The 57671-nt window shown below is 68.2% G+C and carries 49 protein-coding genes (2 of these 49 cut by a window edge); 27 read left to right on the top strand and 22 right to left on the bottom strand.

Annotation, left to right across the window (positions count from 1 at the left end):
• From GC106_RS33500 to GC106_RS33450, 11 genes are all read left to right on the top strand, one after another.
• Positions 1–765, top strand: the 3' portion of a protein-coding gene (locus tag GC106_RS33500; RefSeq protein ID WP_246367426.1) for an alpha/beta fold hydrolase. Its footprint begins 213 nt before the window's first position; the window shows 765 of its 978 coding nt (coding positions 214–978); its start codon lies beyond the left edge, outside the window; its stop codon occupies positions 763–765.
• Positions 766–933: 168 nt separating this feature from the next.
• Positions 934–1908 carry a DUF3152 domain-containing protein gene (locus GC106_RS33495; protein ID WP_312873072.1) on the top strand — a complete coding sequence of 325 codons (975 nt, stop codon included), beginning with the start codon at positions 934–936 and terminating at the stop codon, positions 1906–1908.
• A gap of 79 nt (positions 1909–1987) precedes the next feature.
• A complete protein-coding gene (moeZ, locus tag GC106_RS33490) occupies positions 1988–3169 on the top strand; it encodes an adenylyltransferase/sulfurtransferase MoeZ (RefSeq protein ID WP_173138873.1) in 1182 nt (393 codons plus the stop codon).
• 159 nt (positions 3170–3328) lie between these two features.
• Positions 3329–4123: a TIGR02569 family protein gene (locus GC106_RS33485; RefSeq protein ID WP_173138871.1), complete on the top strand. Its 795-nt coding sequence runs from the start codon at positions 3329–3331 to the stop codon at positions 4121–4123.
• Between the two features lie 143 nt (positions 4124–4266).
• Entirely contained in the window at positions 4267–6249 is a 1983-nt protein-coding gene (locus GC106_RS33480) for a molybdopterin oxidoreductase family protein (protein WP_173138981.1), read from the top strand.
• A complete protein-coding gene (locus GC106_RS33475) occupies positions 6246–7664 on the top strand; it encodes an FAD-dependent oxidoreductase (RefSeq protein WP_173138869.1) in 1419 nt (472 codons plus the stop codon). Before GC106_RS33480 ends, GC106_RS33475 begins: the two co-directional genes overlap by 4 nt.
• Positions 7665–7673: 9 nt before the next feature.
• The gene (locus GC106_RS33470; protein WP_173138867.1) at positions 7674–9020 is read left to right on the top strand and encodes a nitrate/nitrite transporter; all 1347 of its coding nucleotides are present in this window, start codon (positions 7674–7676) and stop codon (positions 9018–9020) included.
• 105 nt (positions 9021–9125) lie between these two features.
• Complete coding sequence (nirB, locus tag GC106_RS33465; protein WP_173138865.1) at positions 9126–11615, top strand: nitrite reductase large subunit NirB; 2490 nt, start codon at positions 9126–9128, stop codon at positions 11613–11615.
• Positions 11612–11947 (top strand): nitrite reductase small subunit NirD, encoded by a 336-nt coding sequence (gene nirD, locus GC106_RS33460; protein ID WP_173138863.1) that lies wholly within the window; start codon positions 11612–11614, stop codon positions 11945–11947. The genes nirB and nirD overlap by 4 nt, the downstream gene beginning before the upstream one ends.
• A 5-nt stretch (positions 11948–11952) precedes the next feature.
• Positions 11953–13080, top strand: coding sequence for a uroporphyrinogen-III synthase (locus tag GC106_RS33455; RefSeq protein ID WP_173138979.1), 1128 nt, complete (start codon positions 11953–11955; stop codon positions 13078–13080).
• Positions 13077–13817 carry a sirohydrochlorin chelatase gene (locus GC106_RS33450; protein WP_173138861.1) on the top strand — a complete coding sequence of 247 codons (741 nt, stop codon included), beginning with the start codon at positions 13077–13079 and terminating at the stop codon, positions 13815–13817. Before GC106_RS33455 ends, GC106_RS33450 begins: the two co-directional genes overlap by 4 nt.
• On the opposite strand, the gene GC106_RS33445 is transcribed toward GC106_RS33450, so the two are convergent.
• Positions 13718–14428 carry a DUF4190 domain-containing protein gene (locus GC106_RS33445; RefSeq protein WP_173138859.1) on the bottom strand — a complete coding sequence of 237 codons (711 nt, stop codon included), beginning with the start codon at positions 14426–14428 and terminating at the stop codon, positions 13718–13720. The genes GC106_RS33450 and GC106_RS33445 overlap by 100 nt on opposite strands.
• A 129-nt stretch (positions 14429–14557) precedes the next feature.
• Here GC106_RS33445 and GC106_RS33440 point away from each other — a divergent pair, with 129 nt between their 5' ends.
• Both GC106_RS33440 and GC106_RS33435 read left to right on the top strand, forming a co-directional pair.
• Complete coding sequence (locus tag GC106_RS33440; protein WP_173138857.1) at positions 14558–15484, top strand: hypothetical protein; 927 nt, start codon at positions 14558–14560, stop codon at positions 15482–15484.
• 74 nt (positions 15485–15558) lie between these two features.
• A complete protein-coding gene (locus GC106_RS33435) occupies positions 15559–16464 on the top strand; it encodes a hypothetical protein (protein WP_173138855.1) in 906 nt (301 codons plus the stop codon).
• On the opposite strand, the gene GC106_RS33430 is transcribed toward GC106_RS33435, so the two are convergent.
• From GC106_RS33430 to GC106_RS33420, 3 genes are all read right to left on the bottom strand, one after another.
• Entirely contained in the window at positions 16461–16787 is a 327-nt protein-coding gene (locus tag GC106_RS33430) for an MGMT family protein (protein ID WP_173138853.1), read from the bottom strand. The genes GC106_RS33435 and GC106_RS33430 overlap by 4 nt on opposite strands.
• Positions 16788–16789: 2 nt before the next feature.
• Positions 16790–17443 carry a LuxR C-terminal-related transcriptional regulator gene (locus tag GC106_RS33425; protein WP_173138852.1) on the bottom strand — a complete coding sequence of 218 codons (654 nt, stop codon included), beginning with the start codon at positions 17441–17443 and terminating at the stop codon, positions 16790–16792.
• Between the two features lie 131 nt (positions 17444–17574).
• Positions 17575–18336: an alpha/beta fold hydrolase gene (locus tag GC106_RS33420; protein WP_246367461.1), complete on the bottom strand. Its 762-nt coding sequence runs from the start codon at positions 18334–18336 to the stop codon at positions 17575–17577.
• A gap of 117 nt (positions 18337–18453) precedes the next feature.
• Between GC106_RS33420 and GC106_RS33415 the strand changes: the two genes are divergently transcribed.
• The 4 genes from GC106_RS33415 (at position 18454) to GC106_RS33400 (ending at position 23028) form a co-directional block, all read left to right on the top strand.
• Complete coding sequence (locus GC106_RS33415; protein WP_173138850.1) at positions 18454–19983, top strand: spherulation-specific family 4 protein; 1530 nt, start codon at positions 18454–18456, stop codon at positions 19981–19983.
• A gap of 95 nt (positions 19984–20078) precedes the next feature.
• Positions 20079–21380, top strand: coding sequence for a nucleotide sugar dehydrogenase (locus tag GC106_RS33410; protein ID WP_312873069.1), 1302 nt, complete (start codon positions 20079–20081; stop codon positions 21378–21380).
• Positions 21377–22315 (top strand): NAD-dependent epimerase/dehydratase family protein, encoded by a 939-nt coding sequence (locus tag GC106_RS33405; protein WP_173138849.1) that lies wholly within the window; start codon positions 21377–21379, stop codon positions 22313–22315. The genes GC106_RS33410 and GC106_RS33405 overlap by 4 nt, the downstream gene beginning before the upstream one ends.
• Complete coding sequence (locus GC106_RS33400; protein ID WP_217281295.1) at positions 22312–23028, top strand: endo alpha-1,4 polygalactosaminidase; 717 nt, start codon at positions 22312–22314, stop codon at positions 23026–23028. Before GC106_RS33405 ends, GC106_RS33400 begins: the two co-directional genes overlap by 4 nt.
• A 44-nt stretch (positions 23029–23072) precedes the next feature.
• Here the strand turns inward: GC106_RS33400 and GC106_RS33395 are convergent, their stop codons facing one another.
• Genes GC106_RS33395 through GC106_RS33370 form a run of 6 tightly spaced genes read right to left on the bottom strand, consistent with a single transcriptional unit; the run spans position 23073 to position 31548 of the window.
• Positions 23073–23936 (bottom strand): NAD-dependent epimerase/dehydratase family protein, encoded by an 864-nt coding sequence (locus GC106_RS33395; protein ID WP_173138847.1) that lies wholly within the window; start codon positions 23934–23936, stop codon positions 23073–23075.
• The gene (locus GC106_RS33390; protein ID WP_173138846.1) at positions 23933–24652 is read right to left on the bottom strand and encodes a nucleotidyltransferase family protein; all 720 of its coding nucleotides are present in this window, start codon (positions 24650–24652) and stop codon (positions 23933–23935) included. The genes GC106_RS33395 and GC106_RS33390 overlap by 4 nt, the downstream gene beginning before the upstream one ends.
• A gap of 21 nt (positions 24653–24673) precedes the next feature.
• On the bottom strand, positions 24674–25999 hold the full coding sequence (locus GC106_RS33385; protein WP_173138844.1) for a hypothetical protein: 1326 nt from the start codon (positions 25997–25999) through the stop codon (positions 24674–24676).
• Positions 25996–27417 carry a GT4 family glycosyltransferase PelF gene (pelF, locus tag GC106_RS33380; protein WP_173138842.1) on the bottom strand — a complete coding sequence of 474 codons (1422 nt, stop codon included), beginning with the start codon at positions 27415–27417 and terminating at the stop codon, positions 25996–25998. Before pelF ends, GC106_RS33385 begins: the two co-directional genes overlap by 4 nt.
• Positions 27414–29465, bottom strand: a complete 2052-nt coding sequence (locus tag GC106_RS33375) for an Agd3-related carbohydrate-binding protein (protein WP_173138840.1) — start codon at positions 29463–29465, stop codon at positions 27414–27416. The genes pelF and GC106_RS33375 overlap by 4 nt, the downstream gene beginning before the upstream one ends.
• 4 nt (positions 29466–29469) lie before the next feature.
• The gene (locus GC106_RS33370) at positions 29470–31548 is read right to left on the bottom strand and encodes an Agd3-related carbohydrate deacetylase (RefSeq protein ID WP_173138838.1); all 2079 of its coding nucleotides are present in this window, start codon (positions 31546–31548) and stop codon (positions 29470–29472) included.
• Between the two features lie 658 nt (positions 31549–32206).
• Between GC106_RS33370 and GC106_RS33365 the strand changes: the two genes are divergently transcribed.
• Both GC106_RS33365 and GC106_RS33360 read left to right on the top strand, forming a co-directional pair.
• Positions 32207–35395 carry an ATP-dependent helicase gene (locus tag GC106_RS33365; RefSeq protein WP_376777781.1) on the top strand — a complete coding sequence of 1063 codons (3189 nt, stop codon included), beginning with the start codon at positions 32207–32209 and terminating at the stop codon, positions 35393–35395.
• Between the two features lie 146 nt (positions 35396–35541).
• The gene (locus GC106_RS33360) at positions 35542–38778 is read left to right on the top strand and encodes an ATP-dependent helicase (RefSeq protein ID WP_173138834.1); all 3237 of its coding nucleotides are present in this window, start codon (positions 35542–35544) and stop codon (positions 38776–38778) included.
• Here GC106_RS33360 and GC106_RS33355 read toward each other — a convergent pair.
• A complete protein-coding gene (locus GC106_RS33355; protein WP_173138832.1) occupies positions 38752–39114 on the bottom strand; it encodes a DoxX family protein in 363 nt (120 codons plus the stop codon). The two genes, GC106_RS33360 and GC106_RS33355, sit on opposite strands and share 27 nt — an antisense overlap.
• Positions 39115–39213: 99 nt before the next feature.
• On the opposite strand from GC106_RS33355, the gene GC106_RS33350 reads away from it, so the two are divergent.
• Positions 39214–40284: a potassium channel family protein gene (locus GC106_RS33350; RefSeq protein WP_376777780.1), complete on the top strand. Its 1071-nt coding sequence runs from the start codon at positions 39214–39216 to the stop codon at positions 40282–40284.
• On the opposite strand, the gene lexA is transcribed toward GC106_RS33350, so the two are convergent.
• Complete coding sequence (gene lexA, locus GC106_RS33345) at positions 40281–40922, bottom strand: transcriptional repressor LexA (protein ID WP_173138828.1); 642 nt, start codon at positions 40920–40922, stop codon at positions 40281–40283. The two genes, GC106_RS33350 and lexA, sit on opposite strands and share 4 nt — an antisense overlap.
• Before the next feature lie 207 nt (positions 40923–41129).
• Between lexA and GC106_RS33340 the strand changes: the two genes are divergently transcribed.
• The gene (locus GC106_RS33340) at positions 41130–41552 is read left to right on the top strand and encodes a hypothetical protein (RefSeq protein WP_173138826.1); all 423 of its coding nucleotides are present in this window, start codon (positions 41130–41132) and stop codon (positions 41550–41552) included.
• A gap of 12 nt (positions 41553–41564) precedes the next feature.
• Here GC106_RS33340 and GC106_RS49000 read toward each other — a convergent pair whose 3' ends face one another.
• Positions 41565–42776 (bottom strand): neutral zinc metallopeptidase, encoded by a 1212-nt coding sequence (locus GC106_RS49000; RefSeq protein WP_173138824.1) that lies wholly within the window; start codon positions 42774–42776, stop codon positions 41565–41567.
• Between the two features lie 65 nt (positions 42777–42841).
• Between GC106_RS49000 and GC106_RS33330 the strand changes: the two genes are divergently transcribed.
• The 4 genes from GC106_RS33330 to nudC are packed head-to-tail and all read left to right on the top strand — an operon-like array spanning position 42842 to position 48077.
• Positions 42842–44467, top strand: coding sequence for a DUF2207 domain-containing protein (locus tag GC106_RS33330; protein WP_173138822.1), 1626 nt, complete (start codon positions 42842–42844; stop codon positions 44465–44467).
• Positions 44468–44476: 9 nt separating this feature from the next.
• Positions 44477–45760 (top strand): M16 family metallopeptidase, encoded by a 1284-nt coding sequence (locus tag GC106_RS33325; protein WP_173138820.1) that lies wholly within the window; start codon positions 44477–44479, stop codon positions 45758–45760.
• Positions 45757–47121: a M16 family metallopeptidase gene (locus GC106_RS33320; protein WP_173138818.1), complete on the top strand. Its 1365-nt coding sequence runs from the start codon at positions 45757–45759 to the stop codon at positions 47119–47121. Before GC106_RS33325 ends, GC106_RS33320 begins: the two co-directional genes overlap by 4 nt.
• A complete protein-coding gene (gene nudC, locus GC106_RS33315; protein WP_173138816.1) occupies positions 47118–48077 on the top strand; it encodes an NAD(+) diphosphatase in 960 nt (319 codons plus the stop codon). Before GC106_RS33320 ends, nudC begins: the two co-directional genes overlap by 4 nt.
• Positions 48078–48109: 32 nt before the next feature.
• On the opposite strand, the gene GC106_RS33310 is transcribed toward nudC, so the two are convergent.
• Entirely contained in the window at positions 48110–48487 is a 378-nt protein-coding gene (locus tag GC106_RS33310; protein ID WP_173138815.1) for a TIGR03668 family PPOX class F420-dependent oxidoreductase, read from the bottom strand.
• Complete coding sequence (locus tag GC106_RS33305; protein ID WP_173138813.1) at positions 48474–48956, bottom strand: gluconokinase; 483 nt, start codon at positions 48954–48956, stop codon at positions 48474–48476. Before GC106_RS33305 ends, GC106_RS33310 begins: the two co-directional genes overlap by 14 nt.
• Positions 48957–49093: 137 nt before the next feature.
• On the opposite strand from GC106_RS33305, the gene GC106_RS33300 reads away from it, so the two are divergent.
• Positions 49094–49552, top strand: a complete 459-nt coding sequence (locus GC106_RS33300; protein WP_173138811.1) for a hypothetical protein — start codon at positions 49094–49096, stop codon at positions 49550–49552.
• Here the strand turns inward: GC106_RS33300 and GC106_RS33295 are convergent.
• Both GC106_RS33295 and GC106_RS33290 read right to left on the bottom strand, forming a co-directional pair.
• A complete protein-coding gene (locus GC106_RS33295; protein ID WP_312873066.1) occupies positions 49518–49706 on the bottom strand; it encodes a DUF397 domain-containing protein in 189 nt (62 codons plus the stop codon). The genes GC106_RS33300 and GC106_RS33295 overlap by 35 nt on opposite strands.
• A 1-nt stretch (position 49707) precedes the next feature.
• Positions 49708–50577: a helix-turn-helix domain-containing protein gene (locus tag GC106_RS33290; RefSeq protein ID WP_173138809.1), complete on the bottom strand. Its 870-nt coding sequence runs from the start codon at positions 50575–50577 to the stop codon at positions 49708–49710.
• A gap of 123 nt (positions 50578–50700) precedes the next feature.
• Here GC106_RS33290 and GC106_RS33285 point away from each other — a divergent pair, with 123 nt between their 5' ends.
• A complete protein-coding gene (locus tag GC106_RS33285) occupies positions 50701–50919 on the top strand; it encodes a hypothetical protein (RefSeq protein ID WP_173138807.1) in 219 nt (72 codons plus the stop codon).
• Here GC106_RS33285 and GC106_RS33280 read toward each other — a convergent pair.
• The 5 genes from GC106_RS33280 to GC106_RS33260 all read right to left on the bottom strand — a co-directional run.
• Complete coding sequence (locus GC106_RS33280) at positions 50896–51651, bottom strand: ESX secretion-associated protein EspG (RefSeq protein WP_173138805.1); 756 nt, start codon at positions 51649–51651, stop codon at positions 50896–50898. The genes GC106_RS33285 and GC106_RS33280 overlap by 24 nt on opposite strands.
• 26 nt (positions 51652–51677) lie before the next feature.
• Positions 51678–52940, bottom strand: a complete 1263-nt coding sequence (locus GC106_RS33275; protein ID WP_173138803.1) for a hypothetical protein — start codon at positions 52938–52940, stop codon at positions 51678–51680.
• A complete protein-coding gene (locus tag GC106_RS33270; protein ID WP_173138802.1) occupies positions 52933–53556 on the bottom strand; it encodes a DUF3558 domain-containing protein in 624 nt (207 codons plus the stop codon). The genes GC106_RS33275 and GC106_RS33270 overlap by 8 nt, the downstream gene beginning before the upstream one ends.
• A gap of 8 nt (positions 53557–53564) precedes the next feature.
• Positions 53565–54014 (bottom strand): hypothetical protein, encoded by a 450-nt coding sequence (locus tag GC106_RS33265; RefSeq protein WP_173138801.1) that lies wholly within the window; start codon positions 54012–54014, stop codon positions 53565–53567.
• A gap of 134 nt (positions 54015–54148) precedes the next feature.
• Positions 54149–57671: the 3' portion of a TIGR02680 family protein gene (locus GC106_RS33260; RefSeq protein ID WP_173138800.1), read on the bottom strand. 533 nt of this gene lie beyond the right edge of the window; only the last 3523 of its 4056 coding nucleotides appear in the window; its start codon lies beyond the right edge, outside the window; its stop codon occupies positions 54149–54151.

The following is a 57671-nucleotide window of genomic DNA, read 5'->3' as shown; positions in this document are numbered from 1 at the left end:
GCCGCGCAGCTGTCCCTGCACGCGCAGGGCATCGCGGTCGACCTGCCCGGTGCGGGCCGGACCGAGCCGCCCACCGGGTACACCTTCGACCTGGCCGACCACGCCGGCACGTTGGCGAAGTTCATCGCCGGGCTGGGGCACGGGCCGGTGCACCTGTTCGGCAACTCGATGGGCGGCGCGATCGTGATGATCCTCGCGGCCAAGCACCCTGAGCTGGTCAAGACGTTGACGCTGATCTCACCGGCCGTGCCGGACCTGCGGCCGTTCCCCAACCGGATGTCGGATCCACGCATCCCGTTCGCGATGTTGCCGTTCGTCGGCTCCCGGTTCCGGCGGCAACTCGCTGCCCTGACGCCCATGCAGCGCGCCGAGCAGCTGGTCAGGCTGTGCTTCGCCAACCCGTCGCTCGTCCCGCCGCACCGGATGGACGAGACCGCCAACGAGTTCGCCGAACGCGCCAAGATCGCCTGGGCCGCGCAGTCCCTGATCGGCATGACGCTCGGGCTGTTCCGGGCGTGGCTCGTGCCGCCGTCGCAGTCGCTGTGGCGGGTCGTGCCACAGATCACGGCACCGACTCTGGTGATCTGGGGCGCCGAGGACAAGTTGGTCACTGTCCGTAAGGCTCCCCGGACCGCGAGGCTGTTGCCGCGAGGCAGGCTGCTCGTGCTGCCCAGAACCGGGCATGTCGCGCAAATGGAACGGCCGGAGACGGTCGCACGGGCCGCGTTGGGCCTCTGGGAGGCCGAACGCACGGGTGGGTGGTAGTCGGCCAGTCGCTCATTCGTTAGCGAAGAGTGATGTGGCACCCTGTTAGCCGTGAGCCGGATGACGCAAGGAGGAGAAGTCTCGCCGCCGAAAAAGTCACGCTCCGGAGCAGCGGGTGGACCACAGGGCCCTGCCAGTGACGAGCGATACGAGCGTGGCGCGCGTCGCGTGTCCGGCGAGCCGCTGGCCGCGGCATGGAAGCCGGACGCGCAGACCGCTGAGGAGTCGTACCGGCGCATCCCCCCTGTTCAGAAGCGCGGCATTCTGGCCGTGTACGGCTGGCGGTTGTACGCGCTCCCGGTCCTGCTGGTGATCACCGCCCTTGTCGTGTGGGACACGACCAAAGCCGGTCCGCCCGGTGAAGCGCAGGCCGTCAACGGCGATCCGCGGCAGGCGGCGGCGTTCAACGGACCGGAAGTGCCGACGGACACTCCGGACGCCACCGAGCGCCCGGTGACCCCGATCGACGCCAAGATCCCGACCGCCGACCTGCCGCCCGGCCGTGACTTCACCCAGGCCGGCGCGGGCACCTTCCGTGTGGTCCCCGGCAGCGGCCCGAAGGTCGGCCAGGGCACGCAGAAGACGTACACGTACACGATCGAGGTCGAGAACGGCATCAGCGCCGCGGAGATGGGCGGTGGTGACGACGCGTTCGCCGGACTCGTCGACTCGACGCTGGCCGAGCCGCGTGGGTGGACCAGCGACCCCCGTATCGCGGTGCAGCGCGTGGCGGACAAGCCGCTCGTGCGCATCACGCTCGCGACGCCCGAGACGACGCACAGGCTGTGCGGACGGACCATCCCGTACGAGTCGTCGTGCCGGTTGTCCCGCGACGGGCGCGTGGTCATCAACCTCTCGCGCTGGGTGCGCGGCGCGTTGGCGTTCAACGGCGACATCGGCAGCTACCGCATCTACGCGATCAACCATGAAGTTGGTCACGCGTTCGGCCGTGGTCACGAGGGCTGCGCGCAGAACGAAGCGCTGGCGCCGGTGATGATGCAGCAGACGTTCGGCGTCGCCAACGACTACGTCGCCCTGCTCAACGACGCTGTCCCGGGTTCACCGGATCCGGTGAAGAAGGACGGCAAGGTCTGCAAGACCAACCCCTGGCCCAACCCGCAGGGCAAGGCGCCGGGCACCTGATCGCGTCCCGCATTGTGGACATCCGGAAGGTTCCGGGCTCCGGCGGTGTTGGATTGGAGCGGACGCTGAGGAGGAGTCGATGCCAGGTAGTTCGCTGCCGCCGCTGGTGGAGCCCGCCGCGGAGCTGACCAAGGACGAGGTGGCCCGCTACAGCAGGCACCTGATCATCCCGGATGTCGGAGTCGACGGTCAGAAGCGGCTGAAGAACGCGAAGGTGCTCGTCGTCGGTGCGGGTGGCCTCGGCAGCCCCGCGCTGCTGTACCTCGCGGCCGCGGGGGTGGGCACGCTCGGGATCGTGGACTTCGACGTGGTGGACGAGTCGAACCTGCAGCGTCAGGTGATTCACGGCGTGTCCGACGTCGGCAAGCCCAAGGCGGTCTCGGCGCGCGAATCGATCGCGGAGATCAACCCGTATGTTCAGGTCAACCTGCACGAGACGCATCTGAGCTCGGAGAACGCGCTCGACATCTTCCGTGACTACGACCTGATCCTGGACGGCACGGACAACTTCGCGACCCGGTACCTGGTGAACGACGCCGCGGTGCTGCTGGGCAAGCCGTACGTCTGGGGCTCGATCTTCCGCTTCGAAGGCCAGGTGAGTGTCTTCTGGGAGGACGCGCCGAACGGCCAGGGCCTGAACTACCGGGACCTCTACCCGGAGCCCCCGCCGCCCGGCATGGTCCCGTCCTGCGCGGAAGGCGGCGTGCTCGGCGTGCTGTGCGCGTCGATCGGTTCGGTCATGGTGACCGAGGCGATCAAGCTGCTGACCGGCATCGGTGAGCCGCTGCTGGGTCGCCTGATGGTGTACGACGCGCTGGAGATGACCTACCGGACGATCAAGATCCGCAAGGACCCGGAAAGCCCGAAGATCACGGAACTGATCGACTACGAGGCGTTCTGCGGTGTCGTCTCGGACGACGCGCAGAAGGCGGCGGCCGGTTCGACGATCACGCCGCGCGAGCTGAAGGAGAAGTTCGACCGGGGCGACAACTTCGCCCTGATCGACGTCCGCGAGCCGCACGAGTACGAGATCGTCAGGATCCCCGGCGCGGTGCTGATCCCGAAGGACCGGATTCTGTCCGGCGAGGCACTGGCGGAGTTGCCGCAGGACAAGCCGATCGTGCTGCACTGCAAGTCCGGCGCCCGGTCGGCGGAGGCGCTGGCCGCGCTGCACAAGGCGGGTTTCGCCGACGCGGTGCACGTGGGCAGCGGTGTGCTCGGCTGGGCCAGGGACGTGGACCCGAGCCTGCCGACGTACTGAGTTCGCCGAAGTGGCCCCACGGGTGGACCGTGGGGCCACGTTCGTGCTCGGAAGTGGCCGGCCGCGACCGGCGTGTTTGCCGCCAGCCGGTGGACTGCGTCGCGACAAAGGCGTGGCGGGATGCCTGATTCCGGCCTGGACGCGGTAGCGTGCCTGCCGATGGGTACTCCGAAGCCGCCTCCACCACACGTCCGCGCCGCGTTCGGTGCCAGGGACGCGGAGCCGGAGTTGATTGACGCCGGTCCGATGTGGCGATGCGGGGACGGCGCCTTCAAGCCGGCGAGCAGTCCCGCCGAGGCCGCATGGGTCGCCAAGGCCATGGGCGAGCTGCACGTGCCCGGCCTGCGGATCGGGCGGCCGTTAAGGAGCACGGACGGCCGGTGGGTCGTCGGCGGCTGGGCGGCGTACCGGTTCATCGAGGGCCACGCGGAGCCGCGCCACGACGAGGTCATCTCCGTCTCGCTCACGCTGCACGAGGCCCTGAAGGGCCAGCCGCGGCCGCGCTTCATCGATGCCCGTCAGGATGTCTTCGCCGTCGCCGACCGGGTCTCGAGCGGCGAACTGGACGTGCCGCTGAAGCCCGACCGTGGTGGCGACCTGTTCGCCGAGCTGCAGGCCAAGAGCAAGCCGACGAAGCTGACCAAGCAGGTCGTGCACGGTGATCTGTTCGGCAACGTCCTGTTCGTCGGCGAGGCCGACCCGGGTCTGATCGACTTCCGGCCGTACTGGCGGCCGCCGGAGTGGGCCGCCGCGGTGGTCGTGGTGGACGCGCTGGCGTGGGGCGGTGCGGACGACGGCATCATCGGCCGGTGGTCCCACCTGGCCGAGTGGCCGCAAACCATGCTGCAGGCGTTGCTTTTCCGCCTTGCCGTGCACGCGTTGCACCCGCGTTCGACGGCGGAGTCGCTGAAGGGCCTGGCCCGGGTCGCCGAACAGGTCGACCAGCTCCTTTAGCACCCTCACCGCAAATATCATCCTGCTGAGCAGGCAATGTCGCACGCTCGAAACACGACCGCATCCCTAGGTAACAACGGCTGCTTAGCGTCTTGCGCGTGACGGTCGAGACGCATTGCCCGTACTGCGCACTGCAGTGCGGAATGACGCTGGACGGTGCCCAGGTCACGCCTCGCGAGTTCCCCACGAACCGCGGCGGGTTGTGCCAGAAGGGCTGGACGTCCGGTGCGTTGCTGACCAACCCCATGCGGCTGACGAAGCCGTTACTGCACGGCAACCCTGTGAGCTGGGACACGGCGCTTGACTTCGTGGCCGAACGAATCCAAGGCATCCAAGAGGAGCACGGCCGTGACGGCATGGCCGTCTTCGGCGGCGGGGGACTGACCAACGAGAAGGCCTACGCGCTCGGGAAGTTCGCCCGTGTCGCGTTGCGGACGTCCCAAATCGACTACAACGGCCGCTTCTGCATGTCGTCAGCAGCCGCGGCGGGCAACAAGGCGTTCGGAGTGGACCGTGGGATGCCCTTTCCGGTCACGGATCTCGACGACGCCGACGTCATCCTCCTGGTGGGCGCCAACCCCGCGGAGACGATGCCGCCGTTCATGCAGCACGTGAAGTCGGGCCTGATCGTCGTGGACCCGCGCCGGACGGCCACCGCCGAGCGCGCCATGCTCCACCTCAAGCCCGCCCCTGGCACGGACCTCGCGCTGGCACTGGGAATTCTGCATTCAGTGTTCAGCGAGGGATATGCGGAACACAGTTACATCGAACACAGAACTCAGGGCTTTGCGGACGCCTGGCGGATCGCGGCGAAGTGGTGGCCGGAGCGTGTGGAGCGGGTCACGGGCGTGTCCGCGACGGATCAGCGCGCGGTGGCACGGATGCTGGCGAAAGCCAAGAACGCCTACATCCTCACCGCACGCGGCACGGAACAGCACGCGTCAGGCACCGACACCGTCAGCGCGTGGATCAACCTGGCGCTTGCTCTGGGCCTCCCCGGGCGGCCAGGCAGTGGTTACGGCTGCCTGACGGGCCAGGGAAACGGCCAGGGCGGCCGGGAACACGGCCAGAAGGCGGACCAGCTCCCGGGCTATCGCAGGATCGACGATCCCCAGGCACGCGAGTACGTGGCGGGAGTCTGGGGCGTCGACCCGGATTCTCTACCGGGGCCCGGCCGGTCGGCCTACGAACTGCTCGACGCGCTGGGCCGGCCGGACGGACCGAAGGGCCTGCTTGTCTTCGGCAGCAACCCGGTCGTGTCGGCGCCGCGCGCGAGGCACGTCACCGACCGCCTGAAGGCGCTTGACCTGCTTGTCGTCGCGGACTTCGTGCCGAACGAGACCACGGCGCTGGCGGACGTCGTCCTGCCGGTCACGCAGTGGGCCGAGGAGGAGGGAACGCTGACCAACCTGGAAGGCCGTGTCCTGCACCGCAGGCCCGCGCTGTTGCCGCCGCCGGAGGTGCGTTCGGATCTGGAAGTCCTGCAAGAGCTGGCGACCAGGCTCGGCACACCGGCGAAGGCGTTCCCGACCATCCCGGAGGAGGTCTTCGACGAACTGGCCAGGGCATCCCGGGGCGGCATCGCCGACTACTCCGGCATCACCTACGCCCGCCTGCGGGACGGTGAAGCCCTGCACTGGCCGGTGCCCAGCACGCAACACCCTGGCACGCCACGGCTTTTCACCGAGGCGTTCGCCCACCCGGACGGCCGGGCGAGATTCGTCCCGGTCGACCACAAAGGCCCGGCGGAAGCACCGGACGAGGACTTCCCGTTGTACGCCACCACCGGCCGGGTCCTGGCGCACTACCAGTCCGGTGCGCAGACGCGCCGGATCGACGAACTCGTCAAGGCCGCCCCCGAGTCCTATGTAGAGGTTCACCCGGACACCGCCGAGCGGGCCGGTCTGACCGAGGGTGACATGGCGAAAGTCGAGTCACGACGCGGGGAGGTCCAGGCACGCGTGCGGTGTGTTTCCTCGATGCGGCCGGACACCGTCTTCCTGCCGTTCCACTTCCCCGGTGCGAACAGTGCCAACCGATTGACCAATCCGGCGCTCGATCCGGTCAGCCGGATGCCGGAGTTCAAAGTCTGCGCGGTACGCCTAGCCCCGTGGGGGGATTCATGAGTCCACGTCAGATCGTCGTCGCCGGCTATGGCATGGCCGGTGCCCGGTTCGCCGAGGAGATACTGCGGCGCGATCCGGAAGGTGAGCGCGTATCCCTCACGATCCTCGGCGAGGAACAGCACCTGGCGTACAACCGTGTGCTGTTGTCCGGAGTCGTCGCCGGGACCATGAAACCGGAGAACGTCACCCTGCACGGCCAGGAGTGGCACAAGAAGGTGCGCCTCGGCGTCAGTGTCACGGAAATCGACCGCGACGCCCGCAAGGTGACTCTCACCGACGGCAGCACGATCGGCTACGACGCGCTGGTCCTGGCGACCGGAAGCCGGGCGTGGATTCCGCCGGTCGAAGGTCTGAGCCCGGAAGCCCCTGGGGTGCATACCTTCCGTACCCTCGACGACTGCGCCGGAATCCTCGCGGCGGCCCGTCCCGGCGCTCCGGTCGCGGTCCTCGGCGGCGGTCTGCTCGGGATCGAGGCCGCGCGTGGACTGGTCGGCAGAGGCTGCCAGGTGACAGTCGTGCACCCGGTCAGCCACCTGATGGAACGCCAGCTCGACCTGGCCGCCGGCCGGGTCCTGGCCAACCAGCTGTCCACTTTGGGCGTCGAGGTCAAGCTGGACGCCAAGGTGAACGGCTATGTCCCCGGCGACGGTCTCAAGCTGGACGACGGCCTGGTGCCCGCGGACATGGTGGTGGTCACGGCAGGCGTCAAGGCCGAGACCGAACTGGCCGTGCGGGCCGGGATCGAGGTCGACCGTGGCATCGTGATCGACGACTGCCTGCGCACCAGCGATCCCCGCGTCCACGCGATCGGGGACTGCGCGCAGCACCCGGGGACCGTGGCCGGGCTCGTGCAGTCCGCGTGGGAACAGGCCGAAGTCCTGGCGGACTTGTTGACCGGCAAGGACGTCTCGAAGCGGTACCGCGGGACGCCGGTCGTCACCAGGCTCAAGGCCAGGGACGTCGACCTCGCGGCACTGGGCGACGTGCACACCGGGACCGACGCCGACGACGCGGAAGTCCTGTGTCTCAACGATCCCACCCGCGGCCGGTACGCCAAGCTGGTCATCAGGCAGGACCGGGTCGCCGGAGCGATCCTGATCGGAGCACCCGACGCGGCGGCGACGATCACACAGCTGTACGACAGCCGGGTGCCTGTGCCGTCGGACAGGCTGGCGGTCCTCTTGGGACGGGCGTTGCCGTCGGAGGCCACGCCTGCCGGAAGCCCAGCCGAGTTGCCCGCCAACGCGTTGGTGTGCCGATGCAACTCGGTGACAAAAGCGCAACTGGTCACGGCGTGGCGGACCGGCGCCACCAGCGTGACGGAACTGGCGTCGGCAACGAGGGCGACGACGGGATGCGGCAGTTGCCGTGATGCGGTGTGCGGTATCGCCGAATGGCTCTCGACCACGACGTAAAGGAAGAACATGAAGCGTATCGGTGGACGGTGGATCGACCAGTGGGAGCCTGAGGACCAGCGGTTCTGGGACAGCGGCGGCCGCCGGGTCGCCACCCGCAACCTGTGGTTCTCGATCTTCGCCGAGCACCTCGGCTTCTCGGTCTGGACACTGTGGTCGGTCATGGTCCTGTTCATGGGACCGGAGTACGGCCTGTCCGCCGCGGACAAGTTCCTGCTGGTCTCCACGCCGACCGTGATCGGCGCGCTGATCCGGATCCCGTACACGTTCGCGCCGGCCAAGTTCGGCGGCCGCAACTGGACGATCTTCTCGGCGGGCCTGCTGCTCGTCCCGACGATCCTCGCCGCGGTCGTGATGCAGCCAGGCACGTCGCTCGGCACGTTCATGCTCGTCGCCGCGCTGGGCGGGGTCGGCGGCGGCAACTTCGCCTCCTCGATGGCCAACATCAACGCGTTCTTCCCCGAGCGCAGCAAGGGGTGGGCGCTCGGCCTGAACGCGGGCGGCGGGAACCTCGGCGTGGCCGCGATCCAGGTGATCGGCCTGGTGGTGATCAGCACGGCGGGCGCAGGCGCACCGCGGATCATCCTGTACATCTACATGCCGCTGCTCATCGTGGCCGCCGTCGGCGCGTTGCTGTTCATGGACAACCTCGGCACGATGAGCGGCGACACGAAGGCGTTGCGCGAGGTCGTCAAGGACCCGCAGTCGTGGGTGATGTCGTTCCTCTACATCGGCACGTTCGGCTCGTTCATCGGGTACAGCTTCGCCTTCGGCCTGGTGCTGCAGAACCAGTTCGGCCGCACGCCGTTGCAGGCGGCGTCGCTGACGTTCCTCGGACCGCTGGTGGGCTCGCTGATCAGGCCGGTCGGCGGCTGGCTGGCCGACCGGATCGGCGGCGCGAAGGTCACGCTCTGGACGTTCCTCGCGCTGGCCGTGGGGACCAGCGTGACGATCCTCGCGTCGAACCTGAAATCCCTGCCGCTGTTCGTGGTCGGGTTCATCTCGCTGTTCGTCTTCTCCGGACTGGGCAACGGCTCCACGTACAAGATGATCCCGGCGATCTTCCGCGCCAGGGCGCAGTCGGCGATCGAGGCCGGAGCCGGGGAGAAGGCCACCCTGCTGCGGGCCCGGCGGCTGTCCGGCGCCCTGATCGGGCTGGCGGGCGCCGTCGGTGCGCTGGGCGGCGTGTTCATCAACCTCGCCTTCCGCGAGTCCTTCATGACGGCCAGGACCGGAATCCCCGCGTTCGTGGCGTTCCTGGTCTTCTACGGCGTCTGTTTTGTCGTCACGTGGGTGGTCTACCTGCGCAAACCGTCGGCCGCCACGACCGGGGAGCCGGTTCTCGCAAAGGTGTGACCTGCGGCGGGAGGTTGCTTTAACGCGCCGGAAACACGGCAGATCCCGGTTCGACACGCTCGCGAACCAGCATGGAACGTGCCCGACAGGGAGGACTGGAACGGTATGACACGGACATTGGTCGTCGTCGGATACGGCATGGTCGGTCACCGCCTCGCGCAGGCGATGCGGGACCGGGACGTCAACGGCGCATGGCGGATCGAAGTGCTCGCCGAGGAGCCACGCCCGGCGTACGACCGGGTCGCCCTGTCCTCCTATGTGGACACCTGGAACGCCGATGACCTGACGCTGCCGGACATCGACGGCGTGCACGTCCGGCTCGGCGAGACCGCGCTGGAGATCGACCGCGAGAAGCGCGAGATCATCACGAGCAGGGGCGAGCGCGTCCACTACGACGCGCTGGTCCTGGCGACCGGCTCGACGCCGTTCGTGCCCCCCGTTCCCGGCCGGGACCTGCCGGGCTGCTTCGTCTACCGCACGATCGAGGATCTCGACGCCATCCGGGCGGCCGTCGAGAAAGCCGATCGTCCTGGCAGGCGGGCAGGCATGGTGCTCGGCGGCGGTCTGCTCGGCCTGGAGGCCGCGAACGCCCTGCGCGGCATGGGGCTGTCCCCGCACGTGGTCGAACTGGCGCCGCGGCTGATGCCGATCCAGGTCGACGAGGGCGGCGCGGGCCTGTTGAAGAACCTGGTCCAGAAGCTGGACCTGACCGTCCACACCGGAACGTCCGCCGAGGTGATCGAGCGCGACGGCGGCCGGATGATCGTCAAGCTGACCTCCGGCGTCGAGCTCGACGTCGACGTGGTCGTGTTCTCCGCAGGTATCCGGCCGCGTGACGACCTGGCCAGGCGAATGGGCCTGGCGACGGGCGCGCGTGGCGGCGTTGTGGTGGACGAAGGTTGCCGGACGGACGACGAGAACATCTACGCCATCGGCGAATGCGCCTGCATCGACGGAATGGTCTACGGACTCGTGGCGCCCGGCTACGCCATGGCCGAGGTCGTGGCCGACCGCCTGCTTGGCGGCACGGCCACCTTCCCGGGCGCGGACACGTCCACCAAGCTGAAGCTGCTGGGCGTGGACGTCGCCAGCTTCGGTGACGCACACGGCGCCACTGAAGGCGCGCTTGAGGTCGTCTTCAACGACGCGGTCGCCGGGACCTACGCGAAGGTCGTGGTCTCCGACGACGCGAAGACGTTGCTGGGCGGCATCCTGGTGGGCGACGCGAGCGCGTACACCATGCTGCGCCCGATGGTCGGCCGGGCGATCTCCGGCGACCCGGCCGCGCTCATCGCCCCGGCGGGGACCGACGTCGCGATGGGCTCGCTGCCCGACGACGCGCAGGTCTGTTCCTGCAACGCCGTCACCAAGGCCACGATCAAAGGCGCGATCGCCGGGGGCTGCGCGGACGTCCCCGGTCTGAAGAGCTGCACGAAGGCCGGAACGACCTGTGGTTCGTGCGTTCCGATGCTCAAGCAGTTGCTCGCCGAGGCCGGCGTCGAGCAGTCGAAGGCCCTGTGTGAGCACTTCGAGTACAGCCGGGCCGAGCTGTTCGAGATCATCCGCGGCACCGGGATCCGCACGTTCAGTGAGCTGATCGCCAAGCACGGCAAGGGGCTCGGCTGCGACCTCTGCAAGCCCGCGGTGGCGTCCATCCTCGCCTCGCTGGGCAACGGGCACGTGCTGGACGGCGAACAGGCTTCGTTGCAGGACACCAACGACCACTTCCTGGCCAACCTGCAGCGCAACGGGACCTACTCGGTGGTGCCGCGAATCCCCGGCGGGGAGATCACCCCGGACAAGCTGATGGTGATCGCCGAGGTGGCCAGGGACTTCGGCCTGTACACCAAGATCACCGGCGGGCAGCGGATCGACCTGTTCGGCGCGACCGTCGACCAGTTGCCGCACATCTGGCGGCGGTTAGTGGACGCGGGGATGGAGTCCGGCCACGCCTACGGAAAGGCGCTGCGTACCGTCAAGTCCTGCGTCGGCACGACCTGGTGCCGTTACGGCGTACAGGATTCGGTCGCCATGGCGATCCAGCTGGAGCTGCGCTACCGCGGGCTGCGGTCGCCGCACAAGCTGAAGTCGGCGGTCTCCGGCTGCGCCAGGGAATGCGCCGAGGCACGCGGCAAGGACTTCGGCGTGATCGCCACCGAGCACGGCTGGAACCTGTACGTCGGCGGCAACGGCGGGTTCAAGCCACGCCACGCCGACCTGCTCGTGTCCGACGTGGACAGCGAGACCCTGGTCAGGCTGATCGACCGGTTCCTGATGTTCTACATCCGGACGGCTGACCGGCTGCAGCGCACCGCGGCCTGGATCGAGGCGATGGAGGGCGGTCTGGACCACCTGCGTGAGGTGATCGTCGACGACAGCCTCGGCATCTGCGCGGAGCTGGAGGCCGCGATGGAACGGCATGTCGGCACGTACGCCGACGAATGGCGTGGGGTGCTGGAGGACCCCGAGAAACTGGCCCGGTTCACCTCGTTCGTCAACGCGCCGGGAACGCCTGACCCGACGATCACGTTCCGCGAGGAACGCGGTCAGCGTGTTCCGGTCCAGCTGGGTATTCCGGAGGTGCTGTCCCGATGACCGCGACAACCACGTCGGTGGTGTTCCCCCTGGCCCGGTTGCAGCCCAACCGAGGCGCGGCGGTGCTGCTGCCCGGCGAGATCCAGGTTGCCGTGTTCCGCACGCACGACGACCAGGTCTTCGCACTGTCCAACATAGACCCGTTCGCACGGGCGGCGGTGATGTCGAGGGGGATCGTGGGAGACCGCGGCGGAGTGCCCGTCGCGGTCTCGCCGATGCACAAGAACGCCTTTGACCTGCGCACAGGGGTGTGCGTGGACGATCCGGACGTTTCGCTCGAGGTGTATCCGGTGCGGGTGGACGCGGGCATGGTCATGGTTGGGGCTCCGTGACGTCGATGGTCGAGACCGAGGTTCCGCCGCTGGCCGGGTACACGGTCGGCATCACCGCTGCCCGCCGTGCCGACGAACTGGCGGTTCTGCTGGAACGCCGCGGCGCCACCGTCGTCCACGGTCCGGCGATCCGGATCGTGCCGTTGCCCGACGACGCCCAGTTGCAGGCGGCGACCGAGGGCATGATCGCCGACCCGGTCGACTACGTCGTGGTCACCACCGGGATCGGGTTCCGTGGCTGGGTGGAGGCGGCCGAAGGCTGGGGGCTGGGGCCGGACCTGCTCGGCGTGCTCGGCAAGGCGGACGTGTTCGCCCGTGGTCCCAAGGCCAAGGGCGCGGTCCGGGCCGCCGGCCTGGTGGAAAGCTGGTCCCCGGCCTCGGAGAGCAACTCCGAGGTGCTGGAGTACCTGCTGGAGTCCGGAGTGGACGGCAAGCGGATCGCGGTGCAGCTGCACGGCGAACCGTTGCCGCACTTCGTCGACTCGCTGCGTGGGGCGGGCGCCGAGGTGGTCGAGATCCCGGTGTACCGCTGGACGTTGCCCGCGGACGTCGGACCGCTCGAGCGCTTGCTCGACGCCGTGCTGGCCGGATCTGTCGACGCGTTGACGTTCACCAGCGCACCCGCCGCGGCAAGCCTCCTGACGATGGCGCGGCGCCAGAATCGGCAGGACGCGTTGCTGAACGCCCTGCGCGGCCCGGTGTTGCCGGTCTGTGTCGGCTCAGTGACCGCCGGGCCGCTGGTGGACGCGGGAATCACGGTGTCGCAGCCGGAACGGCCGAGGATCGGCGCACTGGCCAGGACAGTCGCGACCGAACTGCCAGCCCGGGCGACCCGGCTGCGTGTCGGCGAGTGCACTCTGGAGATTCGGGGCCAAGGCGTTGTGGTCGACGGCGAACTGCGAGTCGTACCGCCCGCGCCCATGGCTGTTCTCCGTGCCCTGACAGCGACACCTGGACGTGTGCTGTCCAGGCCTGCGTTGGTCGGCGTGCTGCGCCGGCATTCCGGGCGTGACGAGGACGTGGACACCCACGCGGTGGAGACGGCAATCGCCCGGCTCCGGTCGGCGCTGGGGGATTCGACCCTTGTCCAGACCGTTGTCAAACGGGGGTACAGGTTGGCGATTCCGGTATGACTCTTGTGCTTGCCGCCCACGGGACTCGTGACCCGGCGGGCGCCCGCGTGATCAGTGACCTGGCGGAGCGCGTCCGTGACCGGCTGCCCGATGTGGACGTCTGGGTGGCGTTCGCCGACGTCTGCTCGCCGAGCGTGACCGATGTCCTGCGCCGTGTCGACGGTCCGGCTGTCGTGGTCCCCGCGTTCCTCGCGTCCGGCTACCATGTGCGGGTCGACATTCCGGCTCAGATCAAGGAAGCCGGGCATCCGCAGACAGTGGTGACCGAACCTTTTGGACCGTCACCGTCCCTTGTGGCCGTCGTGCACGAGCGGCTTGTCGAGGCCGGTTGGGACGGTGAGCCGATCGTGCTCGCCGCTGCTGGGTCGTCCGACTCCCGTGCGCTGGCCGACGTCGGGCGTGCCGCGAAGCTGCTGCACACCCGGACCGGTGTGGACGTCGAGGTCGGGTACATAACGACAGCAAGCCCCCGAGTCACGGATCTGGTCCGCGACCGGAGGCTTGCCATCGCTTCGTGGCTGCTGGCTCCTGGGCTGTTCCATCGAGTCGTGCGTGACGCTGGAGCCCGCGTCGCCGCCGGGCCGATCGGCGCCCATCCCGGCGCCGTCGAGCTCGTGGTCCGTCGTTACCGCAATGCCTACTTGCCGACCGGCGCGGTGAGTTTGCCGTTGGTGCTGGCCACGGCCACGCAGGTGCCTGCCCGGTCACCGCGCGCCCAGGACTCCTTGGTCGGGTAGAAGTAGAAGATGCCCAGCTGGTCGGCGATCGGGCTGGCCTCGACCCGCGCGCCGACCTTGTCGACGCAGAGCTTCTCGATCTCGCCGGCGATCTTGTCCACGCCGGGGTACTCGCCGGTGCTGCTGACCTGGACCTGGCTGAGGACCTCGGCGTCATGCGGCTGGGTGCAGGGCACCGCGTCCACCGCCATGATCTCCTTGTCCTCGGCCGGGACGTTGTTGAAGCAGTCGCCGTCCTTGAGGTCGAACACCTCGAGCTTGCCGCTCTCGGTCACCTGGCCGGTGCTGGTGTCGCGCTTGGCGCCGAGGCCGTCACCGACGACGAACACGGCGACCAGCAGCAGGACCCAGACGGCCGAGAGGACCAGACCGGCGATCGCCATGCCGCGGCCCTTGTCACCGCGCTTGCGGATCTGGCTCAGCGCGACGAAACCGAAGATCACCGCCAGCAGGACGCCGCCGATGATGCCGAAGACCAGCGAGGCGATGGCGAACCCGTTCGTGCGGCCGGACGGCGGCGGCAGGTTCGGTGGCGGAGGGTAGTAACCCGCAGGCGGCGCGACGCCTTCGGGCGGCGGCGGCATCATGGGGCCGGGAGGTGGTTGCGTCACGCAAGCATGATGAGGGATGCGAATACACGCTGTACACACAATTGACGGCAGTAACGACCAAAGAGTGACCAACGATCCCGGCATTGACAGCGTTTCACCGCAAGCGCCTCCTGGGGGAAGGTGATTCCCATGCGCAGGCTCGTCGTTGCTGCGATCGTCGCAACTGGACTGGTCCTTCCGGCGACCTCGGCCTCGGCCCAACCGGACTGCGTCTGGCGGCAGGCCGAGCTGCCGATCCCGCCGGACCACCAGAATCCCTTGGTCAAGGGCATCGGCGGCGACTACACGGTGGCATCGGCGAGTTACCAGGGGCACAAGATCCTTCGGTGGTACCGGGGTCAGGTCGCTGTGGTGGGCACGCCGTCCGCGGAAGGCTTCCACTCGCCGGTCGACGTGAGTTCCAATGGGACAGTTCTGGCGACGCGGGATGGCCGCGGTTACGTGACCTCGCTTGACGGCATGCACAAGTTCCTGCCCGACCCGCAGCCGGACGTGAGCGCCACACCGGTGGCCATCAACGGCCGCGGCGATGTGGCTGGTTATGCCACCGTGAACGGGGACGCCAAACTCGTGCTGTGGTCGGCACCCGGCTATGACGAGGCTCGGATCGTCGGCAACGGCATGCCCGCGGGTATCGACGACACCGGTGTCATCGTGACGAAGAACGCGGCGAGATACCTGTCTCCCGGATTCGCGTGGCCGCTGCCCAAACCCGCGGGCGCGACGTCGGTGTTCGTCTCCAGCTACGAGAACGGCGTGGCTGTCGGTTCGGCCCGCGTGGACGACCGTGACCGGGCGGTGTTGTGGGGAGCCAACGGGACGATCCGCTACGTCATGCCGTCCGGCATCGGGTATTCGGGCAGCAGCCAGGGAACCGTTTTCGGTCTGACCGGCGTGAACCTGCCGACCATCTGGCGCGCTGGGGAACAGGTTCCGCTGCCGAACCCGTGGCCGATGTACCACGCGGGCTTCGTGACCGAGCGGGACACGCTTGTCGGTTCGTACCTGGACCAGGGCATGTGGGATCCACGTGTCGCCGAATGGAGTTGCGGCTAGAGCCGCTTTACGAGGGGGGTCAAGTGAGGAAATCCGTGCGCCTGCTCGCAGGCGTGATTGTCACTTTAGGACTGGTGCTTCCGGCGACGGCCGAAGCGCAGACGGCTTGTACCTGGCAGCGGACAGAGCTGCCGCTGCCGCCTGGGCACAGCATGCCGGAGGTGCGTGGGATCGGCGGTGACTACGCCGTCGGGCAGATCAATTCGCCGGCACCGGGCATTGTCCGTTGGCACAACGGAGCGGCCACGCTCATCGGACTGCCCACGACGGAGCCTGACTTCTTCGGCGCACCGATCGACGTCGGTGCCGATGGGACAGTCCTGGCCGCGCTGACTCCGTTGACGGCCCCCGGCGCGGGTCGTCCGTACGTCACCAAGCCTGACGGGACACACAAGTTCCTGGCCGATCCGGCAGCCGGGTGGGCTGGAACAGCCGTGGCGATCAACGGCCGTGGTGATGTCGTCGGATACGCCTCCGGCCCCGAAGGAGTCAGGATCGCCCTGTGGACCGGCCCGGACTACGGGCCGCCGAGGCTCTTCGGCAACACGGTCCCCGCGGGCATCGACGATTCCGGCGTCATCGTGACCCGGTACGGCGCCAGGTACGTGACTCCCGGATTCGCTTGGCCGCTCGCGAAACCCGCCGGTGCCACCGGTGTCTACGTGCAGTCCTACGACAACGGCCTGGCAGTCGGGTGGACCACGTTCAACGGCGGCGACCACCTGCTGCTGTGGAACCCTGACGGCTCGCTCCGCTACTCACTGCCTGACGGCCTGGGATATTCGGCGAACGCCCAGGGCACCGTCCTCGGAACCGTGAGTGGCAGCTTCGATGCCCACTTGTGGCGTGCGGGTCTCCGTGTCCCGCTGCCCGACCCGTCGCCCCTCTACTATTCGACCTTCGTCACCGGGCGGGACACGCTTGTCGGAACGTACATAGAGAACAGCACTCTGCGTGCGGCCGAATGGAGTTGCGGCTAGAACAGGCCAGGCGGCTCGGCATCTTCTTGCTGAGCCGCCGCGGTCCAGCGATACTGGCGCATACTGACGCGATTGCCGTCCGCCAGAACGCCTTCCGCGCGTAGCCGCTCCAACTGCTCCTCTTCGAGGTGCGGTGCGGGCGTGCCGTCCGCGCGCAGGATTCGGTGCCATGGCAGGTCGTGTCCGTCCTCGGCGAGAATCCTGCCCACCAGTCGCGGTGACGGCGCGCCCGCGATCGCCGCGATGTCCCCATAGGAGGCGACGGAACCTGCGGGAACCGTCGCGATGACTTCCCGGATGCGTTCGTGGAGTTGTTCGTCCATCGTCAGCCGTTCATGTCGTTCAGGTACGCCAAGACTGCCAGCACGCGCCGGTTGTCGTCCTCCGACGGCGGCAGCATCAGCTTGCTGAAGATGTTGTTGGTGTGCTTGCTGACCGCCTTCTCGGTGACGAACATCCGGGCCGCGATCGCCGCGTTCGAACGGCCTTCCGCCATCAGCGACAGCACCTCGCGTTCACGCGGCGTGAGCGAGCCCAGCGGTTCGTCGCGTTCCCGGCGGGCCAGCAGCTGCGAGATCACGTCCGGGTCCATCGCCGTTCCGCCCGCCGCCACCCGGCGCACCGCGTCGACGAACTGACCCACCTCGGAAACCCGGTCCTTCAGCAGGTAGCCGACGCCCCCGGCCCGGTCGGACAGCAGTTCCCTGGCGTAGAGCTGCTCGACGTACTGCGACAGCACCAGGATCGGCAGGCCGGGCACCTGTTTGCGGGCCTCGATCGCGGCCTTCAGGCCCTCGTCGGTGAAGGTCGGCGGCATCCGCACGTCGACCACCGCCACGTCCGGCTTGTGCCGCACCAGCGCCTCCAGCAGCGCCGGGCCGCTGTCGACGGCTTCGACCACCTCGAAGTCGTGCGCGGCCAGCAACCGGATCAGCCCGTCGCGCAGCAGGGCCAGATCCTCCCCAAGGACAACTCGCACGCCAAGACCCTACCGGGCGGGCAACTCGGGCAACCGGGATCCGCCACGATCAAGGCCGCATGCTGGGGAATTTCGGGGTGCCGGAAAGGTCGACACGAGGTGCCGCAATGGTGGACACGGGGGGTCGGGGGTCACCGGCCGAGGAAGTCCATGATCAGCTCGGCCGTCTCGATCGGGTGCTCGAACTGGAGCATGTGGCCGCTGTCGAACTCGGTCGTCTCCAGGTTGTCCCGCATCGTGACCTTGCAGGCGTGCACGAACTGTGGCCGGACGAACGGCGAGCGGGTGGCCGTGACGAGCATCGTGTGCGTGGTCGGCGGCGGAAGCTGGGCCGCGCGGCTCATCTCGCTCCACGCGGTCGTCGCCGCCGCATAGCTGTACCGGGGCATCCAGCGGCCGTCGCCCGTCTGCACGAAGTTCTCGAGCAGTTCCTCTTCGACGTCACGCAGGCTGATGCCCGCCCACTTGTCGCGTTGCCACTCGCCTGCCTCTTCGAGGGACTGGAAGACCTGCGGCCACGGCTGCATCGTCTCGAGCACGAACTGCGGGTCGAGGCCGATCGCCGGATCGAGCAGCACGAGCTTCGTCACCCGCTGCGGCGCCAGCCGCGCCAGGTGGATCGCCGCCGCACCACCGAAGGAGTGGCCGATCACCGGCAGCCCGGTCACCGCCAGACTGTCCAACACGGTCAGCAGGTCCGCGGCGTGCTGTTCGAGTGTCCACGGTGGAAGGTGCGTGGAATGCCCGTGCCCGCGCAGGTCAGGCGCGATCACGCGGTGGCCGTGAAGGAACTCCTCGGCGAGCCGCTTCCACCGTCCACCATGGCCGGTCACGCCGTGCAGCATCAGCACTGGCACGCCGTCCTCGGGACCGAACTGGCGCACATGCAACATCGGGCTCACCGCTCCATGATCCCACGGCGGCGGTGATGATCCCTTTTCGGTACGTGTTCCCGAATTCCGGCCCGCCCATTACGGTTAGGGGGACCGCACGGGTATGGAGGTCCAGCGATGGCCCGAAAGCTCGCCCTGACCTGCGTCCTGATCGCGATCGCCCTGTTCTTGCCGGTCCCGGCCGGGGCGACCGCCGATCGCCAGCAGACCGCCGTTCCGGCATATTGGGGACCGGATACGCCAGAAGGCATGGCGATCTTCCACCGATTGGCGCAGAACCGGCCGACAAACGGAATCGTCGTGCTCAACGGCAGCCGCAGCATGCCGGAGTTGCCGTTTCATCCCGCCTGGGCGGCGGCGATCGGCAGGCTGGCCGCGACCGGCACCACGACACTGGTCTACGTCGACACCGGCTATCACGGCATCGACTTCGGACAGGGCGGTCACCGCACCAGGGAAGGCGGGACCTCGATTCCGGAATGGTCCGCGCAAATCCGCAGGGACATCGACGACTGGTATGCCGCTTATGGCGCGCACGGGATCAGCGGCGTCTTTCTCGACCAGACGATTCTGAACTGCGGCAAGGACGACGACTACGCCCGGCTCTACGCCGGGATTCGTGATCACATCAGGGCCAGGCATCCGGAAGCGTACGTCGTGATCAATCCCGGCGCGCCGGCCGAACGGTGTTATGAGGACGTCGCGGACACGATAGTCTCCTTCGAGGGCGACTTCGCCACCTATCAGACGCACACTTCGCCGGACTGGCAACGTGATCATCCGAACCCACGCAAGTTCTGGCACCTGATCCACAACGTCCCGACCGCGGACGACATGCGTACGGTCATCGCCCGCAGCAAGGTCAACAACGCCGGCTTCGTCTACACCACCGAGCTGCGGATGGACCCGTACCCGTGGAGCGGGCTCACGTCCTACTGGGACGATCAACTCGTTGCCGCGTCGGGGATCGCCGACGTGACACCACCGCAGGCGCCGGTCGGCCTGACGGCGACGACCCGGGCGAACCCGTCCGGCGCGAAGGTTCGACTGACCTGGCCGACGCCTTCGGATGACGTCGCCGTGGCGGGTTACGAGGTGTTCGTGAACGGCGCCAAGATCGCGGACACGTACGACAACGCTTACCAGGCAACAGGTCTGCCGCATACGACCCAGCACGAGTTCGCGGTGAAAGCGCGGGACGCGGCCGGGAACCTCTCCGCCGCGAGCGCGCCGCTGGTGATCACGACGCCGTCCGGCGGCCCGCCGCTGACGGACGCGTCCGTGTGTCTGAGCCCGACGGCCGCGGATTACCGGGTGAGTTTCGGGGCGACGTTCTCCCATCATCGGGTGTTCATCGACTCGGACGACAATCCGGCCACCGGCTGGCACCTGCCGCCCGGTTTGCCCGCCGGTGTCGACCTCATGATCGAGAACGCGTTTCTCTATCGGCACACCGGGCCGGGCTGGGCGTGGGAACGAGTGCCGGACGTGCGGCCGCTGGTAGCGGAAAAAGCAGGTTCTTTCCACTGGCGTGTCCCGGCCGCCGGTCAGTCCAGGCAGGTCGTCGTGTTCAGCGGATTCACCGCGGAAGATCCACCGGAGGAGTACAGCGCGGCGATTACCGTGGAGCAGGTTCCGGTCTGCTGAATTCACTCGGCAGGACCAGCCGGAAATCGCTAACACATCCTTGGGTCACACCGACGAACACAGTGGCCGGTGTTTGAAATCCTCAAGGAGTGAGCGTGACTGTTCACATGCCGGATTTACGCAGAATCGGCATCGTTGGAATGGGCTATGTCGGCTTGACGCTGGCGGCCGCGATGGCCCGCAAGGGCTTCGAAGTGCACGGCGTGGACACCGATCCACTGGTGCTCGAATCGTTGTCCCGCGGAAAACCGCACATCTTCGAGCCGGGCGTCACCGAGACGTTCACGGAATTGATCGGCAGGAACATCTTCATCTCCCGCGAACTGCCGCGGGACGGCGTCGACGCGGCCATCATCTGCGTGTCGACTCCGGTCGATGAAAGAACCCACGAACCCAGGTTGAAGAACCTGGCCGCCGCGGCGGAACACGTGGCCGACCGGTGCGCGCCGACGACGTTGGTGGTCGTCCGCAGCACGGTTCCGGTCGGCGCCAGCCGCGAAGTGGTGCTGCCGCCGCTGATCGAGAAGTGGCACAGCGCGCGGCTGGTGATGGCGCCGGAACGCACGATCCAAGGTCAGGCGCTGCGCGAGCTCGTCGAGTTGCCGCAGGTCGTCGGCGGTCTGGACGACGAGAGCCGGGAACTGGGCGTCAGGCTGTTCGCCGGGCTGTCCGCCCAGGTCGTCCCGGTGTCCACACTGGAAACCGCTGAGCTGGTCAAGCTGACCAACAACTGCCACACCGACGTGATCTACTCGTTCGGCAACGAGGTCGCGATGCTCACCGAACGGCTGGGCCTTGATCCGCTGGAGGTCATCCGGGCGACCAACATCGACTACCCCCGGCCGGACATCGCCAAGCCGGGTTACGTCGGCGGCGGATGTCTGTCGAAGGACCCGTACATCATGCTCACCAGCGGTGAACGCAACGGTTACGTACCGAAGCTGATCGCCGCGGCCCGTACGCTCAACGAGGAGACGCCGGTGCACGTCGCGCACCGGATGGTCGACCTCATGGACGGCGCGAAGACGCTGATGGTCCTCGGCTGGGCCTACAAAGGACATCCGCCCACGGACGACATGCGCGGCACGCCGATCGCGTCGATGATGCCGGTGTTCACCGAAGCCGGAATCCGGGTGCTCGGCCACGATCCGCTCGTGCTGCCGAGGGTGATCCGTGAGTACGGCGGCGAACCGGTCACTCTCGCCGAGGGTTTCCGGGCCGCGGACGCGGTGCTCGTGATCACCGACCACCCCGACTACAAGGCCATTGACATCGACGAACTGCTGCCGGGCGGGAACGTCCGTGTGGTCTACGACTCGTGGCGGATCCTGGACGCCGACAAGATCACGGCCCACGGCGTGCGCTACGCGGCGCTGGGATACGAGGTGCCCGCATGAGGGTCCTCGTCCTCGGTGGTGCCGGGTTCATCGGCGTGCACCTGACCAGGCGTTTGCTCGCGGACGGTCACGACGTCACCGTGGTCGACGACTTCTCCCGTGGCCGCAACGATCCGGACCTCGCGGCGCTCGAAGTCCCGGTCATCTCGGCGGATCTCACCGACGCGGAGGCGTTCGACCGGATTCCGCACGGCTGGGACCAGGTGTACCTGCTCGCGGCCGTGGTCGGCGTGCGCAACGTCGAGAAGGACCCGGGCAAGGTGGTCCGCGTCAACACCTTGGTCGTACTGAACACTTTGGACTGGATCCGGCCGGAGGAGAAGCTGTTCTTCGCGTCGACCAGCGAGGTGTACGCGGGAGGCGTGAGCGCGGGCATCGTCGAGGTGCCGACGCCGGAGACCGTGCCGGTGATGATCGACGACGTCACCGCGCCGAGGTTCGCGTACGCCGCCAGCAAACTCCTGGGCGAAGAAGCGGTCGTGCACATCGGCCGTGCGAAGAGCCTTCAGTTCGTGATCGGCCGGTTCCACAACGTCTACGGTCCTCGGATGGGCACGGACCACGTGATCCCCGAGCTGTCGTTGCGTGCCGTGCGCCGGGAAGATCCGTTCAAGGTCTACGGCACCGATCAGTACCGCGCGTTCTGCTACGTCGACGACGCCGTGACGGCGATGCTGCTGGCGATGGACAAGGTGACCGGCGAGATCGTCCACATCGGAAACGACGAGGAGACGAACATCGGCGATCTGACCAAACTCGTGCTGCGTATCGCCGACCACGACCCGGCGCTCGACGTCGAAAGCGCGCCGGCGGGTTCGGTCGCCAGGCGGTGCCCGGACCTGACGAAACTGCGTGCGCTCACCGGGTACGAACCCGCGGTGTCCTTGGCAGAGGGAGTCAGACGGACGTTCGAATGGTATCGCGGGAACGCGTGAACCATCCGCGCGGCGGGCCGATCGCGTTCTACTACGGAACGGACCAGATCGATCGGCTCGCCGCGTTCGACCGTGTGGTGCTGCAAGGCGACGCGTACTCCGAACAGGACATCGCGTCGCTTGTGGTACGGGGAGTGCGGCCGCTCTGCTACCTCTCGATGACCGAGGACACGGGACCGCCTGCCGCGTGGCAACGTGGCGACCGCAATCCGGACTGGGGCGGCCACTTCGTCCACGTTGGACACCCTGGCTGGAGCGAGCACGTGCTCGACCAGGCGGAGGAGATGCGCAGGCGCGGCTACCGGGGGTTCTTCCTCGACACGTTGAACATCGAGCTGACGTTCCCCGAGGACCTGCCGCATCTGCTGACCTTGGTCGCGGCGTTGCGGGAACTGACCTACCCGGACTACCTGCTCGCCAACCGGGGTTTCGGGTTGCTGCCGCACCTGGCCGAACTGGTCGACGGTGTGCTGTTCGAGTCGTTCACGTCCCGGTGGGTCGAAGGCGGTTACGCGCCCTGGCCCCCGGACGTGCTCGACGTCCACGCCCGGTACGCCGAAACCCTGCTGGGCCTGGACGTCGAAGTCTTCGCACTGGACTACGCCGACACCCCGCGGCTGGCGGAGTTCGCGCGGCAGCGAGCGGCCCGGTTCGGCATGCCCTGCTTCGTCAGCACCCGGGACCTCACCATAATCCCTGCTCACCCCTCGTGAGTGTTTATCAGGGTTAGAACCCTGACAAACACTCACGAGGGGGGTTACCAGAGGGTGCGGATGGCGGTGGCAAGGTCGTGCTGCGGGCGCCAGCCGAGGGCGGTGAGCCGGGTGGTGTCGGCGGCGATCCAGGTGACCGCGCCGGACCGGCTGACCGGCGGGTCGGCTTCGGAGATCTCGCCGGTGAACCCGGCCACTTCGGCGAGCAGCTTGACCGCGTCCCTGATCAGCACCGGGTGTCCGCTGCCGACGTTCAGCACACGGTGCGGGACGGCGTCGGCGAGGGCGACGGTGGCGATCGCACTCGCCACATCCCGGACGTCCACGAAGTCCCGGTACGAGTCCAGCGGGCCAAGCAAGATCTTGGTCTCGCCGTGGTGCAGTGCCGTGCGGATGCTCGCGGCGGCCCGGCCGAGCACGGTGTCCGCGCCGACACCAGGCCCGATCGGGTTGAAGACGCGCAGCGACACAGCGTCCACAGGCGACGAGGCGACCATCATGGTGCTGGCCAGCTTCGTCACCCCATACGCGGCGACGGGAGCGGTCGGACTGTCTTCGGTGACCGGCTTTCCCACCGGCACAACGCCGTACTCACCGGCCGACCCCATCACCACCAACCTGGTCCCGGCCGTCGCCGAGCCGATCGCGTCGAGCAGGTACGCGGTGGTCAGCACGTTGGCCGACACCAGATCCGCGGCGGAACCGGATAGCAGGCCGGTGCAGTTCACCACGACGTCCGGCTTGACTTCCCGCAGCAACGTCATCAGCTTGGTCACGTCATCGTTGACCAAGTCGTGCCGCAGCGCGGACCGCCGGCCTGCCTGGATCACCGTGGCACGGCCGTCCAGCGCCGTGACGACCTTGCTGCCCAGGAATCCGGTTCCGCCGAAGAGCAGAACTCGTTTCACCGCACCGCCTCCGGCACCAGGATCGGGCGGAGCCGTTCGAACTCGCGGTTCGCCTCGTCGTAGTCGTCCGGCCGGCCGATGTCCAGCCAGTACCCGCCGAAGTCGTACGCCGCGGGAGGTTCGTTCTTCGCCAGCAGGTCGAGCACAAGCTCGTCGAGGCCAAAAGGGACATTGCGGGGATACGGCGCCAGTGTCTTGCGGGACATCGCGTAGACGCCCATGCTGACACCGTACGACAACGTGGGCTTCTCCACGAACCGGACGATCCGGCCGTCGGTCGTCTCCAGTGTCCCGAAGTCGATCTTCACCTGGCGCTGGTAGGTCGCGATGGTCAGCGGTGCCCGGGTCTCGGTGTGGTGGTTCAGCAACGCCACATAGTCCAGATCCGTCAGCACGTCGCCGTTCATCACCAGGAAGTGCTCCGGCAGCTGGTCCAGGAAGTTGAGCAGCGGCCCGATGGTGGACAGCGGCGACTCCTCCTGGGAGTAGTCCACCGAGATGTTCCACCGCGAGCCGTCGCCGACGAACGCCTGGATCAACGACCCGAGGTGCCCGATCGCCAACGTCGCGCGGGTGAAGCCCTGTGATCGCAGTTGCTGCATGATGATGTCGAGGATCGCGTACTCCTCGCCGATCGGCACCAGTGGCTTCGGCAGTGCCGTCGTGTACGGGCGCAGTCGTACCCCCCGTCCCCCAGCGAGTATCACCGCATGCATGGTGTGGCCCTCCTTTTCAGATCATCGGTAACGCCGGACCTCGCCGGCCGTCACCAGCGAGACCAGCAGGAACAGCACGAGCAGGACGGCACAGCCCGTGAGGAAAACCTGGATTTCGTAACCGGGCACGACGAGGTTGACGACCACGTTGGCGATCACCACGACCGGCATGATCACCAGCGACGACCGCAGTCCCTCGTAGCGCATCAGCACGAACCCGAGGAAGAACACGCCGCCCAGCAGCACATGGGCGTCGACGAGCAACGAACCCCGGGTGGTGAGCAGGCCGAACTGGGCGAGCACGCCGAGCATCAGCAGCGCGATGCAGCCGATGATCACCAGGCAGTGCGCCAGTTCCCGGATCAGCAGCCACTGGATGCACCGCCGGAAAGCCGTCACGTCCCGGCTGTGGTCCAGCTGGTCCAACGCCTGCTCGGAGTACCGGTGTGCCCGCCACTCCACGGCTCCCATGCCGAGGACCAGCGGAGCGACCGCCAGACCGAGATCCAGTTCGGCCAGCACGAACCGTGCGTCGGTGTTCAACAGGAAAGCCGCGCACAAGGCCGAGTACGCCACGCTCGGCGCGGTCAGCCGGAGCAACATGGGCATGCGTGGCGGTTTACGGGTGTCCGGCGCCGCTTTGCCTGCCGAGCGCCACGACTCGACCAGAACGAGCACAATGGACAGCGCACCGCAGCACAGCGCCACGAGCATCATGTCGAACACCAGGTGCGCCAGTCCACCTGCGCACGCGGGCAGCATCAGCAGCGCGAGCCGTGCTTCCCGTTTGTAGATCACCATCACACAGGACGAAACCTGAAAACCCATCTGTGCCAGACAGAACACCCACAGCCGGGTGTCGATGACGAGCGAGCCCGCGGCGACTACCCCCAGCCCGATGCCGCCGAGCAACCGCAACGAGCGGCCCGCGGCATGGTCGAGACCATGGCCGAGCAAGCGGTAGGCCACCAGGCTCATGCCCATCGCCCACCACCAGCCGATCGCGGTGGTGAAGACCAGGCCGCGGACCATGGGCAGGCCGCCGAGCCAGTCGTAGACCGCTGGATAACCGAGGCTCGGCAACAAGAAGAGCGGTCCGTGCGACAGTACCCGGAACGTCCTTCGCGCCCGCTGCGCGTCCGGCAGTGCTTCCACGTCCCGAGGCAGGTGCCGGAACACCACGCTCGCCAAGGCGAAGACATCCTTGACGCCGTACCGTTCCCTGGCGACCTGGTCGGTGAAACCCTGGCTTTCCAGCACCGCCGCGATCTGCAACTCGTCCACGGCCCGGCCGATCATCGGCGCCACCCGGTCCGCGAGCTCGTCCACCGCCTCGATCTCGTTCACCGCGCCACCAACTCGTTGTAGATGCCGCGGTACGTGTCGTTCCACTGCTGCAAGGTGAAGTTCTCCAGCACCCGTTGCCGGGCGACCCGGCCGAGCCTGCGCCGTAAGGACGTGTCGGTGAGCAACTTGACGCACGCTCGTGCGACCGCGGCGTGATCACGGGGCGGTACGACGAATCCCGCGTCGCCGACGGCCTCGGACACGCCGCCGACGTTGGTACACACCTGGGGCCGGCCGGCCGACATCGATTCGACGACGGTGAACGGGAAACCTTCGGACACGCTGGTCAACGCGACCAGGTGCCCCGCGTGGTAGGCGTCGATCTGCCGGGGGACCCGGCCTTCGAAGACCGCGGCGCCGGTGAGGCCCAGGTGGCCGATCAGCTCGACGCAACTGGCGTGGTAGCCCTCGTTGACCGGCGTGACCGGCCCGAACATCCGCAGTCGTGCGTCCGGGATCTCCGCGCGCACCAGGTGGAACGCCCTGATCAGGGTGTGCAGGTCCTTCAACGGGTCGATCCGGCCGACGAACACGATGGTCGGCTCGTCCGGCTCGTGTTCGACGGGCGGGAAGTCCGCCGGGTCGATCCCGTTGTACATCGTGCGCATGCGGCGTTCGTCCGCGCCGTTGTGCAACTGCCAGCGACGGTTGTAGCTGGAGTGCGGTGCGAGCATGTCCGCGGCGCGGTAGGCCGCGCCCGCCAGTGCCCGGAAGAAGCTGAGCAGCAGCACTTTCACGGTGTGCGGCGCGGGTTCGTCGACGATGCCGAGGTAGCGCTCCCTGAGGTAGACGCCGTGCTCGGACATCAGGATCGGGGTGCCGTAGGTCCATTTCGCGGCCATCGCGACCAGGGCGCTCAGGCCGTTCATCGACAGGTGGCAGATGTCGGCCTGGATCGGCCGGTACGACAACGGCCGCAGCATGTGTTCCAGCAGATCAGCGGCGGTCAGTGCGTCACGCAGGCGCAGCGGAGGCGTCCACTGTGTCATCAGCCTGTCGATGGCGTCGTTGGACAGCATCGCTTTGCCAAGGTCCGCATTCTGGGCGTACGCGAACATGGCCGGGAGTACGGCGAGCAGTGCGTCCGCGTCGCCCGGTGGCCGCAGGGCTTCCAGGAACGCCGAATGGATCTCGGCGAATCCCTTGCGCCTGCTCCGGTCCTCGGGTGGTTCGCCCCAGAGGGGAAGGTTCACCACCTTGGCCAGGTTGCCGGGCGCGGGCCAGGTGCTGCGTTCCGATCCGTCGACGGTCAACGCGACCGCGGTGAACCGGTGCTCCGGCATGCCGTTGATCAACTGGTCGCACCACAGGCTGACGCCGCCGGGGTGGAACGGGTACGCTCCTTCGGAGATCAACGCGATCCGCAGGCTCCGGCTGGCCAGGCCGGCGGGTTTGAGCAGCGTGCCGGGTGTGGTCATGATCGCGGGCTCGCCGTGAGGGTGACCGCCTGGCCCGCGGTCACACCGAGCCGGGACACCGCGTCGGTGCCGTAGAGTTCGGCCTCGTCCGGTCCTTTCTGGTCCTCCTCGGTCGCTTCGCGGGTCTCGATTCCCGTGATGAACAGGGACCCGTCGTTCTTCGGGGTGTAGGTGACGGCGTTCGTGACCCGGTTCCAGACCGCGTCCTCGGTCAGCTGGGTGAAGTGCGAGGTGCGGTTCTCGACGTAGTTCGCCAGCGTGATCCAGTCGGTGTTCTTCAGCGGAACCCGGTAGTACGAGCTGTATCCGGCCAGAACCGCCTCGATCCAGTCGAACGCCAGGCTCTTGCCCTCGGCGTATTGGTGGAGGTTGCCTTGGTGCAGCGTGTGGACGTACGCGGAACCGCTGATCACGTGCTGTAGCGCGACTTCGGCCTCGTTGGCGACGATCGCCTCGTACGTGTGCTGGCCGTATTCGGCGTTGTACAGCGCTGTCTGTTCTTCCGGGGTCACGGCCTCGAACGCGATGTTGGTCGGCCAGTCCGGGACCACGAACACGTCCGGCTGCAACGGGTGGTGGATGCCGCAGTTGAAACACGACGGCCGATGCCCGGCGAAGGACATGTTGCCCTGCACGTACTTCACGCCGAGGTCACTCGCCGCCTTGAGCATCTCCTTGTTGGAACCGCCGAGTCCGTGGTCGGTCGGCGGATCGGGCGAGACCGGATCAGGGTTGTAGACGCCGAGACCCGAGTACTCCGGGGTCTTCAGCACGGTGTGCGGCACCCGCAGCCCGGCGATCGCGGCGTCGGTGAGGTTGCGCCGGATCTCGGTGTGGCTGCGGTCGTAGGAGGTGTCGTTCATCTGCGGATGGGTGCTGGTGTGGTTGATCCACCGGAACTCGTCGGCCAGGCACTTGGTGTAGCTGCTCAACGGTTCGGGGGTGTCCGAACTGCACTTCGCGGGCGCACGGGCGTCGAATTTACTGGCGTTGTAGGGCAGGTTGAGCGTGAAGTCTTTCGCCAGCGGATGGTTCTGACGTACTTTTTTCTGCTGGGCGGCGACTTCGGCCGCCTCGGCACCGGTCAGCCGGTAGACGTCCTTGGTGCCGTCCGGGTGCTGCCGCATGGTGCTGCTGAACCAGTCGTCGACGTCCACGCCGAACCAGTGCCGTTGCTCGCCGAGGAAAACGCCCCGGGTGGCCCAGCGCACCAGGCCCGGTCCAAGGAGCTTTGTCGACACGGCGTCCGGGCCGAGCGAGAACGTCACCGCGGCCCGTTCCCTGCCGTCCGGTGCCTTGCTGAGCACACCGGCGATGTCCGGACCCACCTTGAGCAAAGGTTCCGCGGCGCACCCGAGCTTGGTCCGGTACAGATAGGACTGAACGATCGGGACCTTGGCGTCCTGGTGCAGGTAGTCGAAGACCTGCGCCCCGGCACCGGTCAGCGTGGCGGGCTCCGGCTTGGTCCCGATCGAACTCTCCCGCACCGGCCGCAGGCAGTGGTCCTCCGGTGTCTGCCCGGGAAAGGTGTTCAGCGAGACCTGCCGTACCTGGAACCCACGCTCGTAGTCCCATAGGGCGTTCCACTGTGGATCGTCGAAGGCGCTGCGGTAGGTGCCGTTCGACGAGTACAGCAAGGCGTTGTTGCTCAACAGGATCGCGTTGTACCGGCCGGCGCCGTCCGGCCGGACCAAGCGCTCGGGCGTGAGCCGCTCGGTCCTCGCCAGCAGAACGTCGTACGGTGTGCCGATCGCGTCGAGGACCGATTTCCACGCGGCCAGGCCGAAGTCCTCCGCGTCCGTCGCCACCACCAGCTGCCGTAGGGCGACGCGGGTCCCCGGCCCGGTGTCGGCCGACGCGGCGCGCACCGGGACACGGTTCTTGCGAGGCAGTGGCGGCTGTTCGGGCAACAAGGGCTGCGCTGACGTGGCCGTGCCACGCGGTGTGCCGAGCCCGGACGGGCTGGACAGCGTGACGGCGACGAGCCCGAGCGCGACCACGATCAGCAGCGGAATGGGCAGATTCCGGCCCAGCCTGCGTGGATTCATCGGCCTACCTCGGCTGGGCGAGCAGGATCTGGGGCAGGCCGGGGCGGACGCTTGCCTGGGAGATCAGGTCGGCGCCGTACCGTTCGGACGGCACGGTCACCAGGCTCGCCCCGGTGAGGAAGAGCGTGCCGGTGGTGTCGGCGTTGATCGTGACGATGTTGGTCAGCCGGTCCCACACGACGTCCGGCCCGGTCCGGATCTCGGCGAAGTGCGCGGCGCGGGCCTTGGTGTACCCGGCGAGCCTGCTCCAGTCCGGGCCTTTCAACGGAACCTGGTAAAAGCTGCTGTACTGCCGGACGATCTCCTCGGTCCAGTCGAAGATCAGGCTCTTGCCGGGCGCGTAGTGGTGGGCGTTGCCCTGGTGGAACGTGTGCGAGTACACCGATCCGCTCAGCACGTGCGACAGGCCGACCTCCGCTTCCAGCGCGAGGATCTCGGCGTACGTCAGGTTCCTCGGGTGGGTGGGGAACTGGCCGTCCGGGCCGTAAAGGCTGTTGTACAGATAGGTCTGCTCGGCGGGCGTGGTGACCTGGTAGCCGATGTTGACCGGCCAGTCCGGCACCACCGAGACCGCCGGTTCGAGCGGGTGCGTGATCGCGCAGTTGAAGCACGGCGGCTGGTGTCCTTCGAAGGACATGTTGCCGTGCAGGTACTTCACCCCGAGGTCCTTCGCCGCCCGCAGCAGGTTCGGGTTCGAGCCGGTCAGGCCGAAGTCCTTCAGCGGGCCGTTCGGCGTGGGCGAGTAGACGCCGAGCCCGGAGTACGCCGGGGTCTTCAGGATCTCGGTCGGCACGACGAATCCCGCTTCGCGAACCGGCGCCAGGTTGTCGCGGATCTCGCTGAAACTCTCGGCGTAGGTCAGGAAGTCCATCGTCGGGTGGGTCAGGGTGTGGTTGATCCACCGGAAGTTGTTGGCCTCACACCGGGAGAAGCTGCTCAGCGGGTCGGGTGTGTTCGTCGCGCTGCACCGGGACGGCGCGGCCGGGTCGAACCCGCCGGCGTTGTACGGGATGTTCAGGGTGAACTCGTCCGCCAGCGGGAACCGGTCGCGCAGCGAGTTCTGTTGCGCGTGTGTGGCCGAGGCCTCGACGCCGGACAGCCGGAAGCCGGGGTCGGTCTCCAGCCTGCCGTCGGGGTACAGGTGCGCGGTGTGGTTGAACCAGTCGTCGATGTCGACGTTCAGCCAGTGCCGCTGCTCGCCGACAAAAACGCCGTTCGTGGCCCAGCGCACCAGGCCGTAGCTCAGCAGGTCGGTGTGCACCTGGTACTCGCCCGAGGAGAACGTCAGCGCCGCGCGCTCACGCCCGTCCGCGGTCGTCGAGGTCACTCCGAGCACGTCGTTGCCGATCGTCAGCAGCGGTTGCGCCGAACAGCCGGACTGGAGCCGTGACCGGTATGCGTACGACTGGGTGATGGGAATGCGCGCCGACGCCTTCAGGTAGTCGAAGAACGCCGCGCCTGCCTGCGTCAGTGTGGCCTGCGCGGGTGTGGTGATCGGTCCTTCACTGCCGGGCCGCAAGCAGTAGTCCTCGGGAAATGTTCCGTACGACGTGTACAACGACACTTGACGGATCCCGTGGGTCCTTTCATAGGACCACAGGACCGACCACTCGGCTGTGTCGAAGGCGCTGGTCCCTTCGCTGATCAGGGCGTTGTCGGTGAGCAGGACCGCGCTGTATTTCGGTGTTCCGTCGGCGTTCACCAGCTGGCCGGCGCGAAGTGTCGTGTTCTTCGCCAAGATGACGTCGTACGGCTGCCCGATGCGATCGAGCGTGGACTTCCATGTCGGCAGTCCGAAATCAGCCGACGAACTGGCGACAACCAGTACGCGAAGGGCGACCTTCGACTTGGCGTTCACATCCTGGACCAGTGCGGCCGTGCTCATTACCGGCCCATTCACCACAGGCAACTTGGGCGCCGGTGGCTGTTTCGGCCGGGCCACCGCGGCCCGGATCAACGGATGTTCGTGCGCGTGTTCGGCGTGCGCGGCACTGGCCGGAACGCCGCTCGCGGAAGTGGCGACGGAACCGGCGACAACGGCTGCTAGCAGGACAGGTAATACCCGTGCCCTGATCCTTTTCATGGAGGAACCCTTCAAGTGGCGTGGTTATTCGGGCATGGCGGCATGGCGAGCGCGCCCACTCGCTGAAGTGGAGAAGAGGTATTCCTGTTCAGGGGAACGAGACGCGGAAACGCTCAGCCGGGCATGAGCCTCCCAGTTGCAGGGCGGGCAGCAATGATCGATACAGGCGCGACGGCACTTAGGGGTTCGTCGCCGGATGTCCGGTTGTTACACGCCGGAACCGTCACTTTTCAGTGGATCATCGCGGGTGCGTGGATGCTTGAGCCGGCAACGGTTTCCCGGTATCCGGTGACCTCGGTTTTCGCTGAACCGGCCGGCGTCGCCTGGACCGGACGGAGTATTCCGGAGCCTGCCGTCCGGGTGTGACGACTGAGGTGGACGACGCAGTCGGCATGTCTCGGCCGAATGGGTGGCAATTGCCTTCACGTCTTGAAAAAAGAAGCTGATCACTTTCGTTCACAGGCAACTGGGAATGACGTCCGGCATCTTCCCCGCCAATCCGTTCCCGGATAGGGACGCCGGACGCGGGCACCGGGGGCGTCCGGTCCGGCTCCGGCGCGTGGGTCGGCACCTCCGCCTGCCCGCGGGCGAGTGATCGAATCCCCAGGCCGGGGGTGTCGCCGACGGGATTGTCGGTGGGCCGTGCTTCGATCGTGCCGTGGTGACGAAGTCCGCGCCGCTCCTCGTCCGGGCTCCGCACCACCCTCGTGCGGACCTGAGCTGGGACGATGCGGCCACCCAGCTGATCGAGGGTGGCGGCGGCGGTTTTTGCCGCGTGCTCGGCGGGCCCGGCACGGGCAAGACCACGCTGCTGGCCGAGCTGGCGGCGAAGCGGATCAAGGACGGCGCCGATCCGGAAAGCCTGCTGATCCTCACCGCGAGCAGGCGCGCGGCCACCGCACTGCGCACGCACATCACGCGCCTGCTGACCGACATGGGCATGCGGACGGTCCGTGACCCGCTTGTGCGGACGGTCCACTCGTACGCGTTCGCGGTGTTGCGGTTGCAGGCATCGCTACGGGACGAACCGGGGCCACGGCTGCTGAGTGGTCCCGAGCAGGACGCGGTGGTGCGTGACCTGCTCGAAGGTGATCTGGAGCGAGGCGCGGACTACTGGCCGAAACGGCTGAAGCCCGCGCTGACCATTCCCGGCTTCGCCGACGAGCTGCGCGACTTGCTGCTGCGCGCGGCCGAGCGTGGCGTCGGCCCGGAGGACCTCGCTGAACTGGGGCGGCGCTACAGCCGGGACGAATGGGTGGCGGCCGGTCTGTTCGGCAAGCAGTACGAACAAGTGACGTTGCTGGCCGCGGCGGCGGACACCGGTGTGGCGCACGCGAGCGGCCCGGCGCTGGACGCGGCCGAGTTGGTCGACAGCGCGCTGGTCGCCTTCGAGACCGATGAGGAGCTGCTCGACCAGGAGCGCACGCGAGTCCGCCACCTCTACGTCGACGACGCGCAGCACCTCGACCCGTTGCAGTTCCAGCTGGTGGAGACGTTGGCCGAGGGGGCCACCGAGTATGTCCTCGCCGGTGACCCTGACCAGGCGATCTTCTCGTTCCGTGGTGCCGATCCCCGGCTGCTGGCCGACGCCGATCCCAGCGGCGGCAACACAGTCGTGCTCACCACGGGCCACCGGATGGCGACTCAGATCCGTGAGGCGGTCGGGCGGCTCGCCGGTCGCCTGCCGGGAACCGGGCCGCAGCGCCAGATCCGCGAGGGGCGGGACGTCCCGGCCGACGGCAACGTGGCGCTCCGGCTGCACCCGTCGGCCGCGGCCGAGGCCAGCTGGGTCGCCGACCAGCTACGGCGGGCGCACCTGATCGACGAGATCCCGTGGTCGGAGATGGCGGTTGTCGTCCGCTCCGCGACACGGTCGATCCCGGTGCTGTACCGGGCGTTGGCGGCGGCCGGAGTGCCGGTCGCGATCCCGACCGATGAGGTGCCGTTGGCGCAACAACCCGCCGTCCGGCCGTTCCTCGCGTTGCTGGAGTGCGCCGCCGACCCGAACGCGTTGGACGCCGAGATGGCCGCGATGCTGTTGTCGTCCCCGCTCGGTGGTGCGGACCCGATGGCGTTGCGCCGGTTGCGCCGTGGCCTCCGGCGGCTCGAACTGGCCGCGGAGGGCGACCGGTCGAGCGATGAACTGCTTGTCGAGGCGCTCAACTCGAACGACCGGCTTGCCGCGTTGGACGATGCCGAGGCCGCGCCGCTGCGCCGTGTGGGCGCGTTGCTCGCCGAGGCGCGCAAGGCGATCGCCGAAGGCGCCGGCGTGGAGCAGGTGCTCTGGGGCGTATGGCAGGGCAGTGGTCTGGAACGGCGCTGGGTGGCGCAGGCGGAACGAGGCGGAACCTCCGGCGCACAGGCGGATCGCGACCTGGACGCGATCGTCGGCCTGTTCCACGCGGCCGCCAAGTACGCCGACCGGTTGCCGGGCGCCGGTGTCGGCCGGTTCGCCGAATACCTGGGCGCGCAACAGATCGCGGGCGACAGCCTCGCGCAGAAGGCGCCGATCGGCGAGTCCGTCGCGTTGCTGACCGCGCACGCCGCCGCCGGGCGTGAATGGACGGTCGTCGCAGTGCCCGGCGTGCAGGAAGGCGCCTGGCCGGACCTGCGGTTGCGGGGTTCGCTGCTGGGTGTCGAACAGATGGTGGACGTTCTGAACGGCGCCGACCCGTACGAATACGTCTCCATGACGGCGCCGATCCTGGCGGAGGAACGCCGCTTGTTCATGGTGGCCGCGAGCCGTGCCCGGTGGCGGCTGCTGGTCAGCGCCATCCGTGGTGAAGAGGAACAGCCGTCCCGGTTCCTCGGTGAGCTGGCGGAGTTCGAGGACGAGGAGTTGGCCTTCGTCTCGCTGTCCGGGACGCGGTCGCTGGTGCTGGCTGATCTGGTCGGCGAGCTGCGCAAGGTCGTGTGCGACGGTGAGGAGCCCGCGCCGCGCCGCCGCCGTGCCGCGCGGCAGTTGGCCAGGCTGGCCGAAGCCGGGGTGCCCGGCGCGCACCCGGACTCCTGGTACGGGCTGGCCGAGCTGTCCAGTGCCGCCGCGTTGCGGGAGAAGACCGAACCCGTCAAGGTCTCACCGTCCACTGTGGACGTTCTGGCGAAGTGCCCGCTGCGCTGGGTGGTCGAACGGCACGGTGGCCAGGACCCGGTCGAACTGCACGTGATCACCGGGACGCTCGTGCACGCGCTGGCCCAGGCCGCGGCGGAAGGCGCGAACGAGCGGGAACTGCGCGCGCAGCTCGACGAGGCGTGGAAACAGGTCGACGCGGGCGCACCCTGGTACTCCAAGCGTGAACGGCAACGCGTGCACGGGATGCTCGACACGTTCCTGAGCTGGCTGACGGGCTCGCGGTCCCAGCTCACGCAGGTCGCGATCGAGCAGGACGTCAGCGTGGACCTGCCGCAGGAGGAAGACGGGCCGTTGATCCGGCTGCGCGGCCGGGTCGACCGCCTCGAGGCCGACGCGGACAAACGCCCGGTCGTGATCGACATCAAGAGCGGCAAGACCCCGGTCAGCAAGGACGAGGCCGCCCAGCACCCGCAGCTCGCGGTGTACCAGCTCGCCGCCGCGTACGGCGCGTTCGTCAAACTCGGGCTGGACACCGCCCCGGGTGGTGCGCGCCTGGTGTTCGTGGCGAAAAAAGACCGCAGGACCGGCGCGGCGGAACGCGTCCAGGAGCCGGTCGAGGGGGAAGCTGTCCAGGAGTGGCTGTCGGTCGTCCGCAAGGCGGCGGCCGACAGCATCGGCCCCGACTACGACGCCAGGGAGAACCCGGACTGCCCCCGCTGCCCGGCGAAGACGAGTTGCCCGTTGCACCCGGCAGGCCGGCAGGTGACGGAATGACCAGGGCGTACGTCGTGCGGAGCCGCCCACGCTCACCGGCCGCCTGACCCCGGCAGACGCGCCGGTCCGCTCCGGAGGAGGTGCGTATGCCGAACACCGCGATCCCCCGTTTGCCGATGTAGGGTCGGGTCGCTGTGAACGACCGGATGACCCCCCGGCAGCTGGCCTCGGCACTCGGCCTGCCTGCCCCGACCGACGAGCAGGCGACCGTGATCGCGGCGCCTGCCGAACCGGCGTTGGTCGTGGCCGGTGCGGGCGCGGGCAAGACCGAGACGATGGCGGGCCGCGTGGTGTGGCTCGTCGCCAACGGCCTGGTCGTGCCCGAGCGGATTCTCGGTCTGACGTTCACCCGCAAGGCCGCCCGTCAGCTGGCCGACCGTGTCCGCGCCAGGCTGCGCAAGCTGGTGGGTTCCGGGGTGCTGGACCGGCTCGATCCCAGCGGTGAACGCAAGGCCGCGGTGATCACCGGCGAACCGACGATCCTGACCTACCACGCGTACGCCGGGCGCCTGGTCGGCGAGCACGGTCTGCGGCTGCCGGTGGAACCCGCGGCGCGGCTGCTCACCGAGACCTCGTCGTGGCAGCTCGCACACCGTCTGGTCAGCACGTGGACGCAGGACCTCGACACCGACCGCGTGCCCGCGACGATCACGAGGTACCTCCTCGACCTCGCCGGGGAGATGGGGGAGCACCTGGTCGACGAGGACAAGCTCGCCGAGCACGCCGAACGGCTCTGCCAGCTGATCGAGGCCGCCCCGCGAGGCCCGAGGCAGGCGGCGGAACCGTCCCAGAAGCTCAAGGAGATCATTGCGGCGCAACGGTTCCGGGTCGCGCTGCTGCCGATGGTGAAGGCGTACGCCGAGCGCAAGCGCAAGGACGGCGTGATGGACTTCGCCGACCAGATGGCGATCGCGGCACGGCTCGCGCGCGACCATCCCGAAGTCGCCAAAGGCGAACGAGCCAAGTACGGGGCCGTGCTGCTGGACGAGTACCAGGACACGGGCCACGCGCAACGCGTCCTGCTGAGGTCGTTGTTCGGCCGGGACGATCCGATGCCCGTCACGGCTGTCGGCGACCCGGCGCAGGCGATCTACGGCTGGCGTGGCGCGAGCGCGGCCAACCTCCCGAGGTTCACCACGGACTTCCCGACCGAGGACAAGCGGCCTGCCACCAGGTACGGGTTGCTCACCAGCTTCCGCAACCCGCCGGAAGTGCTGACACTCGCGAACACGGTCTCCGAGCCGCTGCGCCGTTCCGGCCTGGAGGTGGACGAGCTGCGGGCCCGGGAGGACGCCGACGAGGGCGACGTGCGCTGCGCGCTGTTCCCGGACATCCAGGCGGAACTGGAATGGCTGGCCGACGCGGTGGCGGGCCGCTGGCGGGCCAAGATCGAGAACGAGGGCAGACCGCCGACCGCGGCGGTCCTCGTCCGCCGGAGAGCGGACATGGCGGACATCGCCACCGCGCTGCGCACCCGTGGCCTGCCGGTCGAGGTCGTCGGCCTGGGCGGCCTGCTGGACGAGCCGGAAGTCCGTGACCTGGTCAGCACGCTGCGAGTGCTCGTCGACCCGCTCGCCGGGACAGCCGCGACACGGCTGCTCACCGGTTCACGGTGGCGGCTGTCCGCCGCGGACCTGGCCGCGTTGTGGCGCCGGGCGACCGAACTGGCCGGGTTGCACGCGCCCGACCAGGTGGACCCGCTGCTGGGCGCGGTGCCGGGGGAGCGTGCCGAACAGGCCGGGCTGGTCGACGCCTTGGACGACCCGGGCGACCCGAAGCGGTACTCGACCGAGGGGTACAACCGCATCCGCGGCCTCGGTGGCGAGCTCACGCAGCTGCGGCGACGGCTCGACCAGTCGCTGCCCGAACTGGTCGCGGACGTCGAGCGCACCATGCAGCTGGACATCGAGGCGTCCGCGCGGCCCGGGCCGATCTCCCGTGTGCACCTCGACGCGTTCGCCGACGTGGTCGCGGACTACGCGCAGCACAGCCCGTCGGCCAGCCTCATGTCCTTTCTGGACTATCTGTCCGCCGCGGAGGACGCCGAGGACGGGCTGGAACCCGGTGAGGTCGAAGTCGCCGAGGACCGCGTGCAGGTGGTCACCGTCCACTCCGCGAAGGGCCTGGAATGGGAGGTCGTCGCGATCCCGCACGTCGTGACGGACGTGTTCCCGTCCAAGCGCCGGGGATCGAGCTGGCTGCGTGCGGTGACCGAACTGCCCGCTTCGCTTCGCGGTGACGCACAGGACCTGCCGGAGCTGCGGCTTTCCGGTGACATGAACCGCAAGGAAGTCGAAGAGGCGCTGCAGGAGCACAACGAGGGCTTCGCCGAACGCGCGCTGACCGAGGAACGACGGCTGTTCTACGTGGCGCTCACCCGGTCCGAGCGCAGCCTGCTGGTGTCCGGGCACTGGTGGGGCCGGACCGGCGCGAAACCCAAGGGCCCGTCGGAGTTCCTCACCGAGTTGTCCGAAGTGGACGTCGCGGCGGTCGACCACTGGGCGCCCGCGCCCGCCGAGGACGAGGAGAACCCGATCGCGAACGCGGCGCGGATCGCGCGCTGGCCGATCGACCCGCTGGGCAAGCGGCGCCAGGACGTGCTGGACGGCGCCGACCAGGTCCGCGCCGAACTGGCGAAGCTGAAGCGCGGCAAACCGCCCGACGAGGACCAGTTGCTGCTCCCGCTGGAGGACGAGGACCCGGACGGCTGGCAGCGGGACACGGACGTGCTGCTCGCCGAACGCGCGGCGGCCCAGACCAGACGGGAGAAGATCGCGCTGCCCGGCCAGCTGTCGGTGAGCCAGCTCGTCGAACTGGCCGCCGACCCGGATGCCCTGGCCCGCCGGCTGCGCCGTCCGCTGCCTTTCCCGCCGAACCCGGTTGCCCGCCGCGGCACCGCGTTCCACACGTGGCTGGAACGGCGGTTCGGCTCCGGCCGCCTGCTCGACCTCGACGAGCTGCCCGGTGCGGCCGACGACAGCGCCGCTCAGGACGACGAGCTGGAGGCGTTGCGGGCGGCGTTCCTGGCCAGTTCGTGGGCCGACCGGATTCCGCACGAGGTCGAGGTGCCGTTCACGTGCGACGTCGACGGGCTGTCGGTCCGTGGCCGGATGGACGCCGTGTACGCGGACGACGACGGCGGTTGGACCGTTGTGGACTGGAAGACCGGACGGGTCCCCGACGCGGCTCAGCTGCCCGCGTTGGCCGTGCAGCTCGCCGCCTACCGGCTGGCCTGGGCGCAGTTGGCGCACGTCCCGGTCGAGCGGGTCCGTGCGGCGTTCCACTACGTCCGCCACGACCACACCTTGCAGCCCGCCGACCTGCTCGACGCCGACGGGCTACGTGCGTTGGTCCGGTCAGTCCCGTCCGTCACGGACGCGTAGCGCCCATGCGACAAGCGGCCATTGCAGCGGCAACCGGGTGATCGCGACGATCTTCGACGGCGTCGTCTTCGCGTCCAGGGCCATCTTGACGTTCCCGGGGAACACCGCCACGAACAGCAGCGCGGCCAGCAGACCGCCGAGCCGCCGGGTCCGGGGGACCGAGATCAGCAAGGCGGTGCCGAGCTCACCGACGCCGGAGGCGTACGTCCAGGTGCGGGCGGTGCCGGGCAGCGCGCGGGGGATCAGCCGGTCGAAGGGACGCGGCACGAGAAAGTGCAGCGTGCCCATGGTGCCGAGCAGGACGGCCAGCAGTGTCGCGCGCCGGGATTCGGTCATGGCGAGGACGTTACCCGCCAGTAGCCCGACGCACGAGCCACGCCCGCGAGCCACGGCGCTACTCTGCCGCACGTTGGCGTCCCACCGGGGAGAATGCACATGATCAGGCGGTTGCAGGCCACCGACCGGCTCACCGACCGGCCGGACCACTCGCTTGTCGGGGTCATCCGGATCCCCGAGGGCACCGTCAGCCCGATCACGTCGATCGTCCGGCGGGTGATCGGCGCGCTGCTCGCGCTCGCCGCCGCGGTCGTGATCGTGTACCTGGACCGGGACGGCTACCGGGACGTCAACGGCGACGGGCTGTCCCTGCTCGACGCGATCTACTACGCGACGGTGTCGCTGTCGACCACCGGATACGGCGACATCACCCCGTTCAGCCCGTCCGCGCGGCTGATCAACGTCCTGGTGATCACACCGCTGCGCGTGCTGTTCCTGATCGTGCTGGTCGGCACGACCCTGGCGGTGCTGACCGAACGGTCCCGGCAGGCTTTCAAGATCCAGGTTTGGAGGAAAAAGGTGCGGGACCACGTGGTGGTGATCGGGTTCGGCACGAAAGGCCGGTCCGCGGTCAGCGCGGTGCTGACGGACGGCATGAAGCCCAGCCAGATCGTCGTGGTGGACACCGACCAGAACTCGCTCGACGCGGCCTCGGCGCTCGGTCTGGTGACCGTGCACGGCTCCGGCACGCGGTCGGACGTGCTGCGGGTGGCGGGTGTCGACCGGGCCCGTGCGGTGGTCGTGGCGGCCAACCGGGACGACTCGGCCGTGCTGATCACGTTGACCGCGCGGGAGATGGCGCCGAAGGCGCAGATCGTGTCCGCGGTCCGGGAAGCGGAGAACGTGCACCTGCTGCGTCAGTCCGGCGCGGACTCGGTCGTGGTCTCCAGCGAGACGGCGGGCCGCCTGCTCGGCATGGCCACGCACACGCCGAACGTCGTGGACATGGTGGAGGACCTGATCACCCCGGACAGCGGCCTGGCGATCGCCGAACGGGACGTGGAGCCCGACGAGATCGGCGGCTCACCACGGCACATGGCCGACATCGTGCTGGGCGTGGTGCGGGGCAAGAAGCTGTACCGCGTGGACTCGGCGGAGGCCGACGCCGTCGAGGCGGGCGACCGGTTGCTGTACGTCCGCAAGGTCACCCCGCCCGCCGAGGAAAGCTAGACACTCCGCAGTACGGAAACGACCGTCCCGAGGATCACGGCGTTGTCACCGTCGATGACGTCGTAGTCCGGGTTGCGCGGCTCAAGGTAGACGTGCCCGTTGCGGCGGCGGTACACCTTGACCGTGGCCTCGTCGTCGATCATCGCGGCGACGATCTGCCCCGAGTGCGCCTCGGACTGCTGACGGACGACGACGATGTCACCGTCGCAGATGGCCGCGTCGATCATCGAGTCACCGCGGACCCGCAGCCCGAAGACCGTGCCCCGCCCGGTCAGGTCGCGCGGCAGCTTCAGGACGTCGTCGACGTGCTCCTCGGCCGCGATCGGCACACCGGCGGCGATGTCGCCGACGACCGGCACCGGCACGGACTCGCCGTCCCGCGAAGCCGGCTCCGGCAGGAACATCCGGACGTCGATCGGCCGCGAGACCGAGGCGCTGCGCCGCAGGAACCCCTTCTCCTCCAGGCTGGCAAGGTGTTTCGACACCGTCGAGGACGACCGCAGCCCCACGGCGTCGCCGATCTCCCGGGTGCTCGGCGAATACCCGTGCCGGATCACCCAGTCCTGGATCGTCGCGAGGATCTGCTGTTGCCGTGGCGGCAGGGCGGAAGCGTCGAGGTGGTCGAAGATGTCGGTCACCCGCCGAAGACTACCGGCCGTGGTGACCGGGACACCGGTGACGCGGCGGCGGGTCGTCTGAAACCATCCTGCCTGTGGAGCCCACCCCTCGTGAGTGTTTATCGGTGTTCTAACCCTGATAAACACTCACGAGGGTGACCAGGCTGTCGGCCGTGGTGGCGGGGACACCGGTGACGCGGCGGCGGGTCGTCTGACACCATCCTGCCTGTGGAGGTTCGCCCGGACGCGGTCCGGCTTGCCGTCGTCGTCCTGCTCGGTGTTTTTGTCAGCCTCGCGCTGTGGTTATCGGCGCCGGGTCTCTTCGGGCTGTCCACGGAGTTACCCGGCGCCACCAGGATCACGGCGAAAGTGACGAAGGGCTCGTCCTGCGCCGACACCGCGAACGGGGAAATCGTCACATTCGTCCACGACGGCGAGGAACATCAGGCCACATTGGACGCGTGCGGTCACCGCGAAGGCGAGCAAGTCGACGTGAGCGTGCCCGCCGAGCTCGCCGGAACGATCACCGTGCACGGTGCGGAAGCCGCCACCGGCGAGAGCGGCGCACGCAGACCGGTGGCGTACATCCTGTTCCTCCTGGCCTGCTTCGCCGGCGGCGGTTTCGCCTACCTGTACGGCAAACTCACCTGACCACCGCGGGCCTCAGCTGACGCTGTTGGCCGGTGCCAGGTACGTGTTGCACTGATACGTGCGGTTCTTCTCGTAGCCCTGTTTCTGCCATGCGCCGTAGTTCTGGCGTTTACCGTGGTCGCGAGGTGCGCCTGGGTTGTTGTCGTCGCCGCGGGTGTAGCCGTCGGCCAGCATGTCGCGCACGACCGCGTCGGTGATCGAACCCTTGCCGTTCCACGCCGCGGCGAACCACATCCCGCCGAAGCACTGCGCCTGTAACTCCTTGCGGCGCTGGATTTCCAGGCCGGCCGCGGAGTCCGGGCCCAGTTCGTACGACTCGTTGTGCGCGGCTTTCAGCGAACCGCTCAACGACTGGACGTGGTGGCCGTACTCGTGCGCGAACAGCGCGAGGTAGGCACCGATCTTGCTGCCGTTGACGTTGGTCTGCAGTCCTTCGAACGGCATGTAGATCGTCAGGTCAGGGGCGCAGTAGAAGGCCGCGACGTCCTCTTTGGTCGAGTCGGCCACGCCACAGCCGCTCTCCCACCGCTTGCCGCTCGGGAAGGCGATCTTCGGCCTGATCCACGGGAGGTTGGCGCGTTGCAGCACCGGCGCCCACGCGGCCTCCATGCACGGCATGGCCGCGTTGAAGAACGCCTGCGCGGCGGCGGGTGTGCTCTGCCAGCGCGGCAGGTTGCACGTCACGGTGTTGGTGCCGTTCTCCCCGGCGAAAAGCGGGTTGTCCTTGGTCCGGTAGACCGGCTTCGGGCCGCTCGGCGTGCTGGTGGTGGTCCGTGTCGTGCGCGGAGTCGTCCGCGCGGTGGGAGCGGAGGACGTCGGGCGTTGCGCGGAAGTGGGAGTCGCCGAAGCCGGCGAGCCGGACGTCGACGAAGTGCCCGGTGGCGGGTAGTCGTACCCGGAGTCCGCGACACTGGTGGGTTTCCGCTTGCCTCCGTCCACCGTGGCGAGCACGCCGATCAGGCCGCCGACCACGACGAGCACGCTCACCAGCGTGATCGTCACGATCATGCCGGTGTTGGACTTCGGGCGGTACGGCGGCGCCTGGTGCCACATCGGTGGCGGAGGGGGCGGCGGCGGACCGAAATGCGGCTGCCCGTGTGGCGGCCGTGGCTGGTACATCGGTGGCGCGGGCATGGGCCGCGGCGGCGGTGCGACGGGCCGCGGTGGCGGGAAACCCTGCGGCTGGAAGCCGCCCTGACCTGGCCCGTACGGCGGTCGCGTCACTTTCTTTCCCCCATTTGCTCTCAACCGAGCGTGAGCATAAGGGCGCTCCGCTATCGTCCGCAGGCGTGTTGACGAATTGGGGGGTGGCGGCCGCGGGCCTGGTCGCCGCGATCGGGTTGTCAGTCGGGCAACCACCGCCGTCGATCCCGAGTATTCCCGTCATCCCGGAGCCCACCGGGCCGGTGCAGCCTCCGTCCTCATCGGACCCCGGGGCGGCACCGGACGGGATCGAGTTCCCGACACGCACCCAGCTTCAGCTCAAAGTGGAGCGGGACGGGCTGCTGACGGTCGAGGAGACGATCACGGTCCGGTCCGGCGAGAAGCTCAACCGGCGCTCGCCGCTGCGGATCAGGTCCGGCGACCGCGACCGGATCTTCGTCGTCCGAGACCCGAAGCTGGAAGGCAACGGCAGCGCGCAGGCCACGGCCGACGAGTTCACCGTCTCCGTCGGCCAAGGCAAGTCGGTACTGCGCTACCAGGTCGAGGGCGCGGTCATCGACCTCGGCGACCGCCAGGAGGTGCGCTGGCAGCTGGCGGCGGGCTGGGACGCCAGGCTCGGCTTGCTGCGTGCCACGTTCATCGCGCCGGAGATCCCGATCTCGGTGCGCTGCAACGGCGGCCCGTACGGCAGTGAGCAACCGTGCAACCGCGCCAGGACGGACAACGGCGGCATCACCCGCGTCAGCATGTCGGACCTCGCCGCCGGTGATCGTGTCGACCTGGCGATCGGCCTGCCCGCCGGGACCGTCCCGGCGAACGCCAGGTTCGCCGAGCCGGAGAAGCTGGCGGGCGCGTTCGCCCTCACCCCCTTCTCCGGGTTCGGCCTGCTCGGCCTCACGGTGTTGTTGCTCGGCGGTCTCGTGCTGCTGTGGGTGGCGCGCGGCCGGGACGCCAAGGTGCTGGCGACCGACGTCGGACCGGTCGACGTTCTCGTGCACGACCAGAACGGCGTGGCCTTCGCTTCACCCGATGGTGTACTTCCCGGGCAGATCGGGACCGTCACCGACGAACGGGTCGACCCGGTGGACGTCACCGCGACCGTGCTCGACCTCGCGGTCCGCAACTATCTCTGGATCCAGGAGATCAACGGGAACGACTGGCAGATCATGCGCCGCAACCCCGCGGACGACTCCCTGACGGCCTACGAACGAGCGGTCTACGACGCTGTTCCCGAAGCGGGCGCGGTCGTGTCCACCCTGTCCGTCGACCTCAGCCGCATCAAAGAAGCCATGTACACCGACGTCGTCGCCCGTGAGTGGTTCAAGCGACGCCCCGACCAGGAGCGCACCCGGTGGATGGCGGTCGGTATCGGGCTCGCGTTCATCGGCGCCGGGCTGACCGCTGTGCTCGCGCTGACAGTGGGCAACGCGCTGCTCGGTCTGGCGGTCGTCATCGCCGGCGTCGCGCTCGCTCTGGGTGCACGGCTGATGCCTGCGCGTACCAAGCGCGGCAGCGTGCTGCTGGCACAGGTGCGTAGCCTCCGCGGTTACCTTCAGTCAGCCACGCCGTCCAGCATCCCCGAGAACGACCGTGAGCTGGTGTTCTCCCGCTCCCTGCCGTACGCGGTCGTGCTCGGTGAGTCGCCGCGGTGGCTGGAGGCGTTCGGTTCCTCGGCCGAGCTCTACTGGTTCAGCGGCGGGCGAAACCTGCCGGGCTTCATCGCGGCGATGGACCGGGCGGTGGCCAAGTAGGCTCGTGCCATGGCTGCACCCGACCTGCACACGTTCACTCTCCCGAACGGTTTGCGTGTGGTGCTCGCGCCGGACACCACATCACCGGTGGTCGGCGTCAGCGTGCACTACGACGTGGGCTTCCGATCCGAGCCGGAGGGGCGAACGGGCTTCGCCCACCTGTTCGAGCACCTGATGTTCCAGGGCAGCGAGAGCCTGGAGAAACTGGCGCACTTCCGGCACGTCCAGTCCTCCGGCGGCACCTTCAACGGCTCGACGCACCCGGACTACACCGACTACTTCGAGGTGCTCCCGTCCGCCGCGCTGGAGCGGGCGTTGTTCCTGGAAGCCGACCGGATGCGCGCGCCCAAGCTGACCGAGGAGAACCTCCGCAACCAGATCGACGTGGTGAAGGAGGAGATCCGGCTGAACGTGCTGAACCGGCCGTACGGCGGGTTCCCCTGGATCCTGCTCCCGCCGGTGCTGTACCAGACGTTCCCCAACGCGCACAACGGTTACGGCGACTTCACCGACCTCGAACAGGCCAGCCTGGACGACTGCGCGGCCTTCTTCGACACGTACTACGCGCCCAGCAACGCGGTGCTCACCGTCGCCGGTGATTTCACCGTCGAGCAGGCCCGTGACCTGGTCGAAAAGCACTTCGGGGACGTTCCGGCCCGGGAGACCGCGGCCCGGCCGTCGTTCGCCGAGCCGCGGCCCCAGGGTGAACTGCGCGGCGAGCACCAGGACGCGCACGCGCCGCTGCCCGCGCTGGCCGTCGGCTACCGGATGCCCGACCCGATCAACGAACTGGACGCCTACCTGGCGCACCTCGTGCTGGCCTCGGTGCTCACCGAGGGCGACGGCTCCCGGCTGCAGCAGCGCATGGTGCACAAGGAAGCCATGGTCACCGACATCAACGCCGGTGCCGGGCTGTTCGGCCCGTTCGAGGCACGCGACCCGGACACGTTCAGCGTCACCGCGATGTACTCGCCCGAGGTGACCGTCGACCGCGTGCTCGGCGCGCTGGACGAGGAGCTCGAACTGCTGGCCAGCACCCCGCCGTCCGAGCAGGAGCTGGCGAAGGTGACCGCACGCTGGGTTTCCAGCCTGCACAAGGAGCACGACCGGCTGGTCAGCCGGACGCTCGCGCTCGGCAGCTTCCAGCTGCTGTACGGCGACCCCGGGCTGGTCTACCAACTGCCGGACCGCATCGCGGCCGTCACGCCGGAGGACGTCTCCGCCGCGGCCAAGCTGCTGCGCCCGGATTCCCGTGCCGTACTGCAGGTCTTCCCGGCTGGAGGTGCCGAGTGAGCGTTCAGGAACACCGTTCCGCCGAGGAGATCGGCCGTACCGAGCTGGGGCCGCGCCCGTTGCCGCCGTTGGGCGAGCAGCGCGCGGCCATCGGTCTGTCCCATGTGGACACCACGTTGACCAACGGGCTGCGGGTGGTCGTGGTCAAGCAGTCGACCGTGCCGATGGTCGAACTGCGGCTGCGCATCCCGTTCGCCGACACGGACCTGATGCACGCGGCCAAGGCCGAGGTGCTGGCGTCGACCTTCTTCTCCGGCACGGCACGCCGTGACCGGGTCGCGATCGACACCGACCTCGCGCTGGTCGGCGGCGAACTGGACGCGTCGGTCGACCCCGAACGGCTCAGCATCGGCGGAAACGCGCTGGCCAGCGGCCTGGACACGCTGCTCGACGTGCTCAGCGACGCGCTGAGGGGAGCCTCGTACGCCGACGAGGAGGTCGGCCGCGAGAAGGGCCGGCTGGTCGAGCGGATCGCGATGGCCAAGTCGCAGCCGAGCGTGATCGCCCGGCAGGCGCTGCAGAAGCACCGCTACGGCGACCACCCGGCGACCCGTGAGATGCCGGAGGCCGAGGACGTCGCCAAGGTGACGCCGGAGGAAGTCCGTGCGCTGCACCAGGGTTTCGTGCTGCCGCGCGGGTCCGTGCTGGTCCTGGTCGGTGACGTCGAGACGGACGAGGCCGTGGCCAAGCTGGAGTCGGCGCTCGGCGGCTGGAAGTCCGACCGCACGGCGACGGAACTGCCTGAGCTGCCAGTGGTTTCCGGCGGCGACTTGTTGTTCGTGCCGCGGACCGGTGCTGTTCAGTCACAGTTCCGGCTCAGTGCGCAGGCGATCACCCGGACGGACCCGCGATACCCGGCGTTGCAGCTGGCGAACCTGGCGTTCGGCGGCTTCTTCTCGTCCCGCCTGGTCGAGAACGTCCGTGAGGACAAGGGGTACACGTACCACGCACGGTCCTATCTGGAGTTCACGCCGGGTGGCGCCACCCTGCTGATCGACACGGACACGGCCAGTGAGGTCACCGCGAACGCGTTGCTGGAGATCCGCTACGAGCTCGCGCGGATCGTCCTGACGCCGCCGTCGGAGACCGAAGTGGACACTGTGCGGCAGTACGCGATCGGGCAGCTGCTCACCGCGACGGCCTCGCAGGGCGGGCTCGCGTCGCAGCTGATCGGCCTTGCCTCGCAAGGGCTTGGCGTCGAATGGCTGGTGGAGTACCCCGGCAGGCTGAAGGCGGTCACCGCCGAGGAGATCGCGGCCGCGGCCCGTGACTTCTTCGCGCCGGTGAACTGGACCGGTGTGATCGTCGGCGACTCGGCCCAGTTCGGGAACGTGCGCCTGCTCGGTGACGTGAAGCAGTGACGTTCCAGCTCGACGGCCTCCCGGTGCTCTCCCGTTCCACTGTGGAGCGTGAGGAGACGTTGCGGGCGGATTCGCGCAGGCAGGCGGAACTCTGGCCGGAAGGGCGGGTCCTGCTGGTGGACCCGCGCGGCCGGACGCCGATCCGTTCGGGCGGAACTGTGCTGGCGTACCAGGCGACCTCCGGCGACGAACCGCCGCCGGAGGCGCTGCTGCTGGGCGAGGAGAAGGGCGTCGGCTACTGGGCGCTGCCCGTCGAGTCGCCGGCGCCGGACACCGGCCTGGACTGGCGTGCCTGGCAGGACATCGGTTCGTCCGACGAGGAGCAGTGGCTCGATCTGCGGTCCGCCGGGTCCTTTCTGGACGACACCTCGGCCGGGCTGTTCACCACCGCGGTCGCCCTGACGCACTGGCACCGCCGGGCCGGGTTCTGCGCGAACTGCGGCTCGGCGGTGGATCGCGTGAAGTCCGGCTGGGCGACGCAGTGCCCGAACTGCGGGCGTGAGGAGTATCCGCGGACCGACCCGGCCGTGATCTGCCTCGTGCACGACCGTGAGGGCACGGACGGCTCCCAGGTGCTGCTGGCGCGTCAACCGGTCTGGCCGAAGGGCCGGTACTCGGTGCTGGCCGGGTTCGTCGAGGCGGGCGAATCCCTGGAAGCCTGCGTGGCCAGGGAGATCTGCGAGGAAGTGGGCGTGGACGTCGCGGACATCCGGTACCTCGGCAGCCAGCCGTGGCCGTTCCCGCGTTCGCTGATGCTCGGCTTCGCGGCCAGTGCGGACCCGTCCCAGCCGACGAAGCTCAGCGACGGCGAGATCGAGGAGGCGCACTGGGTCTCCCGTGACGTCGTCCGCGAAGCCCTCGCCGCGGAGGACGAAGGCCGCGACTTCTGGCTGGGCCTGCCCGGCCCCACGTCGATAGCCCGCCGCATGCTCGAATCCTGGGCCCACCCCTCGTGAGTGTTTGTCGGTGTTCTAACCCTGATAAACACTCACGAGGGTGACCAGGCTGTTTGGTGAGTCACGGCGATGACGATGAACGGTCCCGCTGGCGGGTTGTCCCGGTACTGCGGGTACTTGTCGATCAGCCAGGCGCTTGCCTCGGTGGTTTCGAGGATCCGTGCGGTTCCGTCCGCACGGATCCACCACAGCTCGGACCAGTCCTCGGCGTAGTGGTCGACCAGCAGCGACACCTTCTCGTTCGCCCGGATGTTGCGCAGCCGCTTGAGGTCACGCGTCGACTTCGGCTTGTGGTCGACGGCGATGACAACGGTGTCGCCCCTGGCCGCGAACGTCACCGGGACGATGTGCGGCTGCCCGTCGGCGTCGACCGTGGCCAGGCGCGCGACCCTGGCGTCATCGAGTCGCACGGACCGCCGCTTCGACGATCTCGTCGGGTTCCGCCTCGATGTCGAGCACGACACCCGGCTCGTCCGGCTGCAGCGGTTCCAGGTCGGCGATCTGCGAGTCCAGCAGCGCGGCCGGCATGAAATGGCCCTTGCGGCCCGCCAGCCGTTCGGCGATCAGCTCCCGCGTGCCGTCCAGGTGCACGAAGAACACGTCGCCGCCGGTCTGCAGCACGTCCCGGTACTTGCGCTTGAGGGCCGAGGACGTGACCACGCCGCCGGTCTGCTGGTGCTCACGAATCCACACCGCGATCGCCTGCAGCCACGGCCAGCGGTCGTCGTCGTTCAGCGGGGTGCCCGACGACATCTTCGCGACGTTCTCCGGCGGGTGGAACTCGTCGGCTTCGGCGTACTGCACGCCCAGACGCCGCGCCAGCGCGGTGCCCACTGTCGTCTTGCCGGACCCGGACACGCCCATCACCACGATGACCATCCGCCAAGCCTAGACGGCGGCGGACCACACCGTGATTTCACTACACTGTGCGCAAGCCGAATGAGTCGGGGGACTGATTGGTACCGCTACCGCTGGTAACACTGAAATGGCGCCGGGTCGCGCCGCGCTGGGCCTTCATGGCGCTCACCGGGGGTCTCGCGATCCTCGGCGGGCTCTTCGCGGCCATCGTGGCGTTGGACTCACTGAAGAACGCCGTCACGGGTGGCACGACACACGGGTTCGCCGTGCTGATCCTGATCGCGTGGACCGCCGCCGCGCTGCGGCTCTACCGGATGGACCTCTACGTCAGCAAGGAAGGTGTCCGCAAGCGGACCTTCCTGCGCCAACGGACCTGGTCCTGGGCGGCCGTCCAGGAGTTCAAGATCAAGCCGATGGCCGGTCTGCGTGTGCTCGGCGGTTACGCGATCTGGATCCGCCTGCACGACGGCTCCGAGATCGAGACGACCGTGCACTACGCGGAGGCACTGCCGGCAGTCCGGGGCATGTTCATGGCCGAACACGAGGTCGTGGACATCTACGACCAGCTGCAGGCCGCGCTGGTCAGGTCTCGAAACCCCGCAGTTCAGCCGCGATGAAGGCAAGCCAGGCGGCCGTCGGGACATCAAGACGGGAGCTGCGGTTCTTGGTGTCCCGGACACTGGTGGTGCACTCGGTGACGCGGACCTCGACACAGTTGTCTGAGGCACCGGCGCTGTAGCTGCTCTTGAACCAGCCAGTGTCCCGTATCACGCTAGCTCCTCGTCAGGAATCGTTCGACTATGACTCTCGATTCTGCCTTGCCCGATGACATTTCTCGAAGTCGTTCGAACGCGCGGATCAGCGCATCGGTGTCGGCCGCGTCATCGAGGTATGGCGATGGGCCGTACAGCACCGACATGAAACCGATCGGAGGTGCGGGCTCGGGGAAGTGCATAAGAGCGAACCCGCCTTGTGGCGCTGGGTTGTCTGGGATCGTCGCTGAGAGCACGTGGATGCTGAGCTTGGGATGCTCATCGATCAACTGGAGCACATGCTCTATCTGCCGTCGTAGTACATGTGGGCGACCGAATGGTGTTTGAAGTGCATCATCGGTGATGATGAACTCCAGCTCTTTCGCCGGATCTGCTTGAAACACCAGGCGCTGCCGGTCCAGCCGAAAGGACACGCGGTTGGCTCGGTCTTGGTACGAGCTTTCCCACCAGACACCATCGCATGCCGTGATCACTGCCTCGGCGTAGTCATCGCACTGGAGCAAGCCCGGGAAGATTCCCTTCTCGTAGCTGAGGATGCGGCTGGCCTGGACCTCCATGTTCGAGAGGCGGCGGTATGAACCCGGCAGGGTGTCCACATAGGCGCGCCTCTTCGGCTCGCGCTTCCGAGCTTCGACACCCATGGCGAGAAGCTTCTTGCGCTCGGCCTTGCTGACGCCGAACAGGTCGAGCAGCGTGGCCAGATCGTCGGCGGAGAGGTTCGCCCGGCCGTCCTCCACCTTGGAGATCCGGCTCTGGTCCTTGTTGATCGCCGCCGCGGCCTCGACACCGCTCTTCCCGGCCCGCAACCGAAGCCGCTTCAACTCGCTACCCAGCAACCTTCGCGGGATGGTCTGCGCGACCCCGGACATCCGCATCACTCTTTCGGTGCGACTTCGCTGAACTAGGTTCCTCTTATTATGTGCACATGTCAGTATTGGTGCCGTTCTGGTGAATACTCTATTCCGTCCCAAGTAGACCTTGAGGAGCGAGGCGTGTACCGCGACGTGGACCTGAATTCCTGGGCAGAAATCGATGATGTCGTGATCAAGTATGACGTGTCACCCGTCGACGGGACCGTCGAATTCACGTTCGGCCACAAACAGAGCCTCACCATCAACCTGACCGAACGTGCGCTCGCCCGCTGCGTTGAGCAGTTCCCCGAGGCGCTCACCGAACTCAGAACCAGGTCAATGCGCGAACCGAGCCAATGAGTGCTCGAGTTTCCGCAGCCGGGCAACGAGTTCAGTGGGCGGGGCAGGTGCGACTGTCATCCACAACTCGCCACTGTCGGTGGCACTCGCGTGGTTGAGAAACCTGCCCCACTCGGTGTCCGCGTACCGCAGCGGATGGGGGATTTCCCTGCGACGACCGAGATCGTCGCGTACGGCCACCCACAACTCGCCACTCCCCGATGTAGGCAAAGCGATGATCTTCAGCACCTGCCGCAGGTCGGCGCGCGGGACAGGTCGCACGCTCACCGCGCCCGGCTTCGGCTCCTGCCACGCCACAGCCGCTCGCAGTTCTTCCACGGGAACCGACACGGGGGTGCCGGAACCTGGATGGAGTTCGGGTATCTGCGCGACCAGTGCTTCCGCGAGTTTGCGCGGTTGAGCGCGCCGCAATCGCACTTCGTTTCCGTTTCGCACCGCGAGAATCGCCTCGCGGCCGGTCGCCGCGGCCAGCACGCCCAGCTTCCCGACCCCGTCGGCCGCGATCCAGCCCGAACACTCCACAGCTGCCCGACACACCACCGACAATGACGCGGCCACGTCGACATCCAGGCGGCCACGACGATCGAGCCAGCCAAGTCGCGCTGCTTCGTCGTAGGCCTGTGCCTGCGCGGCATCCAGTTCGTCGCGCGGTCGCCACACCGCAGCAGGCGCCAGTACGTCGGGCAACTCACCGATCTGCTCCTGCCGTAGCAGGCGTACCAACGCATCCACTGGCAGCCGCGCTGCTCTCGGTAGCACTATTCGATCACCGGCGGCGCGGTCCGCTCGTCCGTTCCGAAGATCGCTTCCGGATCCGGCTCCTGCAAGAACGACGCCCGCTTGTGCTCCTCGTCCTCACCGCCTTGGCCTCGAGCTGCACCAATCCCACCGATCGGCATCGCTCCCGGCCCACCGCGCGCACCTGCTCCACGGGCCACAGCGCCGCCTTCACCGGGTGTGACCGGGCCAATCCCACCGCGGCCAGCGAAGGGTTGTTGTCCTCCAGTGTTCGGCTGTCCGCCAACGCCGGGCAGGCCACCGCCCGTGCGGCCGCCGCCTGCGCCCGGACCAGACCCTGCGCCTGGGCCGTTCGAGCCGCCGCCGGGACCCGCGCCGGTCGGCCCAAGAATGCCGACCGGGCTGAAACCGCCGCTGTTCCCTCCGGTGACCGGAACGTTCCCCGGCTGGATCAGTCCGCCCGACCCGCCACCAGGTCCTCCCGGCGACGGTGGCACAAAGCTGCCGGGATCGGTCCCTTGCTGTGGCGGCGGTATGACTTGCCCCGGACCTGACGGTGGGAGCGCGACTGGCCCGTCACCGGGATTCCCAGTCCCGGGATTCCCAGTCCCGGGATTCCCAGTCCCGGGATTCGCGGTGCCCGGATTCCCTGTGCCGGGACCTGGCCCACCACCGGCACGCCCAAGCGGCGACGGCCGATCCCCACCACCAACCCCAGGGGGCGGCGGAGGAACCGGCCCGTCAGTCAGCGAGGCAACGTTCATCGCAGCGTTATCCGCCATCAGCGACCCGTACGAACTCGGCAACCGCGTCGTGTTGTACGAGCTGGCATCGTCGTAGGCGCTCATCACGTCCACGTTGTGCTGCGATGCAGCGTTATACGCCGCGATCTGCCCCTTATAGGTCGCGCCCGCGTCCGGCGAGGTGACCATCATCCACGGATCAGGAAAAGTCGGCTCCGGCGGAACCGGTCGCACAGCGTTCTTGGCGTCGCCGAACGACCCGACCTGACGCATCGACAGGTCCTGCGCTGTGTTGATCTCCGGCGCCGCCTGCGCATGAGCCATCGCCAACGGCCCAGCTCCCCGCTGCGCCGCACCCGCCGCGTCACCCTGCCACGCCGACTCCATCTTCCCGGCCAGCTTGATGATCTGGTCGGCCTGGTCCTCGTACTCCTTGACCAGCTGCTTCACTATCGCCGCTGCGCCCGCGAGCCCTTCTCCGCCGCGTGCCTCGGTGAAGTTGCGGTAGATCTGCTCGGCCGACATGAACACGTCAACCACCCGTTTTCAGTGTCTGGAGAATCAAAGAAGCAGCCTGCTTGGTTTGGTCGCAGGACTTCTCACCGTCACGACTCTGTACCCTGGTCCGGAACGTCAACGTATCGGATATTCCAATTGCGAGATCGCATTCGCCAGTCTTGCGATTGTCTGTCGAGTTTTCGTATACAGCCGGGTAGTCATCGACAGTGGTCTCTATCCAATATCCCTTGAAACGGCCGTCCTGGTGGCCACGATAAAAGTCGGCGAGTCCATTCTTGTTCCCGACCATGAAGGTCAAACCGAGTGTGTAGGCGGTGCTGCTGTTCTGCCAGATGCAGCCTGGTCCGACATTTCTGGCGATGGCGCTTGTGGTGTCTGCTTCGCCTTGTGCGGTCAGGTTCAGGCTCGTCAGTTGCGTGGTGCTCAGCGCCGCGCAGGGTTGTGTAAGGAACTTGGTGGCATCCAGCGGATTGCTTACTGATGGCGCGCCATACCTGTTTGCAGGACCTGGGCGCGTTGTCTCGGATGTGGGCTTCGCGGTTGAACGCGGTGAACCATCCTGTGTCACTGTGCAGCCAGTACCCAGCAAAGTGAGGCCGATGACCGTGAGCGCGAATCCGTGCAAGCTGTGGCGCATCCCTGATCCTAGTAGGCGTCTTTCATGCGGGCGGTGTTGTCGCCTTCTGTGTTGACGTATGCCGATCGGGTGTCTGCAAGCTTCTGTACGTACGTGTCCGCGTACTTGTACATGCTATCTGCGTGCTGCGCCATCGCCTCAAGCGAGTCGGCAAGCCCATCTGCTTGAAATCGGCTCAAGATGTCGTCCGCTGGCGGGTAGATCAACGCCTGGGCGTCACGGATCTTCTTCAAACGGCCTTGTATCGCCAGGCCAACGTCGGTCCATTCTTTGATGAGGTCGTCGAGTTGGTCGACGCTGGTGAAGACCCATTTGCCGCCTGTGCCGCCTCCGCCCGCGGCTTGTGACTCGTAGTCGATGCCGAACATCCCGGCGGCTGCGCGCAGGGTCTTGTCGATCGCGACCTCGAACCGGATCTGCTGCTCCGCGGTTCCGGGTCCCTGCTCCCCAACAGGCACCGTTGCTCCTCCTGTCACATCCTGCGCCAAGCTACTTCGCGTTGCGAAGTCGGCACTCAGCGTAGATACGACGAGACTCGCATAGTCGCGGTTGCCGAAATTGGGACTCGCGCCTTTGCCACTCGAATGGGCTACTAGGGGTCGATGCGGTCCATGGCGGCGCCGTCCCACGTTGTCTGTGTGCACGCGACACCGCGGCCGTTTCGTGGCCGCAGGACGTCGTAGATGTGCATGCGGGGGATCTTGTCCGAGACGCCCCAACCGCTTGGCCACGTGATGACCCAGTCCATGTCGAGGTCCACCAGCAGGCCGAGCATGCGGGCGATCGTCGGGTCGTCGAGACGTTCGAACGCCTCGTCGAGCAGGACCAGCCGGAGCGGGTTGAAGTCCGCCGACTTGCTGCTCACCGCGTCGTAGAACGCGGCCGCGGCGGCGAACAGCGTCACGTACGACACCAGGCGCGTCTCACCTGAGGACAACTGCCGCAGGCGCCGCACGCGAGGCGCGCCATCAGGCCCTGTGTCGGCCACGCGGACCGTGAAGGCGTGCCACGAGCGGTAGTCCAACGCGCGGGACAGGATCTCCGCGTAACCGCTGGAGTGCGTGTCCCGTTCGGCCTCGATGCGCTCGGTGAAGACCCGGCGCAGGGTGGCGTCCTGGGCTGAAGTCCTTTCGCCGTACGGCATCCGGACCAACGACAAGGCCTGGCGGGTCTCGTCGTCCAACGCCGCCGACGGCTTCCACTCCAGCTGGACGTGCACGCCCTGGGACGACTTGGCCTGCCCGAGAACCTCGTTCATCCGGCGGGCCAGGTCCTCGGCGACCGTGATCTGGCCACGCAGCCACTCGGCGAGGTCCCTGATCAGGTAGTCCGCGAAGATCCGCTGGTACTGCTCGTCCAGGAACCCCCGCTGTTCCGCCAGTTTCGACGACACCTGCCTGGCGGCCTGGGCGACCGGACGGCCGCCTTCCTCACCCGCCACGGACACCGTCAGCAGGCCCGCGTGTTCCTCGGCGGCGATGTCGTAGCCGCCCGCGAGAGCCGTCTGCAGGTCCTGGAGCTTGGTGATCACCGCGGTCTCACCGGCGGCCTTACGGTCCGAAGCCTCGGCGACGGCGGCACGAACCGCGGCCAGGTCCGTGTCCGCCAAGTCCGGCAACGCGGCGGACAGCACGCCGGGAGCCGTGACGACCGTGGAGAACTGGCGGTACGCGTTGGCCTGGATCTCCTCCGAGGAAGCCAGTTGCTCGGTCGCGCCTTCCAGTTGCGCTTCCAGCTTCGCCGCCTGCTCCCGCAGTGCCGTGATCTTCTCGCGGATGTCCTTCAGGGAGGCGCGCATCTGCTTGCGTGACTGCTCCAGCTCCGCCAGCCGGGCCGCGATCTCCTTGGCCTCGCCGCCGACCGAGCCGGTGAGCTCGGACAACGTGCCTGCCTGCGCCGCGTATTCGGCGCATCGCTGGTCCGCGTCGGACTCCGCTGTGGTCCTGTCGGCCACGGCCGTGTGGTACCGGTGCGTGGCGTCGACCAGGTCCTCGACGGTGCCACGGCAGCGCTGACGCACGGCCTCGGCGAGCCGTTCCGCCGCACCCAGGGCCTCGGCCGCGGCCTGCTGGGCCTGGCGCAGGTCCTCCGAACGAGGTGACAGGCCCGCGTCACCCGCCTGCCGCAGCAGGTCCGCAGTTGTGGCCTGCCAACGGTTCTGCATCTGGTCGTGCTCTTCACGCAGTTGCTGCGCGTGCTTGTTGGCGCGCTCGGTGGCTTCCTGCTCCGTCCGCATCCGGGTGTGCTTGGCGATCAGCTCCTCGTCGCCCGGGAACTTCTCCAGGTGCCGTTCCCATTCCGCCACAACGTCATTGGCCGAGCGCAGCTGCTCCTCCGCGGCTTGCAGCTCTGTGCGCAGCGTCGCGAGTTCTTCTTCCAGCTCGGAGATCCGGCGTTGACGCCCGGCCGTCCGGGCACCCGCGCCGACGAACTCCGCAGCCGGTTTCGAGCCACGGCCGTGCAACGTTCCCGCCCGCCAGTGGCCGTCCACCGCCACCGTCATGCTCGCCGACGCCTCGCCCAGGCCGATGCCGCGCAGCAGGGCCTCCACCCGGTCCGCGGGCACGGGGCTGTCCGGAACGTCAACGGCCACAAGCACATCGGCCAGTGACGGGCCGGGGACGGCATCGCCGGGCGAAGCCAGCACGTCGTCCAGGTCCGGCACCGAACCCGAAGGCGTGACCCAGGCGTTGAGCAGGCGGCTTGCCTCCAGCGCGGCCTCCAGCCCGGCCCGGTCGGCCTCGGCCAGGTCCGCCTTGAAGTCCACCAGCCGGTAGAACGCGGCGCCGGTGGAGTCGTCGCGAGCGACCGAAGACGCGGGCGAACGTTCCTTGCCTGCGCGCAAAGCCGCCAGTTCAGCGTCGCGCTCCGCGATGGCGTCCCGAGCCTCGGTACGGCGCTGAGACGCGGCATGGGCGGCGTCACGCGCGGCCTGCACCAACGGCGCGGTCCACTGGCGCGCGGCCGTGCTGAGCTCGCGAGCCTGAGCCGGATTCGCCGACAAATCCTCAACGGACGGAAGCCGCAGGCGGCGTTCCGGCTTGGCCGTCTTCAGCGGCCCGGCGGCGCACCACGAACGCACCTGTTCGAGCCACACGTCCGACTCGGTGACGAGTTCCTGGTTGGCCTGGTTGCGCCTGCCGGCCGCCTCGGTCGCCTCCAACTGGGCGGCACGGGCCTGCGACCGCAACGTCTCGACGTGCTGTTCCTGCTTCTCCTGCTCCACGGCCTGCTGGTGCAGTGCGAGCGTCAACGCGCTGCGCCGCCGGGCTTCCTTCGCCGCGCGACCGGCCCGTTCGGCGGCCTCGGTCAGCGCGGTCAGCAGTTCGTCGGCCGCGACCGGCGGCGGGACCTTGCGCTCGATCGGCAACGGCTCGGCCTCGGGGTCCGGCTTGGCACGGACCCGCTCGGTGATCGTCTCGCTTTCGCTCTCCGCCATCCGCGGCAGGGAGGGGCACAGCGAGGTGTCCAAACCGGCCGCCTGCAAGGCGGTCCGCAACGACTCGCCGAATTCCCCGGCGGAGTCCAGATCCTGTGCCAGGCGGCGCAGCAACCGCACGACGCCGTCAACGGCCGCGTCCTCGGCCAGACGCTGTTTGTTGGCCACGTCCAACGCCGACGAAGCAGCCGAACGCGCCGCGGCCACGAGCTTCTCGCGGCTCTGCAGGTCCTGTAGGTCACGGAAGGCGGGCAGCTCCTTCAGCGCGCCGATAGTCTCCTCGGCCTGCTGCTCGCCGCCTTCCAGCTCCTGCTCGGCCCGCTCCGCGTCGGCCCGCGCGGAGCGTGCCTTGTCCAGCTCCGCGGTCAGCTTCTTGGTCTGTGAGCCCAGTTTCCGGACGTTGTCCTCGCTGGCCTTCAGCTTGTCCGCGGCCGTGCGCAGGCCGGCGAGCGCGTAGTCGGAGTACGTTTTGAGGAAGGTCCGCAGCGCCTTGTCGGCGGTGCCCAGCCGGGTGATGTTCTCCCTGATCGACTCCAGGTCGTCGAAGGACGTGGCCAGTTGCTCGATCATGGCCGAGTCCAACGGCGGCAACGCGTCCGACAGGATCTGCTCGAGCTGGCCCTCCAGCACCTTCAGGCCGACGTCCGGGTTGCGCAGGGTCCGCTGAAGGTGCAGC

This window comes from Kibdelosporangium persicum (assembly GCF_013280595.1).
In the GTDB taxonomy this organism is placed as follows: Bacteria; Actinomycetota; Actinomycetes; order Mycobacteriales; family Pseudonocardiaceae; genus Kibdelosporangium; species Kibdelosporangium persicum.
This window is presented reverse-complemented; position numbering and strand designations above follow the sequence as displayed.

What these genes read in the sequence shown, in the direction of transcription:
- GC106_RS33470 (WP_173138867.1), top strand. Translation starts at nt 7,674, where the DNA reads ATGAAGCGTATCGGTGGACGGTGGATCGACCAGTGGGAGCCTGAGGAC.
- GC106_RS33300 (WP_173138811.1), top strand. Translation starts at nt 49,094, where the DNA reads ATGGCGCTCACCGGGGGTCTCGCGATCCTCGGCGGGCTCTTCGCGGCC.
- nirB (WP_173138865.1), top strand. Translation starts at nt 9,126, where the DNA reads ATGACACGGACATTGGTCGTCGTCGGATACGGCATGGTCGGTCACCGC.
- moeZ (WP_173138873.1), top strand. Translation starts at nt 1,988, where the DNA reads ATGCCAGGTAGTTCGCTGCCGCCGCTGGTGGAGCCCGCCGCGGAGCTG.
- GC106_RS33290 (WP_173138809.1), bottom strand. Translation starts at nt 50,577, where the DNA reads ATGTCCGGGGTCGCGCAGACCATCCCGCGAAGGTTGCTGGGTAGCGAG.
- GC106_RS33450 (WP_173138861.1), top strand. Translation starts at nt 13,077, where the DNA reads ATGACTCTTGTGCTTGCCGCCCACGGGACTCGTGACCCGGCGGGCGCC.
- GC106_RS33370 (WP_173138838.1), bottom strand. Translation starts at nt 31,548, where the DNA reads ATGAAAAGGATCAGGGCACGGGTATTACCTGTCCTGCTAGCAGCCGTT.
- GC106_RS33325 (WP_173138820.1), top strand. Translation starts at nt 44,477, where the DNA reads ATGGCTGCACCCGACCTGCACACGTTCACTCTCCCGAACGGTTTGCGT.
- GC106_RS33360 (WP_173138834.1), top strand. Translation starts at nt 35,542, where the DNA reads ATGACCCCCCGGCAGCTGGCCTCGGCACTCGGCCTGCCTGCCCCGACC.
- GC106_RS33485 (WP_173138871.1), top strand. Translation starts at nt 3,329, where the DNA reads ATGGGTACTCCGAAGCCGCCTCCACCACACGTCCGCGCCGCGTTCGGT.
- GC106_RS33355 (WP_173138832.1), bottom strand. Translation starts at nt 39,114, where the DNA reads ATGACCGAATCCCGGCGCGCGACACTGCTGGCCGTCCTGCTCGGCACC.
- GC106_RS33350 (WP_376777780.1), top strand. Translation starts at nt 39,214, where the DNA reads ATGATCAGGCGGTTGCAGGCCACCGACCGGCTCACCGACCGGCCGGAC.
- GC106_RS33415 (WP_173138850.1), top strand. Translation starts at nt 18,454, where the DNA reads ATGGCCCGAAAGCTCGCCCTGACCTGCGTCCTGATCGCGATCGCCCTG.
- GC106_RS33270 (WP_173138802.1), bottom strand. Translation starts at nt 53,556, where the DNA reads ATGCGCCACAGCTTGCACGGATTCGCGCTCACGGTCATCGGCCTCACT.
- GC106_RS33375 (WP_173138840.1), bottom strand. Translation starts at nt 29,465, where the DNA reads ATGAATCCACGCAGGCTGGGCCGGAATCTGCCCATTCCGCTGCTGATC.
- GC106_RS33390 (WP_173138846.1), bottom strand. Translation starts at nt 24,652, where the DNA reads ATGCATGCGGTGATACTCGCTGGGGGACGGGGGGTACGACTGCGCCCG.
- GC106_RS33305 (WP_173138813.1), bottom strand. Translation starts at nt 48,956, where the DNA reads ATGGTCATCGTGGTGATGGGCGTGTCCGGGTCCGGCAAGACGACAGTG.
- GC106_RS33455 (WP_173138979.1), top strand. Translation starts at nt 11,953, where the DNA reads ATGGTCGAGACCGAGGTTCCGCCGCTGGCCGGGTACACGGTCGGCATC.
- GC106_RS33480 (WP_173138981.1), top strand. Translation starts at nt 4,267, where the DNA reads ATGACGCTGGACGGTGCCCAGGTCACGCCTCGCGAGTTCCCCACGAAC.
- GC106_RS33420 (WP_246367461.1), bottom strand. Translation starts at nt 18,336, where the DNA reads ATGTTGCATGTGCGCCAGTTCGGTCCCGAGGACGGCGTGCCAGTGCTG.
- GC106_RS33475 (WP_173138869.1), top strand. Translation starts at nt 6,246, where the DNA reads ATGAGTCCACGTCAGATCGTCGTCGCCGGCTATGGCATGGCCGGTGCC.
- GC106_RS33405 (WP_173138849.1), top strand. Translation starts at nt 21,377, where the DNA reads ATGAGGGTCCTCGTCCTCGGTGGTGCCGGGTTCATCGGCGTGCACCTG.
- nirD (WP_173138863.1), top strand. Translation starts at nt 11,612, where the DNA reads ATGACCGCGACAACCACGTCGGTGGTGTTCCCCCTGGCCCGGTTGCAG.
- pelF (WP_173138842.1), bottom strand. Translation starts at nt 27,417, where the DNA reads ATGACCACACCCGGCACGCTGCTCAAACCCGCCGGCCTGGCCAGCCGG.
- GC106_RS33440 (WP_173138857.1), top strand. Translation starts at nt 14,558, where the DNA reads ATGCGCAGGCTCGTCGTTGCTGCGATCGTCGCAACTGGACTGGTCCTT.
- GC106_RS33430 (WP_173138853.1), bottom strand. Translation starts at nt 16,787, where the DNA reads ATGGACGAACAACTCCACGAACGCATCCGGGAAGTCATCGCGACGGTT.